Origin of the sequence: Haloferula sp. (assembly GCF_049672945.1) — a bacterium.
GTDB lineage: Bacteria > Verrucomicrobiota > Verrucomicrobiia > Verrucomicrobiales > Akkermansiaceae > Haloferula.
Map to the genome: position 1 here is coordinate 1 of NZ_JBATWY010000166.1, position 55,802 is coordinate 55,802.

Sequence of the window (55,802 nt, forward strand, 5' to 3'; positions counted from 1 at the left end):
TTGTGCATTTGGAAAGTCTCTTCCCGATGTGCAGTGAGCTTTCTTGTCCGGTTTTTGACTGAGTGCCAGCGTAAAGGAATCAACTTTGGAAGCCTCGATGACCATACCCGCGGACTGGCTGTGGAAATTGATCGAGAGCTCGAAAATTTCCTGTTGATACAGCCTCCCTGGTAATCCAACGGATCAACACCTTGGCCGGGTTGACCGGAAGGCGCGCAGGTGCAATCCCTCGTAGCCTCCTCGATCAGCCTCTAGAACACTGCAGTGACACCTGTGAAGATACCAAATCCCGCGCCGGGAATGGGGCTGCCGAAACGGGAGAGTTCGTAGTCGGTATTCGCGAGGTTCTCGACTCTGGCATGAAGCTTGAGGTGCTCGTTCACCTGATAGCTGCCGTAAATCCGGAGCAGCAGGAAGTCGTCAAGAGGAGCTCCGCCGTAGGAACGTTCGTCGAGATAGGTGGCGCCGACTCCGATCAGCAGCTTCTCCGTCGGGCTCCAGTCCAGCGAGGCGGTGGCGGCGTTCTCGGGCTGGTCCTGGAGCGACTCCCCGAGCCAGGTCCAGGCGAGGCGGTAGTTCCAACGATTGTCGCACCACGATCCATTGACCGCTGTTTCCAAGCCCCGCGTCGGGGTGTCGCCCGGGAGGTTGACCGGTGGGGTGGGGAAGGACTGCACCCGATCCTCGATGGAGTTGGCGAACCAGGTGACGGAGACCATGTGGTTCTCCGCGACCACCTGTTCGACTCCGAAGTCCCAACCGATGCTGGTTTCCGCCACGAGATTCGGATTCCCCGCACCGAAGGCAGTGCCGAAGAGATCGAGGAAGGTCGGGGTGCGGAAGGCCTTGCCGATGCCACTGCGGAAGCGGGTGGACTCAAACGCCTGCCACGAGGCACCGATGCGCCAGGTAACCTGGTCGTCGAAGTCGGCGTAGTCTTCCCAGCGGACGACGGCGTCGGTCACGACCGATTCGATCGGCGTCCATTGCCAGCCGAGGTGGATGCCGTAGCGGTCCTGGTCGACGTTGCTGCCGATGGTGTTCGAGAAGTCGCTGCGCTCGAAGAAGGCTCCCGCCAAAATGCTGTGGCAGGGATTGAGCTCGATGGTGTGATCGGTCGACAGGACCGTGCGGTCGAGGTCCGTGCCGAAGTTTCCGAAGCTACTATCATTATCGTAGTTCTCGCGGTAGTGACCGAGGGTGAAGCGTGCGTCCCAACCTTCACGAATACGCGCGTCCGCGTAGATGGTGGCGAGGGCGGCATCGAGGTGGTCGATGTTGGTGCCGAAATTCTGGTATTCAAACCGTGAATCGCTGGCCCGGAAGGTCATGCCGAAGGTCAGGTTTTCGTTTTGAGCCCATTCGAAGCGGAGGGCACCACGTGATTGGTCGAAGTCCTGGCGGATGTCATCGTTGTGGGTGCCATCGTAGCCAAGACCGGCGAACCAAGAGAGCTTGCCCTTTTGTCCTGAGTTCGAGAGGAAGCCGTTGATCGAATCGAAGGAACCGCCTTCAATTCGAAGCCGGGTTCCGGGGGCGTCTTGGTAGCGGGCGGTTTCGAGCCAGATGACGCCGCCAACGGCTTCGCCGCCGTGGATCGCTGCCTGGGGGCCACGCAGGACTTCGATGCGCCCGATGTCTTCGATCCTGGCACTGGCGAAAAAGTTGCCGAGGGGCGCGGTGGAATCACTCAGGCGAATGCCGTCGACGGCAAGTTGTGAGTAGGAAGTGGTCGTTCCCCGGATGAATACCGAACCGACGGCACCCGTTTGACCGGCAGTCGATGTCGAGATCACCCCCGGGACTTCGTTGAGGGCCTGTCGTAGGTCGAGGATGCCGCGGTTTTCGAGATCCTGAGGATCCAGAACCGTGACGGCGGAGGTGGCCTCCGAAGCCTGGCCGGGCATCCGCATGGCGGAGACGATCAGAGCATCGAGTTCCGATTCGACCTCGGCGTGAATGATTCCACCGAGGGTGAAAGCTGAGCCGATGATGAGGCCACAGCGTTGTCTTGCGTTCGTCCGAGGTCCGGACGTCTTGTTGTTTGGCACGTTTGTTCTTGGGTCCATGAACCTGTTTTTCGCAGGTTCTTGAGACAACTCCTCAGGCTGGCAATCTGGCTCATTCTGCTTGCGCAAAACTCACAGTGGCGAAACCGCTCCGGATTCTCACCGGATTCCCCATCAATTTCCTGCCCGTGCGACGGGCCTCCCGAAGGGTGCCGCGTTGTTTTATGCGGCGGCGGGAGAATGATGATCAAAGCGTGGGTGGCAAGGATGAAGAGGAAGGAACAACGAAATCGGGCGAAACTCCGCGAAATTGGAAATGCGAAGGGCCGCGAACCTCTTCTGATGATGCAACGGACCAGAGAAGCGGGCTGTTTCACCCAATGAGATGCTTGCGTGGTCATCAGGGCATTCATTTCAAATCTCTTCCTGAGATTTCTCGGAGTTTCGCGAGATTTCGTTGTTCAACATCGGCACTCGCGAATCGGCAGGCACCATGAAAGGGTCGTTCATGCCGATGCGCCGACACTCCACGGTTGAAACCGATTTCCAGAAAATCGAGATCTGGAAAGCGGAGCGCAGCTGTGAGTTCCGGGTGTCCGGGGCGGTGCATGCCTGGTGGCATGCGGATCGCTTCCTCACAGGACTGGCCTGGGATAATCTGGCGGCGGCGTGCCTGCTCAGGCCGGCCGGTCCTCCGCAGTCGGTCTTGATGCTCGGGTTGGCAGGAGGCACAGCGCTGAGAATTCTACGGCAGTTGTTGCCGGACTGTCGGTTTACCGCGGTCGATATTGATCGCAAGGTGGTCGAGGTGGCGCGCGAGTACATGAAGCTCGATGAGATCGGAATGAAAATGGTTTTCGCGGATGCGTATCAATGGGCTGGTGGACGAAAGGAGCGCTACGATGTGATCATTGACGACTGCTACCTCGCCGGGGACGAGGATGTTTATCGTCCGGAGAAGAAGCCGAGCCGTGGAATTGATATCCTCACCGAATTGCTGGCGCCGGGCGGGCTGTTCCTGACGAACCTCGTGACAGGTGCCGGTCATCGCCGGGTTCAGAGTCGGACACGGGCGGCTTTCAAACGCCGCTTCGAACAGGTCCGGTCGGTCACCACTCCGGACAGTCTGAATGAAACGCTCGTCGGCGGAGATGACATTCTCGCGGGATCCTGTCTGCGGCAGTGGGAAGAGCGATTCGCGAAAAAGAAGGATCTCGAAATGTGGAGGCGCCTGAAAGTGCGGGGCGTGCAGGTCAGATCAGCAAAGGCAACTCGGTCTTGACGATTTGCTGGCGAGGTTTGGCAAGAATGGTGTCGATCGTGGTGATGAGATCAAGCGTCGGGACGGAGTTCCCATCGAGGAAAGATCGGAGCTCACGAGACCATTCGTCCGGGGATCTTCCCTCCTTCTGGCTGAGAATCATGGCGGTCTCCGTCAAACGTCCACTGATGGCAAGCTGCTTGCGGGTGCGGTGCAGCCAGCGACTCAAGTAAGGTTTGGTGGGCTTGTGCTGCACGGATGAACACTGATTGATTCGGCTTTTCTTGCAAGGTCAAAAACGGGGGGCGGAGACCAGGGCGATCAAGCCAGGGAAGAAATCGGACCAGGATGGATAGGATAGGTCGGATGAAAGCAACGGAATCTGATCATCTTGATGAGTGAGCTCCGATTCTGGCCTAAAACTGGGGACAATGACTCCAGAATCCTACCCATCCTATCCATCTTGGTCCGAAAAAACTCAATGGGAGCTGGATTTTCCCCTAACTTGATCGCCCTAGGTCGGAGACGTCTTGAGGCCTGAGGATCGGTCTTGAATGCTAACCCGGAACGCTGCTAGGAAAGATCAATCCGATTTTCCTGCTCCTGATGATTCGTTTCTCGCTTCTGACTTTCTTGTCCCTGCTGCCGACCTTGTCCCTTGCGGATCCGGTCTTTGAGGAGAAACGGGGTCTGGTGGTGATCGAAGCGGAGTCGACGGGTTCGCGTCTTGGGGATTGGAAAAAGAAGACGGATGTGCCTGACTTTGAGGGCGAATGCCACCTGGAGTTTACGGGGAATCAGACGATCAGCGGGCCTCCCGAGTCTCCGTTGAAGTACAAGTTCAGGATTTCCAAGGAAGGGAATTACACCCTGACCATCCGCGCGAGGAAACGGCTTGAGACCAAGAGGGAGGATATTTCGAACGATTGCTACGTGGCGCTGGAAGGCGACTTTGAAGCTGGTGGCGAGGCACCCTTAAAGGTCCTCAAGAGTGACACCAAAATGTTTGGTGGGAGTGCGGAGGGATGGGGATGGGCGATCAGTCTGGATGCGAATCACGAGAAGTTTCCCCCGGTCTACAAACTCAAAGCGGGCGAGACTTATGAACTGACGATCCACGGGCGTTCCAAGAATTTCAATATCGACCGGATCATTTTCTATCATGAGTCCCTTGATCGCCGGGAAGTGCAGAACAAGAAGCTGGATGAGAGCAAAGTGGTGGAGGAAGGCTTGGTGGTGACTCCTGCGCGGGTCACCCGGCGTCTAACAGATCGCGAGGGGCGGGTGGTGGAAGCGCAGTTGGTCGAAGTTGATGGGATGACCGTGGTCGTCATCGTCGGCAGTCGTCGGCATCGGATTGAGGTCGAGACGCTTTCGGATGAAGATCAGCTCTTCATCAGCAGCTGGTGGGCTGGCGAGGAGTGAGAATATGGAGACGGACTTTGAAAGTCCGTGGTGCGTAGGGAGGAGACGCTGAATCGCGGGGCCTTGTCCTGTGGGCGGTTGATTGTCCTGGGGTGGGGCAGAAGGAGTTGCAAACTCCTTCTCCGTATTGGTGCCGCCTTCTATTTTATCAGGGCGACGGCCATGGCGGCGATGCCTTCCTGGCGACCGATGGCTCCTAACAACTCGTTGGTCGTGGCCTTGATGCCGATGCGTTCCGGTGCGAGACCGAGGGCGGCGCCGATCTTCTGCTGCATGGCTTCGCGGTGAGGCAGGACCTTGGGGGCTTCGGCGACGAGGGTGGAGTCGATGTTGACCAGCTCATGGCCCTGCTCGCGAATGAGTGCGGCGGCTTTCTCGAGGATCTTGAGTGAATTGATGTCCTTGCAGGCGGGGTCACCTGGTGGAAACCAATGGCCGATGTCGGGCAAGCCGAGAGTGCCGAGGATGGCGTCGGCGATAGCGTGGCTGAGGACATCAGCATCGGAGTGGCCGTCGAGACCGTGAGTGTGGGGAATCTCCACACCCCCGAGAATCAGAGGGCGGCCTTCCTTGAAGCGGTGGATGTCGTAGCCGAAGCCGATCATGAGGGGAGGGTGGGATATCGAAGATGGGGTGTCGATGCTGGGGTTCTGGAGGAAGAGTTGAGAACAACGAAATCGCGCGAAAAGACGCGAAATTTTTTGAGTTGGAATTCGTGGGATCGATGGTCCTCAGAGGATTTCCTCGATGGGGATCTTGCCGTTGGTGGCGACGATCGACCAGACGTTGTCTTTGCCGACCGGGGTGAGTTCGACTTTTCCTCCGCCGGCTTCGACGAGGAGTTTGCCGGCGGCGATGTCCCAGAGGGAGATGCGTGATTCGATGTAGGCATCGAGTCGGCCGGTGGCGACGTAGGCGAGGCCGAGGGCGGCGGAGCCCATCATGCGCATTTTGCGGGCGCGGAGGGAGGCTTTGCGGAAACGTTCGAGGCCGATCTTGAGGGATTCCTCGTCTTTGCCGCAACCGATGAAGAGGATGGATTCCTCGAGTTTTTCGCGCTTGCTGCAGGAGACGGGTCGACCATCGAGCAGGGGCTGGCCACCTTTTTCGACGGTCCATGTTTCGCCGGCGATGGGATCGTGGATGACGCCGACGACGATGTCGTCATCGACGCGCAGGGCGATGGAGACGCAGAAGTGGGGAATGCCGTAGAAGAAGTTTACGGTGCCATCGATGGGATCGACGATCCACTGGCGGCTGGAGCTTTGGTCGCCGCTGATGCCTTCTTCGCCGAAGAAGGCGTCGTTGGGGTTGGCACCGATGAGGATGCCTTCGATGAGGTCCTGGGATTCCTTGTCGAGGGCGAGCTTGATGTCGTGGTGAAGGGCTTCGTCGACGGTCTTTTCGCTGTGGAAATTGGCGCTGAGGAGTTTGCCGGCTTCTTTGGCGGCGTGGACGGCGAGTTCGAGGTCGGTCATGGAGGGGAGTGAGAAGGGCGAAGTGCCGGGTGGCAAGTGGTGAGTGGGGGAAATTGAAACGCCAAGTCGCCAAGGACGCCAAGTTTGAAGGATCTGCGGAGGGGGGCTCCATCTCCGGCTTCTGAGGGTTGATGAGGAGGACAGGATTGTCCTCCCTCCTTAGGCTCCTGCTGTGAGGAGCTCGATTTCGCGGACGATTCTGGGGGCGAGGTGGTGCTTTTCGTCTTCCAGAAGGGGCTCGCTGTGGGCGGGGTAAACGAGGAGGATCTGATTGCGGTCGGAATCGAAGCCGATGCCGGGTTGGGAGACGTCGTTGGCGATGACGAGGTCGCAGCCTTTTCTGTGGAGTTTTTCGCGTGCGTTGGTTTCGAGATTCTCCGTTTCGGCGGCAAATCCTACTAGGACTCCCGTAAATGAGAATTTCCCGCGGGCGGAGCCGAGGATGTCGGGGTTCCTGACGAGTTCGAGGGTGAGGGTGTCACCGTGCTTTTTGATTTTCTGCTCGGAGATCGAGGCAGGGCGGTAGTCGGCGACGGCGGCGGCGAAGACGGCGGTGTCCATGCGGCCGATGTGATGCTCGACCGCGGAGAACATTTCTGCCGCGGATTCGACGGGGATGAGGTCGACGCCATCGGGGATGTCGAGCTTGGTGGGTCCGGAGATAAGCAGCACCTGGTGGCCGGCTTCGGCGAAGGCCGATGCCAGCGCGTAGCCCATCTTGCCGGACGAGCGGTTGGTGAGGTAGCGAACGGGGTCGAGTGGTTCGCGGGTGGGGCCGGCGGTGATGAGGACATTCATGGGTTGATGATGCTCGCGGCAAGGGGCCTTGATGGTTCCTACTCGTCGTCCTTCGGTTGATCCTTGGTGAGTTCCTTGTAAATGGCATCCGCCTGGGATTTGGACTCAGGTGAGAGGAGTGCTTCGATTTGGGTGAGCAGTTCCTTGGCGGCCTCGTCGCCACGGTCGACCCCGATCTTGGCCAAGGCCCATGCTTTTGGAATGTTTTGTTCCGTGCCTTTGCCTTGGGCGTTCATCCGCGCGAGAGCCGTGGCGGCTTCGGCGTGGCCCTGATTTGCGGCGAGGGTGTAGAGCTCGCCGGCATTGGCAAAGTTGAACGCAACGCCGATTCCGCCTTCGAAGAGGGTGGCGAGGTTGTGTTGCGCGGGGGCGAAGCCTGCTTTGGCAGCATCGGTGAACCAGGCCGCGGCGGCCTTTTTATCGGCCGCACCGAAATTTCCCGAGAGATAGAAGAGTGCCAGTTCGTTCATTGCCTGGGGGAGGCCTCCTTCTGCGGCGATGAGGAGCTGGGAGTAGATGGCGGCGATGTTTGGTTCCTTTTCCTTCGAGAGGAGTGTGGCGAGTTCGAGTGCCGCGCGTGGGTGTCCGGCGGTGGAGGCTTTGTTGAGCCATTCGAGACCCATCGTCGGGCTGGCATCGACCCCTTTGCCATTGAAGAAGAAGATGCCGGTGCGGAGCATGCATTCGAGCTGTCCGGCGTTGGCTCCATTGAGGTAGGTTTTGAAGGCGGCTTTGTCGTCTTTGGTAACGTTCTCTTCAAAGTCTCCGAGGGCGAGATAGGCGTCGATCATTCCCAGCTCGATTCCCTTGTTGAGCCACTTCCGTCCTTCTTCAGGTTGGCGGATGGACTCCGCGCCATTGAGGAGCATGGATCCGAGGGGAAGAAAGGCCCGCTGATCCTTGTTCTCGGCCGCCTTGCGGTAGAGCTTGATGGCCTCCTCCGCATCGACCTTGTCGGGGTAACCGAAAGCGCCGCTGCGGAATCTTGCGAGGAGGATGAGCGAGTCCGAGTCGCCGGCTTCGGCGGCGCCGGTCCACCACTCGAGGGCCTTATCGGGATCCGGCTTTTCGCTAAGCAGGCCGCGAAGCCATGCTTCTCCGAGAATCCGGCTGGCGGCACCTTTGTCGGTCTTGGCGGCTTCTTCCAGCGACTCTCTTCCCAATTGTCGGTCGGCTTCGATGGGCGAGTTCAGAAGGATGAGGGCGCGGCGATAGGAGGCTTCCTGGTGACCGGCCTTGGCGGCTTTCTGATAGTAATCGAGGGCCTTTTCGCGCGATGCCTCGACTCCCTGTCCGGTTTCTGCCGCGAATCCCAGAAGGAAAAGAGCATCTTGGTCTCCTTCCTCGGCCAGAGGGGTGGCGATCTTGATCGCCTCTTGGTGCTGGCCCTTTTGGAAGGCTTCCAGTGCGGGTTTCAGCGGGCCTTCCTCGATGCTCGGTGCGACAGAGGTATCCTGAGCCAGAGTGGCACCAAAGGTCAGTACGAGGGAAAACAGGACGGGGAAACAGCGGGTCATGCCCCAAGGGAACTCAACCTGTTGTGCGAAGTCCAGACGAGATGGCGTTGATGGAGAGCAGGAGTTTGGGGAAGAGGGCTTCGGCCTCGCTTTCCTTTCCTGAGGCAATGAGGGCGCGCCAATCCTTGAGGAGCTGAATCTGCTGGCGGTGGAGGACGCGCAGTGGGGCTTCGCGAATTTCGAGGGTCTTGGCCATGCGTGGGCGGCGCTCGGCCATGTGGCCATCGAAGAGCTCGGCCAGGAGGTCGCGGGTGCGTTCGAATTCGGCGATGATGATTCCCATGAAGCGGGCTCGCAGGTCGCTGTCGGTGACGAGTTCCGCGTAGGCCTTCATGAAGTCGAGGTTGGCGGAGGCGAGGTTGGTTTCGACGTTGGTCAGGGTGTAGCCGAGGAAGGTGGATTGTCTGACGGCTTCCTTGAAGGCCTCGAAGCGTTCGGGGCTGTCGGTCTTGAGGTGCTGGAGGGCGGATCCGACGCCGAACCAGCCGGGGAGGTAGAAGCGTGCCTGGGTCCACGAGAAGACCCAGGGGATCGCGCGCAGGTCGGCGATGGAGTGGCCTTTCTTGCCGGTGCGGCGTGCGGGGCGTGAGCCGATGCGGGAGTTTTCCAAGGCGTCGATCGGAGTGACCTGGCGATAGAAGTCGATGAAGCCTTCGGAGCGGATCAGGTTCTGATACGCTTTCTGGCTGACTTTGGTGAGTTCGGGCAGGAAAGCTTTGGCGGGTTCTTCTCCGGGGCTCGGCAGGCGGTGGGTGGCGGTGGTGATCGCGGCGCCGGCGACGAGGAGTTCGAGATTGAAAGTGGCGTTGGCGGGATTGGCGTATTTCTGGCCGATTGTTTCGCCCTGCTCGGTCATGCGGAAGCCGCCGGCGAGTGAGCCGTGAGGGAGGGCGGCCATGAACCAATGAGTTGGGCCCGCGCCGCGTGAGATGGTGCCGCCACGGCCGTGGAAGAAGCGAAGTTTGACGCCGTGCCGCTTGCCGACTTCGGTGAGGTTTTCCTCGGCCTCATGGAGTGCCCAGGCGGCGGAAAGGATGCCGCAGTCTTTGTTCGAGTCCGAGTAGCCGAGCATGACCTGCTGGCAGTCGGCATGCTGGCGCTTGACGACGGGATGGTCGAGGAAGGCATTGAGAATACCGGGTGCGTTCTCGAGGTCGTCGATGGTTTCGAAAAGCGGGACGACTTCCATCGGGCAGACGGGGCCTTCGGGAGTAGCCTCCATGAGTCCGGCTTCGCGGGCGAGGAGGAAGACGCCTAACAGGTCGGATAGCTGTCGGGTCATGGAGACGATGAGCGAGCCGAGGCCATCATGACCGTGCTGGTTGAGGTGGTCGGCGAAGACGCGGTAGGAGTCGAGCACGAGGTCGGCTTCGGTGCCGGCGCTGGCGGTGTCGTGGAGGAAGGGGCGTGCGGATTGGAGTTCTTCGTTGAGGAATTCGAGGCGCTTTTCCTCGGGCCAGTTGCCGTAGTTTGCGCCGTCGGGAATACTGGCGGCTTCGAGGAGCTGGGAGATGGCCTTGTCGTGGAACTCGGAGTTCTGGCGGATGTCGAGTGTCGCGAGGTGGAAGCCGAAGATGTCGAGTTTTTGTCGAATCGGACGAATGTACTGTTCTTCGATGAGCGTGCAGCCGGTGGCGCGGATGCTTTCGGAAAGCAGGTCGAGATCCGCGGCCATCATTTCCTTCGACTGATAACCGGGGCCGCCCTCGATTTGTTTTTTCATGCGAGCGGCCATCAGCGACACGAGGTGACGCCATGGTTCCTCGTGGAAGCGGTCGCGGAGTTCGTGGGCCGTGACTTCCTCGTCGATGGTGAAGGAGAGTTCGTCGATCCGGTTCTCGAGTTCTTCGGAGACGGGATTCAGATGGGAGGAAAGTGTGAGCTGGGTTCCGAGGACTTCGAGTTCACGGTGGAGGAGTTGGAAGGCGCCGCGACGAAGGTGATCGAGAGCCTTGGCGGTCACTTCCGGGGTGACGAGCGGGTGGCCATCGCGGTCGCCACCGATCCAGGTGCCGAAGGAAAGGCGTGGGATGTAGCCAGCGGAGCGGAGTTCGGAGAATGGGAAACCCGCTTCGCGCCAGGCTTCGGTGAAGTGGAGGTCGAGGCGGTCGAGGGCGTTCGGGAAGAGGTCGCGGAGGTAGTGGATCGCATCGCGCAACTCGCGGAAGATGTCCGGGCGGACGACGTGGATTTCTCCGGTGCGCCAGAGGGTTTCCATGGCCGTGACGACGCGTTCGCGGGTGCGGCGTTTTTCGCGGTCGGTGTATTTTTGATTCTCAGTGCGGGCGAGCAGTTCGTAGAGCGCGCGGTGGCGCTCGCGGACGGAGCCGCGCTTGGCCTCGGTCGGGTGGGCGGTGAGGACGGGTTGGACGTCGACTTCGCCGAGCACATCGACGATTTCCTTCGGCGAGAAGCCGAGGTCGGAGAGATCCTTGAGTGCGCGGGGCCAGAGGCCGCGGATGGAAGTGCTACCGAGGGCCTTTTCGCGTTCGCGGCGGATGGCGGAAGCGACGCGTTCCTCGACCATGTTGAGGAGTTGGAAGCCGATGGAGTAGAGCTGCTGGGTGCCTTCCGGAGGATTGCCATCGGGCACTTCGCCGGACCACGGGAGGTAGGGAATGAGTTCGGTTTCGCCGAGGCTTTCGAGGGCTTCGGCGAGGCAACCGGTGAGATAGGTGAGTTTCTCATCGATCAATTCGAAGCCTTCGCTGCGGAGCTGCTCGCGGGTGGGGGTGGTGGTTGGGATGCTCATCGGCGGCGGCAGTGAAGCAGGGGGAGTGCCGGGAGCAAATCAGGATTTTGGGAAAGCGATGGAAGGCACCGCAAGGCGATCAGGCTAGGGAAGAAATCGGACCAGGATGGAAAGGATACATAGGATGAAGGTCACGAAATCCAACCATCTTGATGTCGGTTAACATGATCGAGCCCTATCGCTCGCCCGAAACGGTGGACAATGGCTCAAAAATGCTCCCCATCCGATCCATCATGGTCGGAGAAAATTTCAGCGGATGCCCGTTTTCTCCTGAACTTGATCGCCTTGGAAGTCGCCGCTTTGCTTCCCGCTTGACGCTGCCGGGCGGCGGGTGGTTCTTTCCCGCTGCGATGCTTCATCAGGTCCTCAAGTCCAAAATTTACAAGGCGGTGACGACGGATTCGATCGTCGAATACGAGGGCAGCATCGAGATTCCGCGGGATCTGATGGAAGCTGCCGGCTTGTGGGAGGGGGAAAAAGTGCTGGTGGCGTCGCTTGATTCAGCGGCCCGGCTGGAGACCTACGTGCTTGCCGGAGAGGCGGGGACCGGGCGGATTTTGGTGAATGGCGGCGCGGCCCATCGGATCAAAAAGGGGGAACGTCTGACCATCATGGCCTTCGGTCTCGCGGAAATGCCGGTGGTGCCGAAGAAGATCGTTCTCGACGCTGAAAACCGGATTGAGCGAAGCGGTCGCTGAGGAATCCCCGGTTTTCCGGGATTTTCCCCAAAAAAAGCGGCCGAAAACCTCGCTTTACAAGGGGGGAAGCCTCTGACAGTTTCCCGCCCCCATGATTCTAGCGAACGTCGACTGGCTCTCAATCAGCATCACTTTGTTGCTGATCGTCTTTGTGATCACCTGCTTGCTGATGAGCACGCTGATCCTGATGCAGCGGCCCAAACAGGAAGGCCTTGGTGCGGCATTTGGCTCGGGAATGACTGATCAGATGTTTGGTGCGCGGACGACCAATGTGCTGCAGCGCGGCACCGTGTATCTCGCGTCGCTGTTCTTTGTCCTGACGATCACTCTGGCCATTCTCTTTGCCCGCAAGAACGAGCGGCAGTACTCCTTGAAAAAGGACGAGCCGGTTGTCGTGGTTGAAGAAGTGGTCGAGGAAACTCCCGCGCTGGAAGAAGAGGCTCCCGCACCTTCGCTCGAAGACGAACTTGAGTCGACTCCGGTCGATGCTGGCGAAAGCTCCGAGACGGACGCGCCTCCAGCTGCGGAAGAAACTCCGGCGGCTGAGGAAACTCCGGCTGCGGAAGAGACTCCGGCGGCTGAGGAAACTCCAGCTGCGGAAGAGACTCCGGCAGTTGAAGGGTCTTCGACCGAAGCCGAGGACAAGTAACCGGCACTGGTTCTTTTCTTGAGGAAAGGGAAAGGACGAGGGCTGCGATTGAAATCGCTTATCTCCCGACGGGATGAAGGACGATTCGACGCAGCCAAAAGGAAAGTCTCCGGGTGTCAATGAACAGCCGGTGTGGGCGCGTCCTGAAGCGTTCGCCGTGGCGGATGCCGGTTGGGGCTGGGTTGATCGTAAGGGAGTGCGCCATTCGTGCGAATCATTCGAGGGCTTGTCTTCAGCGATTGTTGAAGATGCCGGGGCGCAAGTCGACCTGGTGTGGACGCCGGCATGTGACTATCTGGTCTTGCCGGAAGAACTTCCGGAGCTGCATCCGGCGATGAGGGATGCCCGTATCCGCTGGGCACAGTGGGAGATCGAAGAGGGTCGCAAGCAGACCATGATCTTTGGAGCCTTTCTATTGGGTTTTGTGGTTTTCTCAGTGATAAGCCGGAGGGAGCTGCTCGCCTTCGGGCCGGTCGGGCTCGCTTTGCTGCTGCTGGTGGCTTTTGGTTTGGTTCCCTGGTATCAGGGACGGAAGCGATGGCAGCGGGCGCAATCCCGCGCGCTGGTGACGAGTGCCAAGGATCTCGATGAAATCCGATTTGAGACCTGGCTCACCCACCAGAAGACGCCCTTCACGAAATGGCTGTTAGGACTTATCGCTGTGGTCGGTTTGTGCCAGTGGTTGGGTGCGGGGAGCCTTTCGGCGTCGGTGGAAGCGGCGGGTCTGATCAAAGTCAACGGCCGCGCGACGGATTGGTGGCGTCTGCTGACATCCCCTTTTCTCCACGGACACTGGATTCACTTTTTGATGAATGCTTCCGCGCTGCTTTATCTTTGCCGGCGGATGGAAGTTCTGGCGCGCTGGCCTCATGTTGCGGCGGTCTTCTTGATGGCGGCGTGGGTGGGTGGTGAGGCTTCGGCAAGGTTTGTGGCGGGACCATCGGTGGGTGCGTCGGGGGGATTGATGGGGGTCCTCGGCTTTCTGTTAGTCTTCGAGTTTTTTCATCGGGCACTGGTTCCCGAGACGGCGACCCGGCGATTGTTGGCGGGTGTGATTCTTACCGGGGTGATCGGCGTGATCGGATTCCGGTTGATTGACAATGCCGCGCATGTCGGTGGCCTGGTGGCAGGCATGGTTTACGCCTTCGCCCTGTTTCCGAAGTCGGACTCGGCACGCCGTCCGAGGGAAACGGGCCCGGATCGTCTGGTGGGAATCGTGGCTTTCGGAGTGCTGGTGCTCTCGGCCGCCTGGGCTTGCGTGAAGTTGATCGGGTAGTGGTGGGCAAGGACTGGCGACCCGAGTCTGGCTTGGCCTTACTGCTCTTTCCAGCCGGGATACTTTCGATTCAGCTCCTCGCGGTAGCGCGCGGCGGTGTCGAGTTGGCCATCTTTTTCAAGGGCCCCGATCAGTCGCGTCAAAGCCTGCGGCTTCACCACTTGATCGCCGTCTGCCATCAGCTGAACCGGCAGGACATAGGAACGGATGGCCTCCTTGATGTTGCCTTGGGCTTCGAAGATTTCCCCGCGGAGCATGTGCAAGCTGGCGCCAACGCGTCCTTCGGGTCGCAGGGCGAGACCTTCTTCGACGGCCACCATGGCTTCGTCGTAACGCTTGAGCATGTAGAGCGAGCGGCCCTTGCCATTGAGGCAGTCGGCTTGCCAGGCGGGATCGGATTCCTGTTCGAGGGCGTGATTAACCGCAATCAGGGCACCGGTAGGATCGCCGGATTCGTTGCGAGCCTTTCCGAGGAATCGCCAGACTTCCTTGGGAGCGAGCTCGGGATTTTCGCCGTCCGCAATGAGGTCATAAAAGCGGGCAGCGTTGACGAAATCCCTTCGGTTGAAGGCTTGGTCGGCTGCCCAGCGAATGAGTTGGTCGGGAAGGCTGAGGGCGTAACCCTTGGTGATGGCAACTTCGAGTTCGGGAATCAGCTCGTCGGGCTTTTTCAGTGAGAGATGCACCAGGCAGAGCAGCAGGCCGGCATGCTTCTCGTAGTATTTGGGCGAGAGTTCGCGTGCCTTTTCGAGATAGGGAATGGACTCGGCCCCGCGGTTCCTTTTGACCATCGCCCAGCCGGCCCAGTAGCTCGCCTTGGCGACGGCGTCACTGTCCGGATCGGGGACTTCTTTGAGGAAAGCGAGGTAGTAGTTGATCATCGCATCCAGCTCGTTCTGCTGTTTGCTGATGTCGGCGCTTTCGAGGTAGGCGATGGTTAGAAGTTTGTAGTCCTTGGTGGTATCAATGATTTGCTGGAAGTCGGCAATCGCGAGGCCGGGCTGACCGGTCTGGGCGTAGGCGGACCCGCGAGTGGCGCGAGCGAGCGGCACCCGCTCGTCGTCGGGAAACTTGGTGATGAAATCGGTGAGGGATTTGATCGCTCCTTCTGGGTCGTTGGCATCGGCGAGACAACGGCCACGTTGGTAGAGCATGCCGCGACGATTCTTCGCCGAGAGTTTGGTGGGATCGATGTCGCGATAGACGTCGGCAGCTTCGGTGGGGTTGCCGTCGGCGAAGAGTGTCTCCGCTTTCATCAACAGGGCGGTGTGGATCTTGGGGTCGCGCGGGTGCTTCTTGCGGTAGAGTTCGAGAAAGGCATCGACCTGATCGAGGACATGGCGACCCTCGATGCGATAGAAGCAGAGCAGGCGGAAGTAGGAGGCGTCGAAGGCGTAGCTGGGATCCGGAAGCGTGAGTCGCTCGATCGCTCGGAAAAGCGGCATGGCATCGGCATTGCGATCGAGCATCATGTAGGATCGCGCGCCGAGCATCAGGCGTTTCGCTTCGCGCTCGCCGCTGGTCGGGGTGCTGCTCTGGCTGAAGATCTTGACCACTTCCTGGTAGCGTTTTTGGTCGAAGCGCGCCGCCATCAGGGCGATTTGGGCGTCCGGCCGGAAATCCTCCATGCCAGGCGTGCGCAGGATGAGGTTGAAATACTTGTCCGAGAGTTCGGCATCGCCGAGGCGGGCGGCGACGGCACCGGCTTCAAGCGCGGCCTTGCCACGGATGTCGGGAGTGGAGGCGGAGACCGCGACCTTTCCCAACATTTGCAGTGCTTCTTCAAGTCGCCCGTCCTTGGCGTACAGGCTGCCGAGTGCCACTTCAGCTCTCGAGGTGTAGCCACTGTTTGCTTCGGGATCGTCGAGTAGCTGACGGTAAAAGGCGATCGCCCGGCGGTCCTGATTCAGCATTTCGTAGCTCTGGGCGGCGTAGAATTGTCCGCGCTGGCGATCGGATGGCTTGGTGGCGATGACGGCGAGCTTTTCGAAGAGGGTCGCTGCCAGGGCGTATTGGCGGTTGTTGTAGTGGTCGGCGGCGAGGCTGTAGGCAGCGGCTGCGGCGTAGCGGCCTTTGCCGAAACGGTTGAGCAGAGTGTGGAAGCAGCGCTTGGCATCGTCGGGGCGACCGATGGCGCGGTACGATTGACCGAGATACCACCAGGCGGCCTCGGTGTTGTAGTGGGTCGGGTATTCGCCGATGTAGCGGCTGAAGATTTCGGCGGCCCGGCCGTAGAGCTCGAACTGGGTCGGGCCGTTGGTGCGCTTGGCTGACTCGTAGACGTTGCGTCCGTGTTGGAACCAGTCCTGGCCGACATCGCGCTGAAGGCTGGGGTCCACGGGGACAGCCCGTGGCGGTTCTTGGGCCATCAGAATGGCGGGAACCAGAAAAAGGAGAGCGAGGAGGCGCATGGCGGAATTGTCTTTCGCTGGCGGGCTTTTGCAAGCCGGGGGACCGCCGCTTGGTCAGGGAGCGTCGGCCGGAGGCGGACTTGTGCGAGAAACATCGCTGATCCCAGCATTTGCACAAGCATCGAGGGGTCCCGGCACCCTGTTTTCTGCCCCTGCTGCCGCGATTTTCCGTTCGGTCCGCTAGAAAGAAGGGGTCACCTCGGATGGACCATCAGGGCTTGGAATCTTGGGTAGGGTGTCGAGCAGTTCTTCCTTTTGCTCGTCGTAGTGCCGTTTGAGATAGATCGCGCTGCCGATGGCCAGCACGACGAACAGCACGATGCCGACGATCAGGAGAATGCTGGCCCGCATGGAATTTGGGGCGAATCAACCGCCTTCAGTGGGCCGCTGGGTGGCGAAGGAGATGTTCCAGATGCCGGACTTCTGGCAGATGTCGATGACTTCGACGATTTCCTGAAAGGGGGTGGCGGAATCTCCACGGACGCGCACCGGCTGGTTCTTGTGCTGGGCGGCAATGGCGCTGAGGGTTTCAGCGAGGGCGGCTTTGGTTTTGGTTTCGCCCCAGACGGAAACGGTGCCATCGGCGCGCACGTTGAGGACGATTTCGCCAAGAACCCGTTGAGGGTCCGCGCCTTCTTCGGAGGTGGGCACCGCGATTTTGAGGTCCATTTCGTCGCGCGAGAACTGCCAGGTGACGATGAAGAAAATCAGCAGCAGGAACACGATGTCGATCATCGGTGCCATCTGCATCGCCGCAGGTTGCGGCTCTCGATTCTGAAATTTCATCAGATGCCGTGGAGGTCGGGGCGGTCGTCAGTCAGGGGTGATTGAATCGGCATGCTGTAGTCGTCCGGCTGGCGGGGCGCCGCAGCTTGGCCGAGCTGCGGAGTACTCAGCTTGAGTTGAGCCTGAAGCATCGCCATCAGGTGGGTGCTGGCCGCTTCGAGTTCGGACACGTATTTCTGAACCCGACCGCGAAAGATTGAGTAGAAGACCAAGGCGGGAATGCCGACCACCAGCCCGGTGGCAGTCGTGACCAGTGCTTCGGAAACGCCACCAGCAAGCTCCATTTGCTTCACGCCTTCAAAGCTGCCCTGGGAGATGGAGAGGAACGACTTGATCATGCCGAGGACGGTACCGAGCAGACCGACCATGGGCGCGATTGATCCAATGTCAGCCAGGTAAGTGATCCGGGAGCTCAGCATTCCGGCCTGCCGCGAACCTTCGGACTCGGCGATTTCGCGCACCTCGCTGAACGAGGATCCGCGGTTCTTGGTCATGAACTCGATGCTCTTCTGCGTGATCCGGGCCATGCACTGATTCTGGCGATGGCAGTAGCCGATCAGGCCGACGAAGTCGCGTTTGCGGATCATCGCCTCGGCGGTGTTCATGAAGCGGTCGCTGACCACCGCGTTGCGGCGGATGGTCATCAGGTAGAGAAGGATCAGCACCATCGCGACGACTGACAGCAGGCCGAGCGGAAACATCATCGGGCCGCCCTTTTCGACGATCTCCATGAAATCGAGCTGCTTGGTGGCAGACTCGGCCTCCTCGGCGGCAAAAGCGCTGACGGGTGACAGCAAAGCCGCTGCGATAAGGAATCGGTGCCAATTCATGTAGTTGGGAGATCTTAACTGAACGGTGCGACAAGGCAAGAGCGGGGGAGGGAGTCCGCTGCGGAGCTCGGTTCTCCTGCATTCTAGCGGCAAGGGAAGCGATTTTCGCGTTTGGATTTCCCCAATTGTGGGTTCTGGTGGGGGAAAGCAAGTGGCCGTTGATCTGAAAGAGAAGCTGCGAGGCGTTTCGCACAAACCGGGGGTCTACCTGATGAAGGACCGTCTCGGATCGATCATCTATGTCGGCAAGGCGCGGGATTTGAAAAAACGGTTGTCATCGTATTTCATGGCCTCGCGCAAAACACGGGCCGATCTCAAGACGCGTGCGCTGATCGACACGATCGTTGATTTTGAAATTCACGAAGTCCGCAATGAAGCCGAGGCGCTGCTGCTCGAGGGGAAGCTGATCAAGGACTACCGTCCGCGCTACAACGTGGCCTTTCGCGACGACAAGCGCTTCCTGTTGGTGAAGTTGAAGCGCGATGACCCCTGGCCGCGCTTTCAGATGACGCGGATGAAGAAGGACGACGGCTCTCGTTACTTCGGGCCGTTCGCTCATTCGGGTGCATTGAAGGCAACCATTGAGTGGCTGAACCGTCGCTTGGGATTGAGGACCTGCCGGGCGAGGGTCCCGGGCGAGTCGGAATACAAGCACTGCCACGCCGATGTCATCCGCAATTGTTCGGCTCCTTGTGTGGATCGGATTTCGCGTGAGGACTATCTCGAGCGGGTCGACGAAGCTTGCAGGATTCTCGAAGGGAAGGGGCGGCGCGAATTGTTTGACGAGTTGGAGACCGACATGCAGAAGGCGGCGGGAACGATGAACTTCGAGAAGGCGGCGCTACTGCGTGATGTGGTGGCGAATCTGCGTAAGACGATCAACCCGACCCGGCAGTTCACTCGTGGCCGTGGTGTGCCGACAACTGTGAAGCCGGTCGAGGACCTCGCGGATCTGGGAGAAGCGCTCGGGCTCGCCGGGCCACCGCGAGTGATGGAGTGCTTCGATATCTCCAATGTGTCGTCGAACCACATCGTGGCATCGATGGTGCGTTTTACGGAGGGTTGCCCGGACAACCAGAACTACCGTCGTTACCGGATCCGCACGGTCGAAGGTCAGGATGACTTTGCCTCGATGGCCGAAGTGGTGCGTCGGAGGTATTCGCGAATTCTGTTAGAGAATTCGGATGCCGCGCCGGACCTGGAAGAGAGTCAGGAGGATGTGATCGAGATCCAGCGGCGCTTGGCGAAAGAGGGGCGGGCGAAAATCATCCTGCCGGATTTGGTGATCGTCGATGGCGGCAAGGGACAGCTTTCTTCGGCGTTCAAGGAGTTGCGTCGGATCGGCTTGCATGATCTTCCGGTAATTGGATTGGCGAAGCAGCATGAGGAGATTTTCACGCCCGGGAAAAGCGAGCCGATCCTCATTCCTCATGATCGCGGGGCCTTGAAACTGCTGCAGCGGATCCGCGATGAAGCCCACCGCTTCGCAAACGGCTATAACGAACTGCTGTATCGTCGCCGGATGAAGGAAAGCCTGCTCGATGACTGTCCGGCGATCTCTCCGAGAAAGAAGCAACTGCTTTTGAAAAAATTCGGCAGCGTGGCGCGGATCAGGAAAGCGAGCGTCGAACAACTGGCGGAAATTCCGGGAATCTCGGCAAACAGTGCGGCAGCGATTCTCGAGTGGCTGGGTGGGAGCGCCGGTTTGTAACCGGCATCGAGTCAACAAGATCGACGGTCATTCGAGGCCGGTTACAAATCGGCGCTCCCACTTGCGCTTCCAAACAGCCAATCCCCGGGGCTCGCACAGAGGCCGGCCTTTACGGGGTTATGATGGATATAGTTTTTCGCGGCAAGGTAGTGGCTTTCGTCGCGGATGTAGCGGTCGAAGTAATCGCGCTCCCAAATGGCCCCGCTTGTTCCGATCAAACGGTTGATGGTTTTGGCGGTATGGGTTTTCCAGGTCTTGATAATGCGGTCGATGGTGTCGCCCTCGGGTCTTAGAAGAACGTGGACATGGTTGGGCATGATGACCCATTCCAGGAGGTGATAGCGATCGCCATCGAAGAAAAGCAGGGCATCTTGGACCACAATTGCATTTTGTGGGTTTCTGAGAAGGCATGCGCCATGACCCGCGTCTTCGTAAGCTGCAATTTTTTTTCGGAGTTTGATGTTGGCGGGATCGTCCTTTGAGGCGGCGAGTTCTGAGTTCCATCGACGGAGGACAGCCTTGGGCAGGGAGTCGGCCAGGCGGAACGTGACGGCCTGAATGACGCCCGAGGCATCCATGTGGGGGAGGTAGCCGCGGGAATACCAGCCTTTCTGGGGGCGGGGGTCCACCAGGCGAGAAAGGGCGAATTTCAAGTAGTGGTCAAGTGAACATTCTTGGATTGCCGGGTTGTAATCGGCATCGAACCAAAATAGTCGGGGGTTGCTCAATGCCGGTTACAAACCGGCGCTCCCAGCAAGCTCAAGAGGTGATCCAGTTCCAAGCCTGATGTTCCTGGTCTTCGTCGAAGGATTTGATCTCGAGGGAGAAGGGGTTCGGAAGTGAGGTGAGGCGCTTGATCCACTTGGAATCGCCGACCAGAGCCATGCGTTTGATGTCCTTGATATGGGTAAACCCAAATTTCGTGTCCTTGATCAGGGCTCCGAGTTCGACGCCTTCGAGGTCTTCAAAATTGACGAGGAAGGAGACCGGCGAGTGTTTGGCCAGAATGGCTTCGATGTGGCTGAGGAAGTGCTTGTATTCCTCGGTGGTGACCTTTCCATCAACGGTGACCCAGACGAGCTGTTCGGCGGGGAACCAGCTGTGGCGAATGGATGGCAGTCGCGGTTCGGGCGGGCTTTCAATCCAAGTCAATGCTTCGGCCGTTTCACCTGCATCGTAGCGACGAAAGTCCGCTTTGACGAAATGGCGGGCGAGCTTTGGCAAGGCACTGAGGAACTCGTCGTTGGAAACCACGGCGATCCGGGGGATTTCCCGGTGGTGGTCCCTGACAAAGCGGAAGTGCGAACGAAGACCGGCGAGATCCTTCCAGCCGGGGAAATCCGGGGCGTCGATCAGCAGTCCCTTGAGTTTTCCTCCGCTTTCCAACCATGGGTCCACCTGGTCCTGGATCGCGGTAAAATCTTCAGAGGTGATCGGGCCGGAAGGCTGAACGACGAGGACTCCGGAATCGCTTAGGCGGAAATGAATCATAGCGCTACAGTAGAGCGCAGGAAACCCCACGCGGCAATCTTATCCTTGGTCGCCCTCAGTGAGGGTGGGGTTTGAGCGCTTTCAGCCAATCGATCCACGCCTCCATGCCTTCGCCGGTTTTCGCGGAAAGTTCGAGAATGGTCGAGTGATGGGCGATGCGGTGAAGGTTCTCCAGCGCGGCGGAACGATCGAAGCTGACCGCTTCAGCGAGGTCGATCTTGGTGACGATCACCAAGTCGGCATGATGGAAGATCGGCGGATACTTGAGCGGTTTGTCTTCACCTTCGGTGACCGAGAAAAGCACGACCTTTTTATCTTCCCCAAGATCGTAGGACGCCGGGCAGACGAGATTCCCGACATTTTCGATGAACAGAAGTCCGCGGCCTTCGAGTGGGAGTTGTTCCAGACTCTTGGCGATCATTTCGGCGTCGAGATGACAGACGTTGCCGGTGGTGATCTGGCTGACGGGCACTCCGGATGCGTGCAGACGTTCGGCGTCGTTGTCGGTGGCGAGATCCCCATTGATCACGACCGGTGCAAGCTCGTCCGGCAGGCTGCCGAGAGTCTTCTCAAGTAGGGTGGTCTTACCCGATCCGGGTGAAGAAAGGAGATTGACGGCAACCAGTCCCTTGGCTTTCAGGAAGCCACGGTTGCGCTCCGCGAGACGATCGTTGCGGGCAAGGATGGGGTTCAGAAGGTTGATCGTCTGCGCGCCATGAGAGTGCGCTTGTTGGTGAGAATGCGCATGCTCGTGACCGTGTTCGTGACCGTGTTCCTGGCCGGAGTGACCGGAGGATTTTTTTATTCCTTTGACCAAGGTTTCCACCTTGTAGCCTTCCACGATGCCGCAGCCGCAATCTTCACACATGTCAGTTGAGTTCCAGTTGAGTTAGTTCAAGCTGTCTGCCTCCATGGTCGACGATCAGGGCGCCGTTGCAGGTAGGACAGACGAAAGTCATTTCGATTCTTTCCACCATCGCCTTGCAATCAAGGCAACGGAAGTAGGCGGGAGCCATTTCGATCTTGAGTTCAGCGGCAGCGGCAGGTGTTGATGCCTTGAGTGCGGCGAAGGCGAATTCGAGCGCTTCCGGGACCACGCCGGAAAGTACACCCACACGCAATTTCATCCGTGTGATGCGATCGCCCCCGGCCTTGTGGAGTTCCTCCATGGCGGAGTCCAGAGCCGACTGCATGATGGAAACCTCGTGCATAGCCTGCCGCATGCTGGGCTTCATCGGAAGACGGCGTCCCCGCATCTGATGCCATTTCATCCGCGAAGCTTGAGCAAGGGCCGATGGCGATGGTGATCCTGAACCGCTGTGCTGGAGGGCGATCAAAAACGATGCGTGGTTTTGCATAGGCCGTGCGTAGCGACGCTTCTTTACGGATCGCGCGGAATCTTGCTACCATGTCTCCGATTGCTTGGATAACGAACAGGATGGATTAGTAAGGAAACCCATGCTTGGAAATGGTTCTTCGTTTCTTGTGCGATCAGCATCCGGACCCGAAGCCATGCAACGCCTTCAAAAACCCAACCCGAAGCGGACCGAAGCCGTGCTCGAACATGCAAGCGGGGACAAGAGATTTAAGATTCTTCAGGTCTTCATGAAGCGCCATCAGTATCGCGCCGACTCTTTGATTGAGGTGCTTCACAAGGCGCAGGAATTGTTCGGGTATCTGGAGAACGACTTGCTGATCTTTGTCGCGCATTATCTAAAGCTTCCTCCGAGCCGGGTTTACGGTGTCGCGACCTTTTATCACTTCTTCAATCTCAATCCGCAGGGTGAGCATACCTGTGTGGTTTGCCTGGGCACCGCCTGCTATGTGAAAGGAGCGGACAAGATCCAGGCGGCAGTTGAGGCCGCGACGGGTGTGAGGTCCGGCGAGACCACGTCCGACAACAAGGTTTCACTGCTGACGGCCCGCTGCATCGGTGCCTGCGGAGTCGCGCCTGCGGTCACCTATGACGGCGTCGTCTGCGCCAAGCAAACGGCGGACGATGCACTGGCAAAATTGAAAGGATGGATCGGTCATGACTCTCGATGAACTTGAGGAAATAAAGGAGAGGGAACTTTTTTCACGGAAAAAGAAGGTCCTCCGTTGTTGCATGGCGGCGGGCTGCGTGTCGCAGGGGTCCAGCGAGTTGATAGACAATCTCAGGGCGGCGGTCAAAGACGCCGGGCTTGAGGATGAGATCGAGGTTCGCGGAGTTGGCTGCATGAGGCTCTGTTGTCAGGGGCCCTTGACTCAGTCGGACCCCGAGGAGGTCCTCTACGAAAAGGTCGAACCGAATGATGCGAAGGCGATTGTCGAGGCAATCAGGACGGGAACCCAGGCGAAGCTTCAGAGAGGGGATCCAAAGCATCCATTCTTCGCCAAACAGCATTCGGTGGTGCTGGGTAACAGCGGCCATGTCGATCCCGAGCGGATCGAATCCTATATTGCGGTCGATGGCTATCTTGCGCTGCATCATGTGCTGCGTGAAACCGAACCGCCCGAAGTGGTGAAATGCATCATGGCCTCGGGTCTTCGAGGGCGTGGCGGTGGAGGCTATCCGTCCGGCTTGAAATGGCAGGCGGTGGCGGCGGCGAAAGGAGACCGAAAATTCGTGGTTTGCAATGCCGATGAAGGCGACCCGGGAGCTTTCATGGACCGAACGGTGCTCGAAAGCGACCCTCACTCGGTGCTCGAGGGCATGGCCATTGCGGCCTATGCGGTCGGGGCCGAGCAAGGTTATATCTATATCCGGGCAGAGTATCCGCTGGCGATCGAGCGGCTTCAGAATGCGATCAAGCAGGCGAAGAAGGCGGGTTTGTTGGGTGCGGGGATTCTTGAGGGTCCATTCAGTTTCAATATTGATATCCGGATCGGAGCCGGGGCCTTCGTTTGTGGTGAGGAGACCGCATTGATGGCATCGATCGAAGGCAAACGCGGGGTGCCGCGTCCTCGTCCGCCTTTCCCGGCGGAGAGTGGCTTGTGGGGATGCCCGACGCTGATCAACAACGTCGAAACTCTTGCCAATATCGCCCCGATCATGCGCAAGGGCGCGGAGTGGTTTGCGGGTATCGGGACGGAGAAGAGCAAGGGCACGAAGGTCTTTGCGCTGGCAGGAAAGATCACCAACACCGGCATCGTCGAAGTTGCGATGGGTACGCCGCTGCGAACGATCATCGAAGACATGGGCGGAGGGGCGCCCGACGGTGCGATGGTCAAGGCGGTGCAGACCGGCGGCCCATCGGGTGGCTGCATTCCATCCCAGCACCTCGATACTCCCGTCGATTATGAATCCCTCTCCGAACTCGGATCGATCATGGGCTCCGGCGGGATGATCGTCATGGATGAAAGCAACGAGATGGTCGATGTGGCGCGCTTTTTTATGGAGTTCTGTCGCGACGAGTCCTGCGGCAAGTGCATTCCATGCCGTGCCGGCACGGTGCAGATGCACCATCTTCTTACCAAGATCATCGACGGCAAGGCGAGTGCCAGGGATCTGGCGAAGCTGGAAGAGCTCTGCGACATGGTGAAGCACACCAGCCTCTGTGGTCTCGGAATGACGGCACCGAATCCGGTCATCAGCACGCTGCGCTTCTTCCGTCACGAGTATGAAGCCCTGCTGCAACCCGATCCCCTCGCCGCGAGTGAGACTCCGCCTGCCAGCGGGAGCTCAACCACCACCGCTTGAACCATTTCTCAATCATGTCCATCGCAACGTTAACCATTGATGACAAGCAGGTCAGTGTAGCCGTAGAGACCACCGTGCTCGAGGCGGCGCATGAAGTCGGCATCAAGATTCCCACGCTCTGTCACCTGAAAGGGGTTGATGATGTGGGGGCCTGTCGGCTTTGCCTCGTCGAGGTCGAAGGGATTCCGAAACTGCTTTCCGCCTGCACCACGACCGTGCGCGAAGACTGGGTGGTTCACACCGAAAGCGAACGGCTGAGGAACTATCGCAAGATGACGGTTGAGCTGCTTTTCGCCGAGCGCAACCATGTCTGCGCCGCCTGCGTGGCGAACGGCCATTGTGAGCTGCAGACGATGGCCTACTCGCTGGGTATCGATCATGTGCGCTTCGACTACTGCTATCCGAAGTGGGGCATGGACATGAGTCACCCGCTCTTCGGGATGGATCACAACCGCTGCATTCTCTGTACCCGCTGCGTCCGCACCTGCTGGCACATCGAGGGAGCGGGAACAAAAAACGTTGCTGGCCGCGGTGGCGATTCCCACATCATCACCGACATGAACGAGGACTGGGGCGACTCCGCGACCTGTACTTCATGCGGCAAATGTGTTCAGGCCTGCCCGACCGGGGCCTTGTTCCAGATCGGCGTGACTGCCGGAGAAATGGAGCGCGATCCGAGTCGGCTCAACGACATCGTCACTGCAAGGAGGAAAAAGGAATGGAACGTGTAAGACTCGCTACGATCTGGTTCGGTGGATGCTCCGGATGCCATATGTCTTTTCTCGATCTCGACGAGTTTCTGATCGATGTGCTCGAAAAGGTGGAGATCGTCTACAGCCCGATCGTCGATGTGAAGGGGTATCCGGAGAACGTCGATATCTGCCTGATCGAAGGCGCCGTCTGCAACGAGGACCACGTCGAAATGGCGCACAAGATCCGCAAGCGGACGAAGATCGTTTGTTCCTTCGGCGACTGTGCCGTGACCTCAAATGTCTGCGGCATGCGCAACGCGCTCGGTGGTCCCGAGGTGCCGCTGGAGTATGCCTATGTCGACCTCGCAGATACCCGCAAGGGCATTCCCTGTGAGCCGGGCATCGTGCCGAATCTTCTCGAAAAAGCGGTGCCGCTTCACGAGGTGATTCCGGTCGATAAATTCCTGCCGGGTTGTCCGCCCTCGGCCGCCGAGATCAGGGCGCTGATACTCAATCTTCTTGGAGCTGGCGAGCCGCTTTCCGGAGAGCAACTCAAGTTCGGCTTAGGTCATTCATTTTCAAACCCCATCATCCATGTCCAAGCGAATCGTCATAGACCCGGTGACCCGGATCGAGGGTCACGCGAAGATCAGCATTTTTCTCGATGATGAGGGCAAGGTCAGCGATGCCCAGTTCCACGTCGTGGAGTTCCGCGGATTCGAGAAATTCTGCGAAGGCCGGATGCTTTGGGAAATGCCGGCGATCACCGCGCGGACCTGTGGCATCTGTCCGATCAGCCACCTGCTTGCTTCGTCGAAGGCCAGTGACGAGATACTGGCGGTCGGCGTGCCGGTCGCAGCGGATAAGCTCCGCCGCTTGATGAACCTCGGACAACTTACCCAGAGCCACGCACTGAGTTTCTTCCATCTGAGTGCCCCGGACTTTTTGATCGGCTGGGATGCGCCGGTGGCGAAACGCAACATCGTCGGCATCATTCAGGAAAACCCCGATCTGGCCCGCGCGGGCATCCGCCTTCGCCAGTTCGGACAGGAAGTGATCGAGTTGCTTGGTGGGAAGAAGATCCACCCCTCATGGGCGGTTCCCGGTGGGGTTCGCAGTGGTCTCACCGTTGAAGCGCGGGATCAAATCGTGTCGAAGCTTCCCGAGGCTTTCGCAACCACCAGGGTCGCGCTCGATCTGTTCAAGGGGCTGATCAGGAAGAGCGATGAAGAAGTACAGAACATCGGCAAGTTTGACTCGCTGTTCATGGGTCTGGTCGGCTCCAATGGTGAATGGGAACACCACGGTGGGCTGCTGCGTTTCAGCGACAGCAAGGGTGAAATCATCGCCGACAAGATCAGCGCTCAGGACTACAAGGACCACATCGGGGAAGCGGTGCAGAATTCATCCTATCTGAAGTCGCCCTACTACAAGCCGATGGGCTTCCCGGACGGCATGTATCGGGTCGGTCCGCTGGCGCGGCTGAATGTCTGCGATTTCATGGGCACGCCACAAGCCGATGCCGAGCTCGAGGAGTATCGGGCGAATTGGGGCGGTCGTGCGGTGACATCCTGCTATCTCTATCACTATGCGCGCCTGATCGAAATCCTCTGCTGTCTCGAAAAGATCGAGAAGCTGATGGATGATCCCGATCTTTTTTCGAAGCGGCTGCGTGCGGATGCGGGGATCAACAACCTGCGCGGTGTCGGGGTCAGCGAAGCACCGCGAGGGACGCTTTTCCATGACTACACCGTCGATGAGAACGGCGTGATCCAAGCGGTCAACATGATCATCGCGACCGGGCAGAACAATCTGGCGATGAATCGCTCGGTTTTCGAGATCGCGAAGAAGTATGTGACCGGTCCGGAGATTCCCGAAGGCGTGCTGAACCGCGTCGAACACGGGATCCGCAACTTTGATCCGTGCTTGAGTTGTTCGACGCATGCCGTCGGCAAGATGCCGATGAAGGTGCGTCTGTTGGGTCCCGGTGGGCAGGTGCTTGACGAGCTCACGCGCGATGGATGAGCTCAGGGATCATGCGCACTCTTCTGATCGGTTATGGGAATTCCCTGAGGAGTGACGATGGCGCTGGACCGGAAGTCGCACGACGGGTGGCGGAGCTTGGGCTGTCCGATTTGGAGGTCATCGAAGTGCATCAGTTGCTGCCCGAGCACGCCGAACGGATTTCGCATTTTGAGCGGGTGGTGTTTGTCGATGCCAGTACCGAGGAGGACCTCGACAAGGTCTCCATGACCAAGGTGAAGGCGTCGGCTGGCGTGCCGGGTGATCCGCACGCCAGTGATCCGGCGGCCTTGTTGGGTTGGTCCGAACGGCTCTTTGATGGGCAGGCTGAGGCGTGGTTGATTCGGCTTCCCGGCGTGGATCTCGGACTGGGAGAGGGCTTTTCGGAGACGATGGCGGAGGCGATTCCCGTGGCTGTTAGACTGATTCGCGGTTTGTGTGAATCGCGAAGCCGTTTGCGATGCGTGATCCGGGGAATGGTGCAGGGCGTCGGCTTCAGGCCCCACGTGCATCATCTGGCGGAGGAACTCGGGCTTGCGGGATGGGTCTGCAACACCGGCGAAGGCGTGGTGCTCGAAGTCGAGGGCGGGGAGGCGGTGCTTCGTCAATTCCTTGTCAGGATCGAGCCGGAAAAGCCGGCCCATTCGGTGATCACCGGGATGGAGTCGAGCTGGTTGGAGCCGATGGGATTCTTGGGTTTCGAAATCCGGCCAAGTCCGGCAGGAGGGCCACGGACCGCGATGGTCCTGCCTGACATTGCGACCTGTGACGCGTGTCTCGACGACATCACCGACTCCTCGAATCGACGTTTTGCCTATCCGTTTACCAACTGCACCCATTGTGGTCCCCGCTTCTCGATCATCGAAGGGCTTCCTTATGATCGCGCAGGGACTTCAATGAAGGGCTTCGAAATGTGTGAGGCGTGCCGGACGGAGTATGAAGATCCCCATGACCGGCGCTTTCATGCCCAGCCAAACGCCTGCCCGAAATGCGGTCCGCGTCTGGAATGGCTTTCGTCGTCCGGGGAATCCCTGGCAATCCGTGGAGAAGCGCTCGATTTCGCTCTAACAGCACTACGCGATGGACTGGTGGTGGCGGTCAAGGGGCTTGGTGGGTTCCACCTGATGGCCCGTGCCGATGATGAAGCGGCGGTGGAACGTTTGCGCGAACGGAAACGTCGGTGGGCGAAACCGTTTGCCCTGATGATGACATCGTTGAAGGCGGTTGGGGAAGTTTGCCACTGTTCGGAAATGGAGGCGCGACTACTGGTCTCGCCGGAGGCTCCGATCGTGTTGTTGGATCGTCTGGAAAAGACTCCAGGTATCGCTGAGGCGGTGGCACCGGGTGCGCCGCAGCTCGGAGTGATGTTGCCGTCGAATCCCCTCCACCATTTGTTGATGCGCGGGCTGTCGTTCCCGGTGGTCGCGACCAGCGGGAATCTCAGCGACGAGCCGATCTGCACCGACAACGACGAAGCACTTCGCCGTTTAAGTGGGATCGCGGACGGGTTTCTCGTCCATGATCGCCCGATCATTCGGCATGTCGATGACTCGATCGTGCGCGTGCTGATGGGGCGAGAGATGGTTCTCCGCCGGGCTCGCGGATACGCGCCGATGCCGGTGCCGATCGAGGGCCTTGAACGCCCCGTGTTGGCGGTCGGCGCGCACTTGAAGAGCACCGTGGCGGTGGCGGATCGCGGTCGCATCTTCGTCAGCCAACATCTGGGCGATCTGGAAACCGAGGCCGCCAGTGATGCACATCAGCGGGCGATCAGAGACCTTCAGAGGCTGTTCGATATTGCGCCGTCCGTGGTGGCGGCGGATCTGCATCCGGACTACATTTCGACGCGTCTCGCCGAGGACTCCGGGCTGCCGCTGGTTCGGGTGCAGCACCATTACGCACACGCACTCGCATGCCTGGCTGATAATTGTCTAACAGGTCCAGCTCTCGCGGTGGTTTGGGATGGCACGGGATACGGTGGTGACGAGACAATCTGGGGTGGGGAGTTTCTGGAAGTGACGGATGATGGTTTCGAGAGGGTCGCTCATTTGAGAAAATTCCCGCTTCCCGGTGGCGATGCGGCGGCGCGCGAACCGCGAAGGTCACTCACGGGGATGTTGCATGAAATCGGCGCGATCGAACTGTTGGAAGATCGATTTTCGGCGACCGACCTGAAGGTCGTCATTCGAATGCTCGAGCGGGGTATCAATACCGTGGCCACCAGTAGCGCCGGACGTTTGATCGATGGTTTCGCGTCCTTGCTGGGCATCCGCCAGTCCGTGGGCTTCGAGGCCCAGGCGGCGGTGGAGCTTGAATTCGCCGCAGCCGGGAACCAAGGCGAGGCGATTCCCATGGCAATCATCGGCGACGAACGGCCATGGCAGGTGGACTGGATGCGTTGCCTGATTGAAATCGCGGAGCGTCGTGTGCAGGGTGAGTCGACTGGCCGTCTCGCAGCGGATTTTCACCAGTCGCTGGTTTCGGCGCTGGTCGAGGTGGCGCGGCGGGCCGGGCATGAGAAGGTGCTGCTGACCGGCGGGTGCTTTCAGAATCGACTGCTTCTCCAAGGTGCCGTTGGTGCGCTGAAGGTGGCGGGTTTCAAACCGTTCTGGCATCAGCGCGTCCCACCGAACGATGGCGGCATTTCATGCGGTCAGGTGGTGGCGGCTCGGCGGTCGAAAGGCGGGTGACGCGTCAAGTGGCGAACGCTTGGCATATTGGCTTCCATGCTAGGCAGGAACGCATTCACTCTCTAGTCTTGCGCCATGTGTTTGGCGATTCCTGGCAAGTTGGTTGAGATCGCGGGCAGCGATCCTCTCTGGCGCTGCGGGAAAGTGGATTTCGGCGGGATTCTCAAGGAGGTGAATCTCGGCTGCGTACCCGAGGCTACAGTGGGCGACTACGTTCTCGTTCACGTCGGACTGGCGATCAGCAGGGTCGATGAGGATGAGGCGATGAAGGTCTTTGAGTATTTGAAAGAGATGGAGGAGCTTGATGAACTCGAACCAGCAGGCGAAGAGGCATGAAGTACGTCGATGAGTACCGCGATGGGAATCTGACGAGGAAGCTGGCCGCGGAATTGAAAGCGATCTCTACCCGCCCGTGGAAACTGATGGAGGTTTGCGGCGGACAGACTCATGCGATCGTCAAATTCGGGATCGACAAGCTTTTACCGGAAGGCGTGGAACTCATCCACGGTCCGGGTTGCCCGGTCTGCGTGACATCGCTCGAACTGATCGACAAGGCGCTGGAAATCGCCGCGCGTCCGGAGGTGATTTTCTGTTCATTTGGCGATATGTTGCGGGTTCCCGGAAGCCAGACGGATCTTCTAACCGTCAAGTCGCAGGGGGGAGATGTTAGAATTGTTTACTCGCCGCTCGATGCGGTGAAGCTCGCGCAGAAAAACCCGGATCGGGAAGTGGTGTTCTTTGGGGTTGGATTTGAAACCACCGCACCTGCGACCGCGATGGCGGTTTGGCAGGCATCGCAGCAGAAGGTCGAGAATTTCTCACTGCTGGTTTCGCACGTGCTGGTGCCGCCGGCGATGGAGGCCATCCTTTCGAGCGAAGACAATCAGGTGAAGGGCTTTTTGGCAGCGGGTCATGTCTGCACGGTGATGGGCTATGAGGAATACCTGCCGATGGCGGAAAAGTACCAGGTGCCGATCGTAGTGACCGGCTTTGAGCCGGTTGATATCCTGCAAGGTGTGCTGATGTGCGTGAAGCAGCTTGAAGAGGGTCGGGCGGAATTGGAAAATCAGTATGCCCGGGTGGTGCAGCGTCAGGGTTCTGTTTCCGCACGCGATCTGATCGCAAGGATTTTCAAGGTGATCCCGCGCAAGTGGCGGGGTGTCGGTGAGATTCCCGCCAGTGGGCTGGGACTGGCGGATGAGTTTCTGAGCTACGATGCCGAGCGAAAGTTCGGTGTCGAAATGAAGACCGTCGAGGAACCGGCGGAATGTCTCAGCGGGCTCGTGCTGCAAGGTCGGATCAAGCCGGCCGAGTGTCCGGCATTCGGCAAAAAGTGCACGCCGGAGCATCCGCTTGGGGCGACCATGGTTTCTTCTGAGGGCGCCTGCGCAGCCTACTATCGTTACCGGGGAGCCGAGGTTTGAAATGAGCACACCTTCCACATTTTCCGCGAGCTGCCCGTTTCCGATTGAGGATCACGCAAGGGTCCAGATGGCGCACGGCGGAGGTGGCCGGATGATGGCGCGCCTGATCGATGAAATGTTTCTAGTGGCTTTTGGTGCTCCCGACCCGGGAGAGCGCCACGATTCGGCGGTGCTGGAAGTCGGTGGCAAGCGACTGGCCTTCACCACCGACTCCTTCGTCGTGCGGCCGATGTTTTTTCCGGGAGGCGATCTCGGTAGTCTGGCGGTGCACGGTACGGTGAACGATCTGGCGATGTCTGGCGCTCGCCCGAAGGCCTTGAGTGCGGCCTTTATTTTGGAGGAGGGTCTGCCGCTTGAAGTGCTTTGGCGGATCGTTTCATCGATGGCGATGGCGGCGAAGGAAGCCGGAGTTTCGATTGTCACGGGCGACACCAAGGTCGTCGACCGGGGGAAGGGTGACGGTGTTTTCATCACCACCGCGGGCGTTGGTTGGATCGAGCATGATCGGAAGATTTCACCCGGGCAGGTGAGGGTGGGGGATGCGGTGCTTGTGAGTGGTGACCTCGGCCGTCATGGCATGGCGGTGATGGCCCTGCGCGAGGGTTTGGAGTTTGAGAGCGAAATCACCAGCGATTCGGCAAGCATCGCCGAGCCCGCGCTGGCTCTGATCGAAGGGGGGATCGGAGTCCGTTGTCTCAGGGATCTGACGCGCGGCGGGCTGACCGCAACCCTGAACGAAATTGCCGCTGCCGGTGGTGTGGGTATCGAGGTGGATGAGGTGGCCGTGCCCGTTCGTGGCGACGTCGCGGCAGCCTGTGAACTGCTCGGGCTCGATTCGCTGCAGGTTGCCTGCGAGGGCCGCTTCGCGGCTTTCGTTGCCGATGAAGATGCCGGCCGTGCGCTCGAAATTCTGAGCAATTATGGAGTGAGCCAGGGTGCGAGGCTTGTTGGGCGGGTCATTGAGCGAAGCGAGGGACGCGTGATCCTCGCCAGCCGAATCGGTGCCCGGCGGATTCTCGACCTGCCGGTGGGTGAGCAGCTGCCGAGGATTTGTTGAATGACGGAATCTATCGCGAAGGTTCCCAAGGCCGCCTCCTCTTTTAGGCCAGCTAAGGTTTCGATAGACGACTGGAGCCGTTTTGCGGGATCACTTCATTCATGGGGAGTCGACGGAGTGGCGAGTGTGGGTTAGATCAGGGGCGTGAGTTCATGGGAAACGGCGGTGTCGACGATCGGAGCGTGTCTTGGACAAGGCATCCGTGAGTTCGTGGTTTGTGCGGGAGCACGGAATGCGGCTTTAGTGGAGGCTTTGGTTCAGGCGGAGACGGCGGGGCATGTGACCTTGCGTCGACACTTCGAGGAACGGAGCGCGGGCTTTTTCGCGCTGGGGCGGACCCTGTCGAATGGTGAGCCTTGTGCGGTGGTGACGACCAGTGGCACGGCGGTGGCGGAGTTGCTGCCGGCGATGGTCGAGGCGCACTATCAGGGCCGGCCGCTGGTGGCGATCACGGCAGATCGTCCGGCAAAGTTCCGGGGCAGTGGTGCGCCGCAGGCAATCAATCAGGTCGGAATCTTTGGGGAGCATGCGGGAAGTGGGGATTTTGCGGCATGGAATCGCCGCTCGCCATGGCACCTCAATGTCGAATTGGAAGAGGCTTTCGATTCCGGGGAGTGGGCAGGGCCGGGGCATGTGGCGGCGACGATGCACCCGGTGTGGCCGCGGCTTGCGGTTTCGGGTCTGGCGCGCTGGCTGAAGGACGATCTTTATCGGGGTCTGGTGCTGGTTGTGGGTGGGCTGGATGAGGAGGATCGCGAGGAGGTCTTTCATTTCGCCCTCGATCTGGGAGTGCCGGTGGTGGCGGAGGCGACGAGTGGGCTGCGCGAAGCGCTGGCGGGGCTGGTGCTGCCGGATCCGGATCGGAGCTTTACGGCGGTGCCGCCGGGAAAAATACTGAGACTTGGTTCGGTTCCGAGTGGTCGCTTCTGGAGGGATCTGGAAGAGCTTCCGCAGACGGATGTCTGGAATGTCTGCCGCAGTGGATTTCCAGGACTGGCGAGGGAGTGCCAGACGATCACCGGTAAGGTCGGGCGGGTGATCCGCGCTTTGGGCGAAATCGAGCCGGCGGACGACGCTCTCGACTACCTTCCTAGTAGTTCGCGACGGCTGGCGGAGATTGATGAGCTTTTGGAAGCATATCCCGACAGTGAGCCGGGGTTGGTGCGTGCCATTTCCCACTACGCGGCTCTGGGCTCCGGGGTATTTCTGGGTAACAGCTTGCCGATCCGGGAGTGGAATCTTTTCGCGCAGCGCGACCGTCCGGTGCCGGAGGTGCGGGCGAACCGCGGGGTCAACGGCATCGATGGTCAGATTTCGACATGGCTTGGCGCGAGTGCGGCGAAGGAGGATGCCTGGTGCGTGGTGGGCGATCTAACAGCACTGTATGATCTATCGGCTCCGGCGATGCTGGGTCAGGTGATGACCAAGGGTCGGGTGCTGGTGGTGATTAACAATGGCGGCGGCGCGATCTTCGGTCGGGTGCCCCGTTTGCAGGCGATGGGTCCGCGGGGCAGGGAGCTGATGAGGAACCCGCATGAAGTTTCGCTCGAAGGCTGGGCGGCGATGTGGGGGATGGGCTATGTGAAGATCGAGAGCGTCGATGATTTTGATCACCTCGAGCCGGGAGGAGGGCCGCTGCTGGTTGAAATCAGGCCTTCGGGTTCCGAGACCGTTGCTTTCTGGAAGAAGTGGGACTCGTTGGGCTGAGCTGGAAGTCTTGAAGTAGCGGCCAAAGTCAGGTCCGTAACGAATTGGTTGGCGAATTTCGCTGGTCGGATTAAGTTCCAGCGATTTATGTGCCTTCGCCAATGAGATCGAGTCCGTCAGGTTCCCGCAGTTCTTCCCGTTCCGCCAAGGTGGCCCGATGGGGAGTATTGGGAGTGATGGCATCGCCGCTGATTCGATGGCTTGCCATGCTGATGTTGATCGGGACCTGCTTCCCTCAAGTGGCTGCCGGGCTCTTGGTGCTGGGAAATGGCGAAAGCGATCATGAACTTCACTGTCGTCTCGATGATGGTCGTGTCGAAATCACACTCCATCACCGGAGAGATTTGGTCTCTGTTGCGGGCTCAGTCGATTCCCATCGGCATAGCTTGATCGAGGAGCTATTGATTGGCCGCTGTGTTTCGAATGATGAGCCTGATCATTTTCTTGGTTTTGACCGGCAATCGGTGCTGGTCGATGAAGACGAGTCCCGGATCCAGGAATCAGGCAGCTTGGCTTGTTTCGAGCCTGTTGGCTCTGATGTTATTGTCGTTGATTCGGACTGGATCGGCTCGCCGGTTCTCGGCTGCCGTGAGGAAATCCCAGGTGGCTTGTCGCCGCCGCAGGTGATGCGGCGTGGTGTGGTGATGAGGCTTTGATTCGGGGGAAGAGTCCGGCTGCCGCTTTTGGTTCGGACCCTGCGTGGGCGTGGAGGCGCGGCGTCGTGATGTGCATTTTCGAATGCTTCTCGCATGAGGTGAGAAGATGAAATCGAAAAGCCCTTTGGAATCGATGAACTCGATCCGAATTTTCAGAGCCCGGCCTTATGGGATGAAGCTCTCTTCTCGTGAAATATTTTGGAGTGATGCGATGGATATAATTGCTATGAAAAGATTAATTGGAGCCGCCCTATGCGGCATGTTGATGATGGGAATCGCCGGTGCGGACACCTTAAAGGTGGACAAAACCCGGAGTCGAATTCAAGTGGATGGCAGGTCGACGGGTCATGGTTTTACCGGCACGCTCGAAGAATACACGGCCAGGGTTTCGGGAAATCCGGTGACTTTGAGACCCGATGCCTTCGAGTTGTCCTGGAAGTTCACTGATCTGAAAACCGAGGACGAGAAGCGCGACAAGGAAATGATCAAGTGGCTTGGGGGAGGCTCTCCGACGGGCACGTTCAAGTTCATCAAAACCTGGGAGCAGGATGGGAAGGACTTCGCCCAAGGGACGATTTCGATTCATGGAGTGAGTAAGTTGATCGCTTTTCCCTACACTGTGAAGAAAGATGGAGACTGGGTGAGCATCGATGGAGTCGCGACTCTCGATTACAAGGATTTCGGGCTTCCGATCATTCGTGCGGTCGCGGTGATGACGGTGAATCCGAAGCTGACGGTTCGCTTTCACCTGGTTGGAAAGCTTTAGGATGATCCGATGAAGACTTATGATGTGGCGATTGTTGGAGCATCGATCTCCGGCGCATCTCTGGCAGCCTGTCTCGGGCAGTCGGGACGATCGGTCGCGCTGATTGACAAGGCTTGTTTCCCGAGGCGAAAGGCCTGTGGCGAGGGCTTGTCCAATGTGGCGCTGGACGCGCTCGGACGGATGGGCTTCAAGATGGGAGCGGCGGTCGATTCGGGTCTGCCGTATTATGCTTATCGCCTCGATTTGGGACGGCGATCGTATGAATTTGCGACAGGGCGGGAGCGACGATTGAAAGGGGTGGGTGTCCAGCGGATGATACTTGATCAGGTGCTTCTGGATCGTGCTTCAAGTCTGCCATCAGTCGTCATGTATGGTGGGATGGCGGTCTGCGGAATTGAGCGGGATTCGCAGGGGTGTTCCGTTTCCATGTCGACGGGTGACCGGGTCGTGGCGAAGCAATTGGTATTGGCCGATGGTGCCAACTCGGCCTGTGGGAAGATGCTGGGCATTCCTGTGCGGAGGACGGCTGAGCCATTGTGGGGAATCAGCTTTATTCTTGAGGGTTCCTACAGTCGCTTTGCCGGCGAGGTTGTCGTGATTCTCAAGGATGGCTTCGAGATCAACTGCACCCCAGTGAGTCCGACGCGATTGAATGTGACCTTTCTGACGAAGCGAGAACATGTCAAACGGCTGCAGGATCCTGCTGTGCGCGAAAGGCTTCTGGCGGAGGCAATGCGGAAGACATTCTTTTCAGGACACCCGCTGGAGCCGCCCTTGCAGGTTGGTCCGGTAAGTACGGCGAGGAGGGGCTACGTTTGGAATTCGATCATGATGCTTGGCGATGCGGCGGAGAACCTTGATCCGATCGCGGGCATGGGTATGACCCATGGCGTTCTGATGGCGGAGATCGCGGCGGAGTGCTTGATCTCGATTCATCGGGATGGGGTGGATCCCCAAAAGGCGCTTGTGCGCTATGCCAAGTTGGCCGGGAAAATGAGTCGTTCCTACCGCGGGTTTACACGGTTGACGGCTTCGCTTCTGAGAAGCCCGGCACGGCGTTACCTTTTGCCAGTTCTCTCATCGACCTTCCTGCCCGGAATGGTTCGCTCCGCTCTGGATGATGATCCCGGACAGACATCAGCGCATCCGACGATCTCAAAGAGCGTTCTCCAGATTGCAGGAGTCCAGGCAGGCGCCTGATACTCTAACTTATTTACCATCCGTGGCCTACATCCGACATCTTGAAACTCTGGTTCCTGCTACTCGGTATTCGCAAGAGGAAATCTGCGAAGTGCTGGTGGGTCGTGCGCAGAGTGAGCGATCACGGCGCTACATCAAAAAGGCACTGGGTGAATCAGGAATTGTGAACAGGCATAGCGTGATCACTGATTTCAAGAATGGGGAGGAGCGCTTGTTTACCCATGCAGATGGTTCGTTTCGAGAGCCTTCGACCGGGGAACGGAATGCGGTTTACGTCGGTGAAGTGAGGTCGCTGGTGCCGGAGATTGCTCGCCGCGCGCTGGCGAATTGCCCGGGAATTTCTGCGAATGAGATCACCCACGTGGTGACGGTGTCGTGCACGGGCTTCTTCAATCCCGGTCCGGATCTTCTGGTGATTGAAGCCTTGAATCTTTCTCCAACGGTCCAACGCTATCATCTGGGGTTCATGGGGTGCTACGCGGCATTTCCCGCACTGAGAATGGCGGCCCAGTTCTGTGAGGCCGATCCCTTGGCGGTCGTCCTGGTGGTTTGTGTCGAGTTGTGCACCATCCATATGCAGACGAAGGAGGATCTCGACTCGATTGTTGCCAATTCGGTTTTTGCAGATGGTGCGGCGGCGGCGATCGTCAGCGCGAAAGCGCCAGGTAAGGGTGAACGTTGTTTCGGGATCTCGCGCTTTGCCTCAAGTCTGGTCAGGGAGGGAGCCAATGATATGGCGTGGGATATCGGAGACCAGGGTTTCAACATCGTTCTTTCGAAGTATGTCTCGCGAATCATCGGTGCGGGCATCCGGTCAATCATCGATGGTGTTTTCGCGGGAAGCGGCATGTCACCGAATGAAATGCTGAAGTGGGCGATTCATCCGGGAGGGCGGGCGATCCTGGACAAGGTGGAGGGGAGTCTCGGTCTGCTGCCCGAGCAGGTCGGGGATTCCAGGGCGACGCTTGCGGAGTTCGGTAACATGAGCAGTGCGACGATTCTCTTCGTCCTGAAGCGGATCATCAGGGACCTGGAGACCAAGGATGGGGACCCCATCTGTGCAATGGCTTTCGGTCCCGGGCTCACCATTGAAACCTCGATTCTTCATGCAGTGGTTTCTTAGCAAGGGGAGGATCCCCTTTTTGGTCTTGCTGGGAGCAGTGACGCTGCTGATGGCGTTTCAGTGCCTTCGGTTGGAGGTCGATCAGGACAATCATTCGATGGATGCCGACAATGCCAGTCAGGCAATGTTGGAGGCGGAGTTCCGTCAGGTGTTTGAGGAAGGGGACTCGATCCTCGTTGCGATTCATCGAAGCAATATCCTGGGTTCGGAGGGTCGGGGATTGATTCGGAAGTTGGTCGGGGAGTTTGAGGCCTTGGACGGAGTTCAGCGAGTGACGAGCCTGGTGGATACCGATTTTGTGGTTTCTCCCCATCATCTCGGGCTTTTGATTTCCGAAGATGAAAGCATGAGCACGATTCGATTGGTGCTCGGGGAGTTTTCCGACAATGGCGAGACATTGGCTCAACTCGTGGAGAGGATCGGGAGTATTGCCGACTCTCATGCTGATGAGGAGACAAGGATCGCAGTCAGTGGTTTGCCGATTCAGAAATTCGAGGTTGGGCGACTGGTGCGCAAGGACCAGCGAATGTTTGCTCCGCTGTCGCTGCTCGTGCTTGGGACGGTATTGTTTCTCATCACCCGGCGTCTGTCGGGCATGCTTTTTCCGCTGCTGGTGTCCGTGCTGACGATCTGCTGGACCTTGGGTCTCTATGCATGGACGGGGCACGTGCTCAATATGATCACTTCGTTGCTGCCTCCGGTGATCATGACCTTGTCGGTGGCAACGACGATTCACATTTATCTCGAGTGGTTGGGCAGCGAGGAAACGGATCGTTTCAAGCGGATCGCCGGTGCTGTTCGCAATCTCTACAAGCCTTGCCTCTTTGCCTCTCTAACAACCGCGATCGGATTTCTGAGTCTGCTGTTCAGTTCGACGCCGGCGGTGCGGGATTTCGGGGTATTTGCGGCGATCGGAGTGGGGATTGCGTATGGGCTGGGAGTGGCTGGGCTCGCGGTGGGGCTGAGCTTTATGAATCCACCGCGGGAGGATGGTTTCCATGGTGCCAGAGGGTGGGTGTTTCTCGATCGGCTGCTTCAAACAACAGCGGACGTTTCGGTCAATCATCCTTGGAGAGTCATTCTGGTGACGCTTCTGGTGGCGTGTCTGGGCGTCGTCGGGCTTCGGCGAATCGAGAGCGATACGGATCTCCTTCACTTTCTGGGAGAGGATTCCGAGTTGGTCGCCGATACGGAATTCATAGATGAGCAACTCGCTGGTGTTTCGGCGATCGAGCTGCTCGTCGAGACGGCGGATGGAGTCGGCCTGGAGTCGATTGATCGGCTTGTTGAATTTGAAGAGGCGATCGGAGGACTCGTTGACGTGAGGCATGTGCTGAGCATTGCGGACTTGCTTCCGGATGTTGCAGTGAAGTTGCTGGACGGCGGAGCATCTCTTGCGGACGTGCTCGCCGACTTCAAGGGGAATGAGTTTCTGAGTGAAGATCGGACCAGGTTTCGGCTTAGCGTGTGCACCGATGTGATCGGGACGAAGGATGGTGGGGCGCTTGTGGAGAGGATTCGTCGAGTCGCGGATGAGGAGCTGGGTGCCGATTTTCTGGTGACGCCGGTCGGGGGATTCTATCGGGTGATCACCGAGTCGAATCAATTGGTCGGTTCACAGATCAGAAGTTTTGGCGTCGCGATCCTGCTGATCCTTTTGGCGATCGGGCTTGTGTTCCGGTCCTTTGTTTACACCCTGCTGGCGATTATCCCGAATGTGGTGCCCCTGCTTCTCACGGCCGGGGTGATGGGTTTCTCCGGCATCGCTCTGAGCACCGGAACGGCAATGATTGCCAGTGTGGTGATCGGGATCGCGGTGGACGACACGATTCACTACATCGCTGCCTATCGGAGGACGGTCGTGCGTGATAGGATTGAAGCGATCCGCTACACCACGCGCTCGACGGGATTCGTTTTGCTTTCCACGACGCTGGCGTTGTCCGCCGGCTTTTGGGTGGCACTTTGCGGGAGCTTTCAACCGACCATCTACTTCGCCTGGCTTGCGGGGATGACGATGTGGTTCGCGATTGTCTGCGATCTGTTGGTGCTCCCTTCCATTCTCAGACTGGCTTCGCCCCGCGAGGCAAACCACCAACATAAGGAATCATGAAAACGGAAAAGTTCAGCCTGCGTGCGCATGAGTATCTCGGATCAAGCGAGGGCAAGAAGCTCTTCAACGAGAAGCATTTCGCCGAGTCGGCACCGAGGTATGATCTCGCGACGCGGCTGCTTTCGCTGGGTCAGGATAGGGGATGGAAAAGGAAACTCGTTGCCAGTCTGCCCGATGTTTTGGAGCCGGTTTGTGTCGATGTTGCCTGCGGTACGGGCGATGTGACGTTTTTTTTGGCGGAGCGCTTTGGGAAAGGTGAGTTCATTGGTGTCGATCTGACCCGGGAGATGATCGATCTTGCAAATGAGCGTAACCGGAGTTCGGGAGTTCGTTTTTATTGTGGCGAGATGAGCCGTCTTCCGATGGATGATGGATCGGTGGACATTCTTACGGGAAGTTATGCCATCCGGAATGCGCCGAATCTGGCTGAAGCACTTGCTGAATTTCGACGTGTTCTGAAGCCGGGAGGTGTTTTGGCCTTGCTCGACTTTTCCAAACCCAAGTTGGCGTTTTTCCAAGGTGTTCAGTTTCAGTTGCTCAGATTCTGGGGTGGTCTTTGGGGTCTGGTTCTGCATGGCAACCCCGAAGTACACGGCTATATTTCGAAAAGCTTGCGGAGTTTTCCGGATGCGGAGCGTCTCGAGTCGACTTTTGCCGACTGCGGATTTGAAGTGATTGAGGCCCGAAAGCACTTCGGCGGAATGATGATGCAGTATTTGCTTGGTGGGTGAATTCGCGGGTGTTGCTCAAGCTGCATTGAGGCAGGTCTTGCCCGTATCGGGTTGGGAAGCGATGTTGGGGTTGATGAAAGGAACGATCTGGTGCTTGCACGGCGCGGTGGGGATGGCGGAGGACTGGCGTGGGTTCTCGGTGCCGGGTTGGGCGGTGAAGCGGGTGGACCTGTGGCGTTTTCTGGACTGCTGTCCGATGTCGATGGAGGAGTTTGGCGAGGCGCTGAATCGGGAGGTGGAGGCGACCAAGGGAGTGAATGTTTTGTTAGGCTACTCCATGGGCGGGCGGCTGGCGCTGCATGCGCTTTTGGCAGGTGGGCCGTGGGCGGCGGCGGTGATCGTTTCGGCGCATCCTGGTTTGGAAGATGAGGGAGAGAAGGTGCTGCGGAGGGAGAAGGATGCGGAGTGGGGGGCGAAGGCGCTGAGTGGGAATTGGCGGGAGTTTTTGGAGGAGTGGAATGGTCAGGCGGTGCTGGGAGGAGGGGCGAATGTCCAATATCCAACAAGGAATGATCAATTTCCAAGGGTGTTGGGCATGGAGGCGCGAGAGTCTTTGGTGCAAAGGCGGCAGGCGGTGGCGCGGAGTTTCATGGATTGGACACTTGGGGGGCAGGAGACGCTGTGGGGGAGGCTGGGCGAGATCGAGTGTCCGCTGCTCTGGTGTGTGGGGGAGCGGGATGCGAAGTTCCGGTCGATTGGGGAAAGGGTGGCTGGGCCGAGTGGCGGAAATCCTTCGGCTTCGCTTTGGGTTGCCGATGGGGCAGGGCATCGGGTGCCGTGGGAGGTGCCGGAGGCTTTTGCGAAGAAGGTTGGGGAATTCCTTGAGCAAGCCGTTTCCTAGGACAGACTGATTCCGACATGTGGACCAGCGTTCGTGAATTTGAGGACATCCGTTACGAGACGACGGATGAGGGGCAGATTGCCAAGATCACCATCAATCGTCCGGAAGTGCGGAATGCTTTCCGGCCGCAAACGGTGAAGGAGATGCTGATCGCGCTTGAGATGGCGCATGAGGATCCGACCGTGGGGGTGGTCGTGCTGACGGGTGAGGGTGATCTCGCTTTTTGTTCGGGAGGAGACCAGAAGGTGCGCGGGCATGCTGGCTATGTCGGGGATGATGGGGTGCCACGGCTGAACATTCTCGACGTGCAGAAGAAGATCCGCCAGATGCCGAAGCCGGTGGTGGCGATGGTGGCAGGATATGCGATTGGCGGGGGACACGTGCTTCATGTGGTCTGCGACCTGACGATCGCGGCGGAGAATGCGCGCTTCGGTCAGACGGGTCCGAAGGTGGGTAGCTTTGATGGAGGATTGGGATCGAGCTATCTCGCTCGGATTGTTGGTCAGAAGAAGGCTCGCGAGATCTGGTATCTTTGCCGCCAGTATGATGCGCAGCAGGCGCTGGACATGGGGCTGGTGAATACCGTGGTGCCGCTTGACCAGCTCGAGGCGGAGACCCTGCAATGGTGTCGCGAGATGTTAGAGCATTCGCCCCTGGCTCTGCGTTGTCTGAAATCCTGCTTGAATGCCGACTGCGATGGCCAGATGGGCCTGCTTGATATGGCGGGAAATGCGACGCTGCTCTACTACATGAGCGAAGAGGCGAAGGAAGGCAAACAGGCCTTCATTGAGAAACGGAAGCCGGACTTTTCGAAATTTCCTCGAGTGCCGTGATCCGCGCGTTTCTGTTAGCCACTCGACCGAAGACCCTGCCGGCCGCGGTGGTGCCGGTATGGGCGGGTTGTGTGTTGGCTTGGAAGCTTTCGGGTAGCTGGAGTCCGAAGCTTGCCATCGCGACTTTACTGGGGGCGGTGTTCATCCAGATTGCGACGAATTTTTTCAACGACGCGATCGATGCGGCGAAGGGGGCGGATACGGAGCGGCGGCTGGGCCCGACGCGGGTGACGGCGAGCGGCTTGCTTTCGCGCCGGGCGGTGATGACGAGCGGGCTTGTCTTTTTGCTGCTGGCGGCGGTCTGCGGGTTCATTCTTTTTGAGGCGGCAGGCTGGCCGATTCTGGCGATTGGGATTCCTTCGATGTATCTGGCTTTCGGCTACACCGGTGGTCCTTTTCCGCTCGCTTATCGGGGGATGGGTGAGCTTTTCGTGGTGCTTTTCTTCGGAATCGTGGCGGTCTGCGGAACGGTCTTCGTACAGATGCTTGAGTGGCGCCCGGAAGCGGCGTTGCTGGGCCTCCAGGTCGGTTTGCTCTCCGCGGTGCTGATTTCGATCAACAATCTGCGGGATCGTGAGGAGGATGCGCTGACCGGAAAGAAAACGCTGGCGGTCCGCTGGGGCGGACGGGCGGCGAGGATCCTGATTTGGTTCGAGGTGAAGGTCGCAGCGCTTCTGGGATTGGGTTGGTTTTATTTTCAGGAGCCGTGGCTGGTGCTGGCGACGCTGCCGCTATGGCTGGCGGGCTTCCGGATCATCTGGGGGGTCTTGACGGAGCCGGAAGGGCCGCGGATGAATCGCTTGTTGGCGATCGCAGCCGTCCAGCTGGTGGCATTTGCCGCGATGTTTCATTTGTTTGCGGCGAAGTTCTGAGGTTTGCCAGTCGGGCTTATCCGTGGCAGGGATCGGGCGTGGCAGATGACCTCTGGTTCTGGAAATACAAGTTAACGGCGCGGCAGCCGTTGAATGCGAAAAGCATGCGGCGAGAGCACGTCGGCGCTCTGGTAAGGATCGGCGAGGGCTTTGCCTGCCTTCATCCGTGGCCGGAATTGGGCGATCCGACGCTCCAGAAGTGCCTCGATGATCTGGCGGGCGAGCAGCGAAGGACCTTGGTGCGCCGGGCCGTACGTTGCGCCAAGGAGGATGCGGATGCGCGCTTTATCGGAGATCCCCTGCTGGAGGAAATTGATGTGCCGGAGAGCCACGCGACCTTGCCGTGGCAGGACGAGCGGATCGTCGAGAGCGCGGTCAACAAGGGTTTCAAGCGGATCAAATTGAAGATGGGTAAGAATTTGCCGGAGGAGACGAGCTTCTTTCTGGAGCAGGCTGGGAAGCATCCAGGTTTGAGATGGTGCATCGATTTCAACGAAATCCTCGAGCCGGATCAGGTGGCTTCGTTTCTCGCGGAAACCCCGCCGGAGATCCGTCAGCGAATCGAATTCCTTGAGGATCCCTGTCCATATTCTCCGACGACCTGGAAGCGCTTGTGGGGCGAGTATCGGATTCCATTGGCGGTCGATCGGGAAGCGGTGCCGAGCTGTGATGCGGCACAGGTGGTGGTCGTCAAGCCGGCCGTCGACGAGCCTTGGTTGCTCGCCGAGGCGGCTGCGGGGCGGGGTCAGCAAGTCGTGGTGACGAGCTACATGGAGCACCCCCTCGGTCAGGTTTTCGCCGCTTGGGAAGCTGCGAAACTGAATGTGCAATTTCCCGGTGTGGTGGGGATGTGCGGGCTGCAAACGCACCATTTGTTCACCCCGAGTGATTTCGCCGAACGCTTGGGACGCTGGTCGCCGAGTTTTCAGTCTCCGGGTGGAACGGGACTTGGTTTTGATGATCTGCTGGAGAAATTGCCATGGAAACGACTTACCTGAGGGATCCCGCCTTCTGGACTTCGAGCGAACCCGCAGCGCCGGGATCCTCGTTCGTTCTGCCTCAGCTTGCGGGGGGGGAGCTCGAGGGCTTGGTGTTCTTCCAGACTTCGGGGACGATGGGTCAAGCGAGCTGGGTCGGACTGTCCCGGGACGCCCTGCTTTTCTCGGCGGCTGTCGTCAACCGACACCTTGAGGTCTTCGAAGATTCCTGCTGGGGGCTTGCCCTGCCATTGAATCACGTCGGGGGTTTTGGAGTCGTGGCACGGGCATTTGAGGCGGGTTCACGACTCGATTGCTTCCGTGAAAAGTGGAACCCCGCGCGGTTCACGTCGTGGCTGGCAGAGGGCTGCGTCAGCCATGTCTCGCTGGTGCCGACTCAGGTGCATGATTTGGTCAAGACGGGACTGCGTGCGCCTTCCTCCCTCAAGGTGGTGGTGGTCGGTGGCGGGGGACTCGATCAAACGATCGGGGGCGCTGCCCGCGATCTTGGATGGCCGGTGCTGGCGAGCTACGGCATGACCGAGGCGGGCTCCCAGATTGCGACTCAGAGTCTCGAATTACTAGAATTGCCGTATAGCTGCGGACCTATCGAGGTGTTGCCTCACTGGGAGGTGAAGATCGAAGGAGGCGGCTGTATTGCGATCCGCGGAGAGTCTTTGTTTAGTGGCGAACTCATTCGAGTCGGGCGTGAGTGGAGTTTTTCGAAACGCGCTGGCGATTGGTATGTGACCAAGGATCTGGGGAGACTCGACGAGGCGGGACTGCTGCCAACCGGACGTTCCGATGCGCTGGTCAAGATCCTCGGGGAGTTGGTGGATCCGGTCGCCGTTGAACGTGAACTCGGCGTGCCGGATGTATTGGTGGTCGCCTTGCCGGATCCACGGAAGGAACACCACTTGGTCGCCGTTTACGAGGACCCTGCGATCGGCAAGCGCGTTGAAAATCTGGTGACCGCCTACAATGGAAGTGCCGCAGGCTTCCTGAGGATTGACAGGGTGGTGCAGGTCGATGCGATTCCGCGTGGTGATCTCGGGAAGGTCCGTCGATTGGAGTTGGCGGGTCTGGTCGATGGACGGCGTGATTGCAGGTCGTCCGAATGAATCAGGCATTTGAAGATTGCCAAGATGGGGTCAACAGCGATACTTCGAACATCTTGATATTGTCAGGGTATAAATTTCCGCATTTGGGCGGACTGACGGAGGCCGCGGGCGGTGCGGTGCTTTGTCCCCACTTAACCGCCGATTTTTAAACTGAACTCAACTCTTCATTCCATGATCCAGCGCGCCAATGAGACCCCTTCCGAACCTAGTGAGGCAGACAAGCAAACGGGAAAAAAGAGTGGGTCGAAGGCGTCCAAGGGACGGGCGCGAGCGACGGAGTTCGGGATGCGTGCTCCGAGTCAGACGGTGAAGAACTACGTGCTGGACACCAATGTGCTGATCCACGATCCGGGCTGCCTTGGTCGGTTCAAAGAGAATCATATCTGCATTCCAGCCGACGTTTTGGTCGAGCTTGATCGCTTCAAGTCCGAGCAGTCGGAGCGCGGAGCGAATGCCCGTCGCGTGCACCGGATGCTGACCGAGCTTTTTTCTTGTTCCTCAAAGATTACCGAGGGGGTTCCAACGGATGGCGGTGGAACCGTGAGAATGGTGATTTATGACCCTGCGACTTGTCCGAAGAATTCGGAGTTGTTGAACCGCTTCCATCGGGTCTTTCCGGACCGGGAGCGCGTGGATCACCGGATCATGGCGGCCACACTGTTGCTGATGCAGCATAACGAGGCACCGGTGGTGCTGGTGACCAAGGACATCAACATGCAGTTGAAAGCCCGGGCGGTCGGGATCGAGTGCCAGGACTATCTCAACGACAAGGTCGATCCGCGCGAGGTTGCGAGCTACGATATTCGTCGTATTCAGGTCGATTCCAGTGAGCTCCAGCGTTTCGCAAGTTCCGGTGTGCTTGAGATTCCTCACGAGCGGAGGGTGGAAGTGGTGCTCAACCAGTACGTTCTGCTTGAAGCATCCGAGAAGCAGACGATGCCTGCCCGCCTTGCCTCCGAGGGCCGCTTGGTTCGACTACAGATTCCCGAAGCGCTCAAGATTCCCGATGGGATCGCGCTCAAGCCGCTCAATCTTGGTCAGCGCTGCCTGATTGATGCCTTGTTAAACCCGGATATTTCGCTGGTCACCTGCTATGGGCACGCCGGCACGGGGAAGACCTTGGTTGCCGTGGCGGCGGGTTTGCACGAGATGTTCAATCGCAACTACACTGGTTTGACGGTGAGTCGGCCGGTGGTGGCGATGGGCGAGCAGCTCGGTTTCCTTCCGGGGACTCTCGAAGAAAAAATGCGGCCATGGTTGCAGCCGATCCATGACGCGCTTGACTTGTTGATGAGGCCGCCCGCGCCGCTGGGGCCGCGCCGCAAGCAACAGAAGAAGGAAAACGATCCATCGGTGAAGAAACCCTATGAGGCGCTGCTTGAGCAGGGTGTCGTCGAGATTGAAGCACTCGCCTACATTCGCGGACGGTCGATTCCGAACCGCTTCTTCATCCTCGATGAGGCCCAGCAGTTGACTCCGCAGGAAGCGAAGACGGTGGTGACGCGGATGTCGCGTGGATCGAAGCTGGTGCTGGTGGGTGACCCCGCGCAGATCGACAATCCTTATGTCGACAGTCGCAGTAACGGGCTGGTCTACACGAGGAATCGTTTGAAAGGCCAAGCTTTTGTCGCGCACATCGCCCTGAACCGAGGTGAGCGTTCCGAGCTTGCGGAGGCTGGAGCAACGCTAATGTGACGTTGTGCTCGGGAGCTGGGTCAGTGGCAGAGCTGGCTCCGAAATGCAGGAAGATGGGGGCACAAAAAAACCACCGGGGCTTACCCCGATGGTTTTGAGAATTGTTCGGTATCCGAACAGGTGATCAGGCAAGAGCAGGCTCGTCGCTGTCGTCACCGTCGCACTTCTTCTTGCACTTGTCAGCCAAGGTAGGCTCTTCCGCATCGTCGCCGTCGCACTTCTTGCACTTGTCGGCGAGGGTCTCTTCCTTCTTCTCGTGCTTGTCGCATTCGCAACCATCCTTACACTTGCCAGGAATGGCTTCTTCTTCCTTTTCCTTCTTGTGCTTATCGCAGGTATCGCAGGCGATGATTTCTTCTTTCTTCTCCTCTTTGTGCTTATCGCAGGTGTCGCAGGCGAGTGCGATTGGTGCGCAGAGGCATGAGAGGAGGAGGGTTCGGAGCATGACTTTCATTGGTTGGTTTGGATGGTTGGTTGGAGTGTTCTCGGGCGTGGCGCCCGGGATAAGAACACACTAGTGGTAGAATTGTTCCCGAAAATGTCCAAAAAAATCTGGGATTCGCTTCTTTTTCGGGAAGTTAAGGTAAAACCGGGCCTCTGGTGGGGCTTTAGTCGAGGAGATCAGGGTAGTATTTTGAGGCCAGAGCACTGGTGAGATCGAGGATATCGAGGCTGAGAGGGGTTCTTACTGCCTGTGCCGCCATTTCCTGGCACTCGGCATGATTGAGGGCGCGGATGGCCCTGCGGACGCTGGGAACCTGATGGGGGCCCACGGACAGTTCCTGGACGCCGAGTCCGAGAAGGAGGGGGGTGAGGAGAATGTCTCCGGCCATTTCTCCACAGACGCCGGTCCAGATGTTGTTGGCGGTGCCGGCATCGATGGTTTGCTTGATCAGACGAATTACGGCCGGGTGGGTGGGCCGGTAGAGGTCGGCGACGTGGTGGTTCACCCGGTCGACGGCGACCGTGTACTGGATGAGGTCGTTGGTGCCGATGGAGAAGAAATCGACTTCCGGGGCGATCAGATCGGCGATCACGGCGGCGGAGGGCACCTCAATCATAATGCCGATTTCAAGGTTTTCGTCGAAAGGGATGTCCTGCCGGGCGAGTTCATCCATGCATTCCTTGATCATGTCCTTGCCGCGGCGGACTTCTTTGATGCCGGAGACGAGGGGGAACATGACGGCGACATGACCGTGGACGCTGGCCCGGAGGATGGCCCGCAGTTGTTCCTTGAACATGTCCGGGCGATCGAGCGAGACCCGGATGCCGCGCCAGCCAAGGAAGGGGTTGGGTTCCGGTTCGGTGAGAGGTTCGACGGGGAGCTTGTCACCGCCGGAGTCGAGGGTGCGGATGATCAGCGGGTGGGGGGCGAGTGCTTCGGCGAGGCGGCTGTAGGTCTCGGTTTGCTGGGTCTCGCCGGGGAGTTCCTCGCCTTTCAGGAGCAGAAATTCCGTTCGGTAGAGGCCGACGCCGTGGGCACCACTGTTCTGAACGAGTGGCAGTTCCTCGACGAGTTCGATGTTGGCAGAGAGGGTGATGGCGCGTCCGTCCAGGGTGACGGCTGCAGCATCGCGCTGGGCTTCAAGTTCGTGGCGGACCTGTTCCTTCTGCTCCTTGAGCTGGGTGTAGTGGCGCAGGGTTTCCTCGGTGGGATAGAGGATAAGTTTGCCGGAATAGCCATCAATGATGGCCGGCGTCAGGGCGGTGACGGCAAGGACGGCTCCTTCGAGGCCGACGACGGCGGGGATGCCGAGGGAACGGGCGAGGATGGCGGTGTGGGAGTTAACGCTGCCAAGTTCGGTGGCGAAGCCGAGCAAGAGCTGGCGATTCATCGCCGCTGTGTCGGATGGCGAGAGGTCGTAGGCGACGAGGAGGTGCTGTTCCTGGGGGGCGCTGTCGCGTTGCTCTTCCGGAGAAAAGTTTCTGAGGACCCGTTGGCAGACGTCTTCGATGTCGGCGGTGCGCTCGCGCAGATAGGGATCCGGCACGCGGCGCATGGCCTCGAGGAAGTTCTGAGCCACGGCGTAGAGGGCAAATTCGGCATTCTGTCCTCGTTTGGCAATCGCCTCGTCCACCTTGTCGACGATCGCCCGGTCTTCGAGCATCATCAGGTGGGCCTCGAAGATCTGGCTGTCTTTCTCGCCGGAGATGGCTTCGATTCGCTGCTGGAGTTCCCTGAGCTGGACTTTGGTTCGTTCGAGGGCGACGCGGAAACGCTGCTTTTCGGCCTCGATGTTAGAAACCTTGTAGACTTCCGGCGCGTTGAATCCGCGGGCGACGACGTGGATGGGAGCGATGCCGATCCCCCGGGAGACGGGAATACCTTGCAGGGTGAATTCCCCCGAGGTGCTTGGCGCTGCTGGATCCATGAACGATCCGAGGTTGAGGACTGCTGCCCGAAGATGGAAGAGCGAATTCTGGCTATAGTCTTTCGACGCTGGTTGCGCCCAGGTGAGGGTTTGGGGTGGTGGCCAGCGGCAGGGCGGCGATGGATTTACCCGGCGTGGCCGGCCATTTCCCCTGAAAATCCGGAGAGACAGGGGGGAGCCCCTGCGTCAAAGCCGCAGTTCGCGGGCGGCAATGAGGCTCAATGAGCTTGGGAATCCGGAGGCTTCAGTCCTCTTCGAATTTCCGATCGATGAGGTCAGCGAGAGCTGCGAGGGCGGCCTCTTCGTCTTCGCCTTCGGCGGCGACGATGATCACCGATCCGTTTCCGGCAGCGAGCATCATCAGGCCCATGATGCTTTTTCCATCGACCTCCTCGCCGTCCTTTTCGACGCGGATTTCTGAGGAAAACTTGCTCGCCGTTTTAACGAATTGAGCGGCGGGCCTGGCGTGAATGCCAAGCTTGTTTTGAATGGTGAGTTCGCGTTGAGCCATCTTGGAAGGGTGAAGAAGGGGCTGAGAGCCGGGCGGAGTCTAGGTAGAGGAAGTGCCTTCGTCCATGGGTTTTTTACGGGCGTTGGAGCCAGACGGATTCAGGCGTTGCCCATGTGGCGCATCAAGCGGTCGTTGAACTCGTCGGCCATGTTGTATCCGAGGCGTCTGAGCTGCTGGTCGAGGGCGGCGATGGCCACCATTCGGGCGGTGTCGCGGCCGGGAGCCACGGGGATTTCAACAAGCGGCACGCTCTGGCCGAGGATTTCGAAGGATTTCGGCTGGAGGCCGAGGCGGTCGACGTCGTTCTGGTCGGCGAGGGCGGTCAGATTGACGACGAGGTCGAGGCGTTTTTCCGGGCGAATCGAGGCGAGGCCGAAGAGGTTGGCGACGTTGACGATCCCGATGCCGCGGATTTCGATGTAGCCGCGGGAAAGGGCGGGTGCCGTGGCGGTGAGTTCACCATTGGCCCAGCGGATGCGGACCATGTCATCGGCGACGAGCGCGCCACCTCGTTCCAGCAGGCCGATCGCGGTTTCGCTCTTGCCGCTGCCGCTTTTGCCCATGATCAGGACGCCGATGCCGCGCACATCGACCATGCAGCCGTGGAGCGTTGTCGAAGGGGCGAACTCCGCTTCGAGCTTGAGCGTGGCGAGGTTGAGAAATTTCATCGTCACCAGTTTGGTGGTGAAGACCGGTATGCTGTATTTGGCGGCAATCGGCAGGAGGTGCTTGGGCAAATCGATGCCGCGCGCGATGACGATGGCCGGAATGTCCCGTTCGCACATCCTGAGGAAACGCTCTTCGCGCATCTCCAGGGTGAGTTTTTTGAGATAGGACATCTCGGAGTTTCCGAGGACCTGGATCCTTTTCTTGGCGAAATAGGAGAAGAAGCCGGCCAATGCCAGCCCCGGACGGTTGGGTGCGGGTTCGCGGATCGGGTGGTCGAAGCCTTTCTCCTCGCTGAGCAATTTCATCGAGAGAGCTTCGCCGTGACGCTCGAAGAAATCGCCAATGGAGACGGAAGTGGTTTGTTTGATCCGCGGAGGCATGGCGGAATGGTAGATGACGGCGGGCGGGAGGCGATGGAAAAGACGGGGCGGAATCCTTGAGTTGACAGTTTGATTCCCTTACCCGAGCCAGAGGCCGACGTGAGTAAACCATCAATGAAAGACCCCGTGGGGCGGGTTCGTTGGATCGGCATGGCCGAAGGGATTTCCTACCTGCTGCTGCTCGGGATCGCGATGCCGCTCAAATACTGGGCCGAGATGCCGATGGCGGTGAGGGTGACGGGATCGGCGCATGGGGGGCTTTTCGTGCTGCTGATGCTGGTGACGGCAGCCGCTTGGGGCTCCAAGTCCCTTTCTACGAAGGATTCCGCCTTGGTGGTGGTGGCTTCCCTCTTGCCGTTTGGGCCGTTTTTGATCGACCGCCGTTTGGCAAAGGATGAGGCGGGAGGTTGACATGGGGACGTTTTACGTCGATGCCTCCGCCGTCCATGAAATTCCGGACCCTTACCAAACTTGTCGCCGCCTCGCTTGTCCTGGCCGCGCCCGCCTCCCTGCATGCCGCTGATACGGAAGAAGGGAAACCCGCCAAAACCATGCCAGAGACACCAGCAGACGTAGCCGCCGCACCCGCAGACGCCCTCAAGACCGAGAGCGGACTTCAACACAAAGTCCTGACCGAAGGAAAGGGTGAGAAGAAGCCATCGGCGACCGATACGGTGACCGTTCATTATTCCGGCTGGACGCCTGACGGCAAACTCTTCGACTCTTCGGTTGAGCGAGGTGAGCCGACGAGCTTTCCGCTCAATGGAGTGATCAAGGGCTGGACCGAAGGTCTGCAGTTGATGGTCGAGGGTGAGAAACGACGTTTCTGGATCCCCGCTGATCTTGCTTACGGGGAAAATCCAGGAGGAGGTCGTCCGGGTGGCATGTTGGTTTTCGACGTGGAGCTGATTTCCATCAAGGAGGCTCCGAAGCCACCTGAAGATACCGAGAAGACCGCCGGTGGTGTGGCTTACAAGGTCATCGAAAAGGGTGAAGGAAGCGAGAAGCCGGCAGCCGATGACGTGGTGACCTTTCACATGACCGCGTCGAGCATGGAAGGTCAGCCACTGCAGGATACCCGCAGCGGACCGACACCTCCAAGCGTGCCACTCAGTGGTCCGGGTCTTCCTCCGGAACTTGCCGAAGCGCTCGGTGACATGGTCGCCGGAGAAAAGCGCAAGTGCTGGTTGCCCGAGTCGCGCATTCCGGGTGGCTTCGTGGTCGCCGAGCTTGAGCTGATTTCCTTCAAGAAGGCACCACCTGCTCCGGCGGTGCCCGAAGATGTCGGCGCGGTGCCTGACGATGCGGTCAAGACCGATAGCGGTCTCGCCTCGAAGGTCATCAAGGCGGCCGAGGGTGAGAAGCCGAAGGCGACCGATACGGTCAAAGTGCATTACACCGGTTGGACGACTGACGGGAAGATGTTCGACAGCTCGGTGACCCGTGGTGCGCCGACCGAGTTTCCGCTCAATCAGGTGATCAAGGGTTGGACCGAAGGGGTGCAGCTGATGAACGTCGGCGAGACGCGTCGCTTCTGGATTCCTGCCGATCTTGCCTACGGTGACAACCCGCAAGGCGGTGCTCCAAGCGGCATGCTTGTCTTTGATATCGAGCTCCTCGAGATCGTCCGCTAAGTCGGAGAACCAGATCGACGACCACCATGAGATCGGGAGTTGGGCGGCTTTTCCTGCTGTCTTTCCCGTTCCTCACGGGGTCGTGCGCCCTTCATTTCCCGAAGGAAAAGCAGGAGACGCAGCGTGTCGAAATGGCGACTCGCGCGGAAGCGGTTGAGCTTGTGGCAGCGCCGGATGTGCCGGTGGTGATGTTCGCCGACGAACTGCATACCGGGCTGATCCTCAAGCTCGCCTGGCTCAAGCGTCATGGTTACGTGCCGCCTCCGGAAATCGGGGAACACGAGCACGTGGTCTTCAGTTGGGGAGATGAAACGGCTTACGTCCAGGAGCGCTGGCTGACGCCTTTTCAGGTCATCGACGCCCTGTTCCTGCCATCGGCCTCGGTGATGGAAATCATTCCAATGGACTGGAATATCCCGGAAGTGATGCCGACCCAGCGGCTCTATCAGGGCTTCGCCCCCGAATCGGCTGGTGCCACTCTGGCGGCGTTTCTGAATCATTGTTCGGTCAGGGATGAGAATGGCGTCCCGGTGACCGTGTCCAAGTCGAGTTGGGGTGAGGGATTGCTGATCCGGTCTCCCCACTCTTACTACTTTCCTCGTATTTGTAATATCTGGACGGTTGATGCCCTGCGTGCCGCTGGCTTCAAGATCGGTGGCTATCGCGGTCTGTCGGCCGATGGTATGGTCAGACAGGTGACTCGTCCGGAGAATGGTTTCCAGCAGATCTGGGCACCCGAATGGCAGATGCCCGATGAGGGACCTGAAGCCTGATTCAATCCCTTCCGCCAGGTGGCGACTTGGGCGCCAAGCTTGATGGGTGCGTCCTCTCGGATACAAAGATATCCTCTCCGTTGCCGGAGAGGATATCGATCGGGGAACGCTTTGTTAGGGCAAATCTCAACGTTGCGCCATGATCCGTTCGTGGGGCATCAGCTCTCCTTCTGGAAGGATGACCTTGGGATCGGGCGAAGGGGAAAATCTGGCGAGTGATGGCGCGGAGATCGTCAACTTACCATCGACCTCCTCGACGAGGATGTGGGATGGAAAGATCGGGCAGGACGAATTCTGCCAAGCCGTCCAGTTCTTGCCGCCGCTGGCGGAAGTCCGGAATGAGTCGGCGTGGAGTTGGGCGTAGAAGCGGCGGGTAACACCGGCTTCGCGCTCCTCGATGGCAACGGATCCATGAATCAGTTGGCGCACCACAAGTCCGCGCATTTCGAGGAGCAGGCGACGACCGTTTGATTGGTAGATCGTCGTGGCGGTTCCGTCGCCGTGGTAGGCAATCGCGTTGTCGAGCATCCGGTTGGCGGTGGAAAGAATGCGCACCTTCTCGTTGGAAGTCAGTTGCGATGGAACAGGGCGATCATCGCTCTGCGGCTTTTCTTCTGCTGATGCGGGGAGCACGAACAGGGCGGCAATCAGTGGGAGCAAGGTGCGTTTCATTGGAGACATGATGCCAATACTTTGGTTTTATTAATATACCGGGATCACGTTAGAATATGAAACGAGTCGTATTCTCCTAAATACAAGCAAGTTACGAACTATTAATGTGGTCAAGACTGCAAGACTAACAGCAGGAAGCGTGAAGCTGCTTGCCATTAACCACGGCTGAATTGGGAGCACCAAGGGCGCGTCTCTTCGGACTCCGGTCTCGAAAGGAACGGGCCTGTTAGACGGTAATTGCAGGCTCTAGGCCAGCGAGGGAACGCCGGTCGCCGGATCGCATTCCTTGGTGTAATCCACTCCCTCCAGGCCGAAACCGAAGAGGCGCAGGAAGCTGGAGTCGTAACCTTCGATGTCGGCGAGTTCGTGCAGGTTGTCGGTGTTGACGTTTTTCCAAGCCTGGTCGACCTCGGCCTGAATGCCGGCCTCCATTTCCCAGTCGTCGATGCGGATGCGCCCTTTGTCATCAGGCTGGGGATCGGCCTTTCCATAGAGGCGATCGCGGAACAAGCGGTCCATCTGTTCGATGGTGTCCTCGTGGTTGCCCTTGGCCTTCATGACCTTGTAGAGCATGGAAATGTAAAGAGGCACGACGGGGATGGCCGAACTGGCTTGAGTGACGAGTGCCTTGTTGACCGAGACCCACGCTTTCCCGTTTAGCGGGGCGAGCTTCTCATCGAGGGCACGCTGGGATTTTTCCACGTCCTCTTTCGCGGCTCCGATGGTGCCGTTGGTGTAGATTGGCCAAGTCACTTCAGGGCCGATATAGGAGTAGGCGACGGTCTTCACCCCTTCGGCAAGCACGCCGGCTTCCTGCAGGGCGTCCATCCACATCTCCCAGTCTTCGCCTCCCATCACGGCGACGGTGTCATCGATTTCCTGCTGGCTGGCGGGTTCGATGGTGATCTCATCGACGACTTTGGTGCCGGTGTTGAGGTTCTTGTTGGTGTAGGCTTGGCCAATCGGTTTGAGCACCGACTTGTAGGTCTCGCCGTCGTTGGGATTGGTGCGGCGTGGCGAAGCGAGCGAGTAGATCACGCAGTCGACCTGACCCATGTCGGCCTTGATGGCTTCGATCACGGTGGCCTTCATTTCATTCGAGAAGGCGTCGCCGTTGAAAGAGCGGGCGTAGAGTCCGGCGGCGGTGGCTTCCTTTTCGAAAGCGGCGGTATTGTACCACCCGGCGGTGCCGGTGCGGCGTTCATCTCCCGGCTTTTCAAAGAACACGCCCATCGTGTCGGCACCGCAGCCGAAGGCGGCGGCAATGCGTGAAGAGAGGCCGTAGCCGGTCGAGGATCCGATCACCAGGACCTTCCTGGGTCCGTTGTCGATCGGGCCGCGTGCCTTGACGACGGCGATCTGGTCGGCGACGTGCCTGGCGCAACCTTCGGGGTGGGAGGTGGTGCAAATGAATCCGCGGATCTTGGGCGCAACAATCATGTTGCGGTTGAGCCTAGGGCGTGGATTTGGAGGCGGCAAGCGCGGGGATTCAATAGCTTT

The 55,802-nt window shown here is 59.0% G+C and carries 52 protein-coding genes, 1 pseudogene and 1 riboswitch; of the genes and pseudogenes, 31 read left to right on the forward strand and 22 right to left on the reverse strand.

Features of this window, described 5'->3' with window-relative positions; translation table 11 throughout:
• Positions 1-251: 251 nt before the first annotated feature.
• Complete coding sequence (locus tag WBG04_RS14285) at positions 252-2,069, reverse strand: TonB-dependent receptor plug domain-containing protein (RefSeq protein ID WP_424315124.1); 1,818 nt, start codon at positions 2,067-2,069, stop codon at positions 252-254.
• Between the two features lie 20 nt (positions 2,070-2,089).
• Positions 2,090-2,230, reverse strand: a riboswitch (cobalamin riboswitch).
• Between the two features lie 272 nt (positions 2,231-2,502).
• On the opposite strand from WBG04_RS14285, the gene WBG04_RS14290 reads away from it, so the two are divergent.
• Entirely contained in the window at positions 2,503-3,291 is a 789-nt protein-coding gene (locus tag WBG04_RS14290; RefSeq protein ID WP_424315125.1) for a spermidine synthase, read from the forward strand.
• Here WBG04_RS14290 and WBG04_RS14295 read toward each other — a convergent pair.
• Positions 3,263-3,526 (reverse strand): hypothetical protein, encoded by a 264-nt coding sequence (locus tag WBG04_RS14295; RefSeq protein ID WP_424315126.1) that lies wholly within the window; start codon positions 3,524-3,526, stop codon positions 3,263-3,265. The two genes, WBG04_RS14290 and WBG04_RS14295, sit on opposite strands and share 29 nt — an antisense overlap.
• A 350-nt stretch (positions 3,527-3,876) precedes the next feature.
• On the opposite strand from WBG04_RS14295, the gene WBG04_RS14300 reads away from it, so the two are divergent.
• A complete protein-coding gene (locus tag WBG04_RS14300; protein ID WP_424315127.1) occupies positions 3,877-4,695 on the forward strand; it encodes a hypothetical protein in 819 nt (272 codons plus the stop codon).
• 140 nt (positions 4,696-4,835) lie between these two features.
• Here the strand turns inward: WBG04_RS14300 and ispF are convergent, their stop codons facing one another.
• The 5 genes from ispF to WBG04_RS14325 all read right to left on the reverse strand — a co-directional run bounded on the left by ispF (position 4,836) and on the right by WBG04_RS14325 (position 11,240).
• The gene (ispF, locus tag WBG04_RS14305) at positions 4,836-5,300 is read right to left on the reverse strand and encodes a 2-C-methyl-D-erythritol 2,4-cyclodiphosphate synthase (RefSeq protein WP_424315128.1); all 465 of its coding nucleotides are present in this window, start codon (positions 5,298-5,300) and stop codon (positions 4,836-4,838) included.
• A gap of 126 nt (positions 5,301-5,426) precedes the next feature.
• Positions 5,427-6,173, reverse strand: coding sequence for an inositol monophosphatase family protein (locus WBG04_RS14310; RefSeq protein WP_424315129.1), 747 nt, complete (start codon positions 6,171-6,173; stop codon positions 5,427-5,429).
• A gap of 159 nt (positions 6,174-6,332) precedes the next feature.
• Positions 6,333-6,971, reverse strand: a complete 639-nt coding sequence (locus WBG04_RS14315) for a phosphopantothenoylcysteine decarboxylase (RefSeq protein WP_424315130.1) — start codon at positions 6,969-6,971, stop codon at positions 6,333-6,335.
• Positions 6,972-7,009: 38 nt separating this feature from the next.
• Entirely contained in the window at positions 7,010-8,488 is a 1,479-nt protein-coding gene (locus WBG04_RS14320; RefSeq protein ID WP_424315131.1) for a tetratricopeptide repeat protein, read from the reverse strand.
• Positions 8,489-8,501: 13 nt separating this feature from the next.
• Complete coding sequence (locus tag WBG04_RS14325) at positions 8,502-11,240, reverse strand: phosphoenolpyruvate carboxylase (protein ID WP_424315132.1); 2,739 nt, start codon at positions 11,238-11,240, stop codon at positions 8,502-8,504.
• A gap of 164 nt (positions 11,241-11,404) precedes the next feature.
• Between WBG04_RS14325 and WBG04_RS14330 the strand changes: the two genes are divergently transcribed.
• From WBG04_RS14330 to WBG04_RS14340, 3 genes are all read left to right on the forward strand, one after another.
• On the forward strand, positions 11,405-11,938 hold the full coding sequence (locus tag WBG04_RS14330) for an aspartate 1-decarboxylase (RefSeq protein WP_424315133.1): 534 nt from the start codon (positions 11,405-11,407) through the stop codon (positions 11,936-11,938).
• A 91-nt stretch (positions 11,939-12,029) separates the two neighbouring features.
• A complete protein-coding gene (gene secG / locus WBG04_RS14335; RefSeq protein ID WP_424315134.1) occupies positions 12,030-12,587 on the forward strand; it encodes a preprotein translocase subunit SecG in 558 nt (185 codons plus the stop codon).
• Positions 12,588-12,660: 73 nt separating this feature from the next.
• The gene (locus tag WBG04_RS14340) at positions 12,661-13,863 is read left to right on the forward strand and encodes a rhomboid family intramembrane serine protease (protein ID WP_424315135.1); all 1,203 of its coding nucleotides are present in this window, start codon (positions 12,661-12,663) and stop codon (positions 13,861-13,863) included.
• A gap of 38 nt (positions 13,864-13,901) precedes the next feature.
• On the opposite strand, the gene WBG04_RS14345 is transcribed toward WBG04_RS14340, so the two are convergent.
• The 4 genes from WBG04_RS14345 to WBG04_RS14360 form a co-directional block, all read right to left on the reverse strand.
• Positions 13,902-16,274 carry a tetratricopeptide repeat protein gene (locus tag WBG04_RS14345; RefSeq protein ID WP_424315136.1) on the reverse strand — a complete coding sequence of 791 codons (2,373 nt, stop codon included), beginning with the start codon at positions 16,272-16,274 and terminating at the stop codon, positions 13,902-13,904.
• 180 nt (positions 16,275-16,454) lie between these two features.
• Positions 16,455-16,625, reverse strand: coding sequence for a hypothetical protein (locus tag WBG04_RS14350; protein ID WP_424315137.1), 171 nt, complete (start codon positions 16,623-16,625; stop codon positions 16,455-16,457).
• Between the two features lie 15 nt (positions 16,626-16,640).
• The gene (locus tag WBG04_RS14355; RefSeq protein ID WP_424315138.1) at positions 16,641-17,060 is read right to left on the reverse strand and encodes an ExbD/TolR family protein; all 420 of its coding nucleotides are present in this window, start codon (positions 17,058-17,060) and stop codon (positions 16,641-16,643) included.
• Positions 17,060-17,890 (reverse strand): MotA/TolQ/ExbB proton channel family protein, encoded by an 831-nt coding sequence (locus WBG04_RS14360; RefSeq protein ID WP_424315139.1) that lies wholly within the window; start codon positions 17,888-17,890, stop codon positions 17,060-17,062. The genes WBG04_RS14355 and WBG04_RS14360 overlap by 1 nt, the downstream gene beginning before the upstream one ends.
• Before the next feature lie 151 nt (positions 17,891-18,041).
• On the opposite strand from WBG04_RS14360, the gene WBG04_RS14365 reads away from it, so the two are divergent.
• Positions 18,042-19,601: an excinuclease ABC subunit UvrC gene (locus tag WBG04_RS14365; protein ID WP_424315140.1), complete on the forward strand. Its 1,560-nt coding sequence runs from the start codon at positions 18,042-18,044 to the stop codon at positions 19,599-19,601.
• A 41-nt stretch (positions 19,602-19,642) separates the two neighbouring features.
• Here WBG04_RS14365 and WBG04_RS14370 read toward each other — a convergent pair whose 3' ends face one another.
• The 4 genes from WBG04_RS14370 to WBG04_RS14385 form a co-directional block, all read right to left on the reverse strand.
• Positions 19,643-20,230, reverse strand: a complete 588-nt coding sequence (locus WBG04_RS14370; protein WP_424315141.1) for an REP-associated tyrosine transposase — start codon at positions 20,228-20,230, stop codon at positions 19,643-19,645.
• A gap of 130 nt (positions 20,231-20,360) precedes the next feature.
• The gene (locus WBG04_RS14375) at positions 20,361-21,092 is read right to left on the reverse strand and encodes an STAS/SEC14 domain-containing protein (RefSeq protein WP_424315142.1); all 732 of its coding nucleotides are present in this window, start codon (positions 21,090-21,092) and stop codon (positions 20,361-20,363) included.
• A 55-nt stretch (positions 21,093-21,147) separates the two neighbouring features.
• A complete protein-coding gene (gene hypB / locus WBG04_RS14380) occupies positions 21,148-21,960 on the reverse strand; it encodes a hydrogenase nickel incorporation protein HypB (protein ID WP_424315143.1) in 813 nt (270 codons plus the stop codon).
• 1 nt (position 21,961) lies between these two features.
• The gene (locus WBG04_RS14385; protein WP_424315144.1) at positions 21,962-22,363 is read right to left on the reverse strand and encodes a hydrogenase maturation nickel metallochaperone HypA; all 402 of its coding nucleotides are present in this window, start codon (positions 22,361-22,363) and stop codon (positions 21,962-21,964) included.
• A 241-nt stretch (positions 22,364-22,604) separates the two neighbouring features.
• Between WBG04_RS14385 and hoxE the strand changes: the two genes are divergently transcribed.
• The 10 genes and pseudogenes from hoxE (at position 22,605) to WBG04_RS14435 (ending at position 34,366) form a co-directional block, all read left to right on the forward strand.
• Positions 22,605-23,138, forward strand: coding sequence for a bidirectional hydrogenase complex protein HoxE (gene hoxE / locus WBG04_RS14390; protein ID WP_424315145.1), 534 nt, complete (start codon positions 22,605-22,607; stop codon positions 23,136-23,138).
• Positions 23,125-24,774, forward strand: coding sequence for an NADH-ubiquinone oxidoreductase-F iron-sulfur binding region domain-containing protein (locus WBG04_RS14395; RefSeq protein WP_424315146.1), 1,650 nt, complete (start codon positions 23,125-23,127; stop codon positions 24,772-24,774). The genes hoxE and WBG04_RS14395 overlap by 14 nt, the downstream gene beginning before the upstream one ends.
• Positions 24,775-24,788: 14 nt before the next feature.
• Entirely contained in the window at positions 24,789-25,505 is a 717-nt protein-coding gene (gene hoxU / locus WBG04_RS14400) for a bidirectional hydrogenase complex protein HoxU (RefSeq protein WP_424315147.1), read from the forward strand.
• Positions 25,493-26,029 (forward strand): annotated as a pseudogene (locus tag WBG04_RS14405) (oxidoreductase); the annotation flags it as partial. The gene hoxU and the pseudogene WBG04_RS14405, both read left to right, overlap by 13 nt.
• Positions 26,030-26,060: 31 nt before the next feature.
• A complete protein-coding gene (locus WBG04_RS14410; RefSeq protein ID WP_424315148.1) occupies positions 26,061-27,491 on the forward strand; it encodes a Ni/Fe hydrogenase subunit alpha in 1,431 nt (476 codons plus the stop codon).
• An 11-nt stretch (positions 27,492-27,502) separates the two neighbouring features.
• On the forward strand, positions 27,503-30,178 hold the full coding sequence (hypF, locus tag WBG04_RS14415; RefSeq protein ID WP_424315149.1) for a carbamoyltransferase HypF: 2,676 nt from the start codon (positions 27,503-27,505) through the stop codon (positions 30,176-30,178).
• 75 nt (positions 30,179-30,253) lie between these two features.
• Entirely contained in the window at positions 30,254-30,514 is a 261-nt protein-coding gene (locus WBG04_RS14420) for a HypC/HybG/HupF family hydrogenase formation chaperone (protein ID WP_424315150.1), read from the forward strand.
• Entirely contained in the window at positions 30,511-31,602 is a 1,092-nt protein-coding gene (gene hypD / locus WBG04_RS14425) for a hydrogenase formation protein HypD (RefSeq protein ID WP_424315151.1), read from the forward strand. Before WBG04_RS14420 ends, hypD begins: the two co-directional genes overlap by 4 nt.
• Position 31,603: 1 nt before the next feature.
• Entirely contained in the window at positions 31,604-32,659 is a 1,056-nt protein-coding gene (gene hypE / locus WBG04_RS14430) for a hydrogenase expression/formation protein HypE (RefSeq protein ID WP_424315152.1), read from the forward strand.
• A gap of 144 nt (positions 32,660-32,803) precedes the next feature.
• Entirely contained in the window at positions 32,804-34,366 is a 1,563-nt protein-coding gene (locus tag WBG04_RS14435) for a thiamine pyrophosphate-binding protein (RefSeq protein ID WP_424315153.1), read from the forward strand.
• Between the two features lie 85 nt (positions 34,367-34,451).
• Here WBG04_RS14435 and WBG04_RS14440 read toward each other — a convergent pair whose 3' ends face one another.
• A complete protein-coding gene (locus tag WBG04_RS14440; RefSeq protein ID WP_424315154.1) occupies positions 34,452-34,574 on the reverse strand; it encodes a hypothetical protein in 123 nt (40 codons plus the stop codon).
• Here WBG04_RS14440 and WBG04_RS14445 point away from each other — a divergent pair.
• The 12 genes from WBG04_RS14445 to WBG04_RS14500 all read left to right on the forward strand — a co-directional run bounded on the left by WBG04_RS14445 (position 34,573) and on the right by WBG04_RS14500 (position 47,291).
• A complete protein-coding gene (locus tag WBG04_RS14445; RefSeq protein WP_424315155.1) occupies positions 34,573-35,022 on the forward strand; it encodes a hypothetical protein in 450 nt (149 codons plus the stop codon). The genes WBG04_RS14440 and WBG04_RS14445 overlap by 2 nt on opposite strands.
• Before the next feature lie 226 nt (positions 35,023-35,248).
• Positions 35,249-35,788 (forward strand): YceI family protein, encoded by a 540-nt coding sequence (locus WBG04_RS14450; RefSeq protein WP_424315156.1) that lies wholly within the window; start codon positions 35,249-35,251, stop codon positions 35,786-35,788.
• A gap of 9 nt (positions 35,789-35,797) precedes the next feature.
• A complete protein-coding gene (locus tag WBG04_RS14455) occupies positions 35,798-36,988 on the forward strand; it encodes an NAD(P)/FAD-dependent oxidoreductase (RefSeq protein WP_424315157.1) in 1,191 nt (396 codons plus the stop codon).
• Between the two features lie 22 nt (positions 36,989-37,010).
• The gene (locus WBG04_RS14460) at positions 37,011-38,111 is read left to right on the forward strand and encodes a type III polyketide synthase (RefSeq protein WP_424315158.1); all 1,101 of its coding nucleotides are present in this window, start codon (positions 37,011-37,013) and stop codon (positions 38,109-38,111) included.
• Positions 38,095-40,221 (forward strand): efflux RND transporter permease subunit, encoded by a 2,127-nt coding sequence (locus tag WBG04_RS14465; protein WP_424315159.1) that lies wholly within the window; start codon positions 38,095-38,097, stop codon positions 40,219-40,221. Before WBG04_RS14460 ends, WBG04_RS14465 begins: the two co-directional genes overlap by 17 nt.
• Positions 40,218-40,952 (forward strand): ubiquinone/menaquinone biosynthesis methyltransferase, encoded by a 735-nt coding sequence (locus WBG04_RS14470; RefSeq protein WP_424315160.1) that lies wholly within the window; start codon positions 40,218-40,220, stop codon positions 40,950-40,952. Before WBG04_RS14465 ends, WBG04_RS14470 begins: the two co-directional genes overlap by 4 nt.
• Positions 40,953-41,025: 73 nt before the next feature.
• Positions 41,026-41,793, forward strand: coding sequence for an alpha/beta fold hydrolase (locus WBG04_RS14475; protein WP_424315161.1), 768 nt, complete (start codon positions 41,026-41,028; stop codon positions 41,791-41,793).
• A 17-nt stretch (positions 41,794-41,810) separates the two neighbouring features.
• Positions 41,811-42,626, forward strand: coding sequence for a 1,4-dihydroxy-2-naphthoyl-CoA synthase (menB, locus tag WBG04_RS14480; RefSeq protein ID WP_424315162.1), 816 nt, complete (start codon positions 41,811-41,813; stop codon positions 42,624-42,626).
• Positions 42,623-43,498, forward strand: a complete 876-nt coding sequence (gene menA / locus WBG04_RS14485) for a 1,4-dihydroxy-2-naphthoate octaprenyltransferase (RefSeq protein ID WP_424315163.1) — start codon at positions 42,623-42,625, stop codon at positions 43,496-43,498. The genes menB and menA overlap by 4 nt, the downstream gene beginning before the upstream one ends.
• Before the next feature lie 38 nt (positions 43,499-43,536).
• On the forward strand, positions 43,537-44,496 hold the full coding sequence (locus WBG04_RS14490) for a hypothetical protein (RefSeq protein WP_424315164.1): 960 nt from the start codon (positions 43,537-43,539) through the stop codon (positions 44,494-44,496).
• Positions 44,478-45,596 (forward strand): AMP-binding protein, encoded by a 1,119-nt coding sequence (locus WBG04_RS14495; protein ID WP_424315165.1) that lies wholly within the window; start codon positions 44,478-44,480, stop codon positions 45,594-45,596. The genes WBG04_RS14490 and WBG04_RS14495 overlap by 19 nt, the downstream gene beginning before the upstream one ends.
• Before the next feature lie 171 nt (positions 45,597-45,767).
• Positions 45,768-47,291, forward strand: coding sequence for a PhoH family protein (locus WBG04_RS14500; protein WP_424315166.1), 1,524 nt, complete (start codon positions 45,768-45,770; stop codon positions 47,289-47,291).
• 124 nt (positions 47,292-47,415) lie between these two features.
• Here WBG04_RS14500 and WBG04_RS14505 read toward each other — a convergent pair whose 3' ends face one another.
• The 4 genes from WBG04_RS14505 to hprK all read right to left on the reverse strand — a co-directional run bounded on the left by WBG04_RS14505 (position 47,416) and on the right by hprK (position 51,223).
• Positions 47,416-47,736 (reverse strand): hypothetical protein, encoded by a 321-nt coding sequence (locus WBG04_RS14505; RefSeq protein WP_424315167.1) that lies wholly within the window; start codon positions 47,734-47,736, stop codon positions 47,416-47,418.
• A gap of 163 nt (positions 47,737-47,899) precedes the next feature.
• On the reverse strand, positions 47,900-49,663 hold the full coding sequence (gene ptsP, locus WBG04_RS14510; RefSeq protein WP_424315168.1) for a phosphoenolpyruvate--protein phosphotransferase: 1,764 nt from the start codon (positions 49,661-49,663) through the stop codon (positions 47,900-47,902).
• Positions 49,664-49,907: 244 nt separating this feature from the next.
• Positions 49,908-50,174, reverse strand: coding sequence for an HPr family phosphocarrier protein (locus WBG04_RS14515; RefSeq protein WP_424315169.1), 267 nt, complete (start codon positions 50,172-50,174; stop codon positions 49,908-49,910).
• Positions 50,175-50,272: 98 nt separating this feature from the next.
• Entirely contained in the window at positions 50,273-51,223 is a 951-nt protein-coding gene (gene hprK, locus WBG04_RS14520) for an HPr(Ser) kinase/phosphatase (protein ID WP_424315170.1), read from the reverse strand.
• Positions 51,224-51,337: 114 nt separating this feature from the next.
• On the opposite strand from hprK, the gene WBG04_RS14525 reads away from it, so the two are divergent.
• From WBG04_RS14525 to WBG04_RS14535, 3 genes are read left to right on the forward strand one after another with little or no spacing between them, the layout of a single operon-like run.
• Positions 51,338-51,634, forward strand: coding sequence for a DUF3817 domain-containing protein (locus WBG04_RS14525; protein WP_424315171.1), 297 nt, complete (start codon positions 51,338-51,340; stop codon positions 51,632-51,634).
• Between the two features lie 35 nt (positions 51,635-51,669).
• Positions 51,670-52,857: an FKBP-type peptidyl-prolyl cis-trans isomerase gene (locus WBG04_RS14530; RefSeq protein WP_424315172.1), complete on the forward strand. Its 1,188-nt coding sequence runs from the start codon at positions 51,670-51,672 to the stop codon at positions 52,855-52,857.
• Positions 52,858-52,883: 26 nt separating this feature from the next.
• Complete coding sequence (locus WBG04_RS14535; RefSeq protein ID WP_424315173.1) at positions 52,884-53,630, forward strand: DUF2459 domain-containing protein; 747 nt, start codon at positions 52,884-52,886, stop codon at positions 53,628-53,630.
• Between the two features lie 126 nt (positions 53,631-53,756).
• Here WBG04_RS14535 and WBG04_RS14540 read toward each other — a convergent pair whose 3' ends face one another.
• Positions 53,757-54,302 carry a hypothetical protein gene (locus WBG04_RS14540; protein ID WP_424315174.1) on the reverse strand — a complete coding sequence of 182 codons (546 nt, stop codon included), beginning with the start codon at positions 54,300-54,302 and terminating at the stop codon, positions 53,757-53,759.
• A 246-nt stretch (positions 54,303-54,548) separates the two neighbouring features.
• Positions 54,549-55,742 (reverse strand): enoyl-ACP reductase FabV, encoded by a 1,194-nt coding sequence (fabV, locus tag WBG04_RS14545; RefSeq protein WP_424315175.1) that lies wholly within the window; start codon positions 55,740-55,742, stop codon positions 54,549-54,551.
• Positions 55,743-55,802: the final 60 nt, after the last annotated feature.

What these genes read in the sequence shown, in the direction of transcription:
- WBG04_RS14330 (WP_424315133.1), top strand. Translation starts at nt 11,405, where the DNA reads ATGATCGAGCCCTATCGCTCGCCCGAAACGGTGGACAATGGCTCAAAA.
- WBG04_RS14450 (WP_424315156.1), top strand. Translation starts at nt 35,249, where the DNA reads ATGAAAAGATTAATTGGAGCCGCCCTATGCGGCATGTTGATGATGGGA.
- WBG04_RS14515 (WP_424315169.1), bottom strand. Translation starts at nt 50,174, where the DNA reads ATGGCTCAACGCGAACTCACCATTCAAAACAAGCTTGGCATTCACGCC.
- hypE (WP_424315152.1), top strand. Translation starts at nt 31,604, where the DNA reads ATGAGCACACCTTCCACATTTTCCGCGAGCTGCCCGTTTCCGATTGAG.
- WBG04_RS14345 (WP_424315136.1), bottom strand. Translation starts at nt 16,274, where the DNA reads ATGCGCCTCCTCGCTCTCCTTTTTCTGGTTCCCGCCATTCTGATGGCC.
- WBG04_RS14285 (WP_424315124.1), bottom strand. Translation starts at nt 2,069, where the DNA reads ATGGACCCAAGAACAAACGTGCCAAACAACAAGACGTCCGGACCTCGG.
- hypF (WP_424315149.1), top strand. Translation starts at nt 27,503, where the DNA reads ATGCGCACTCTTCTGATCGGTTATGGGAATTCCCTGAGGAGTGACGAT.
- WBG04_RS14340 (WP_424315135.1), top strand. Translation starts at nt 12,661, where the DNA reads ATGAAGGACGATTCGACGCAGCCAAAAGGAAAGTCTCCGGGTGTCAAT.
- WBG04_RS14355 (WP_424315138.1), bottom strand. Translation starts at nt 17,060, where the DNA reads ATGAAATTTCAGAATCGAGAGCCGCAACCTGCGGCGATGCAGATGGCA.
- WBG04_RS14350 (WP_424315137.1), bottom strand. Translation starts at nt 16,625, where the DNA reads ATGCGGGCCAGCATTCTCCTGATCGTCGGCATCGTGCTGTTCGTCGTG.
- hoxU (WP_424315147.1), top strand. Translation starts at nt 24,789, where the DNA reads ATGTCCATCGCAACGTTAACCATTGATGACAAGCAGGTCAGTGTAGCC.
- WBG04_RS14325 (WP_424315132.1), bottom strand. Translation starts at nt 11,240, where the DNA reads ATGAGCATCCCAACCACCACCCCCACCCGCGAGCAGCTCCGCAGCGAA.
- WBG04_RS14540 (WP_424315174.1), bottom strand. Translation starts at nt 54,302, where the DNA reads ATGAAACGCACCTTGCTCCCACTGATTGCCGCCCTGTTCGTGCTCCCC.
- WBG04_RS14505 (WP_424315167.1), bottom strand. Translation starts at nt 47,736, where the DNA reads ATGCTCCGAACCCTCCTCCTCTCATGCCTCTGCGCACCAATCGCACTC.
- WBG04_RS14495 (WP_424315165.1), top strand. Translation starts at nt 44,478, where the DNA reads ATGGAAACGACTTACCTGAGGGATCCCGCCTTCTGGACTTCGAGCGAA.
- WBG04_RS14525 (WP_424315171.1), top strand. Translation starts at nt 51,338, where the DNA reads ATGAAAGACCCCGTGGGGCGGGTTCGTTGGATCGGCATGGCCGAAGGG.
- hypB (WP_424315143.1), bottom strand. Translation starts at nt 21,960, where the DNA reads ATGTGTGAAGATTGCGGCTGCGGCATCGTGGAAGGCTACAAGGTGGAA.
- WBG04_RS14500 (WP_424315166.1), top strand. Translation starts at nt 45,768, where the DNA reads ATGATCCAGCGCGCCAATGAGACCCCTTCCGAACCTAGTGAGGCAGAC.
- WBG04_RS14455 (WP_424315157.1), top strand. Translation starts at nt 35,798, where the DNA reads ATGAAGACTTATGATGTGGCGATTGTTGGAGCATCGATCTCCGGCGCA.
- fabV (WP_424315175.1), bottom strand. Translation starts at nt 55,742, where the DNA reads ATGATTGTTGCGCCCAAGATCCGCGGATTCATTTGCACCACCTCCCAC.
- WBG04_RS14310 (WP_424315129.1), bottom strand. Translation starts at nt 6,173, where the DNA reads ATGACCGACCTCGAACTCGCCGTCCACGCCGCCAAAGAAGCCGGCAAA.
- WBG04_RS14470 (WP_424315160.1), top strand. Translation starts at nt 40,218, where the DNA reads ATGAAAACGGAAAAGTTCAGCCTGCGTGCGCATGAGTATCTCGGATCA.
- WBG04_RS14410 (WP_424315148.1), top strand. Translation starts at nt 26,061, where the DNA reads ATGTCCAAGCGAATCGTCATAGACCCGGTGACCCGGATCGAGGGTCAC.
- WBG04_RS14440 (WP_424315154.1), bottom strand. Translation starts at nt 34,574, where the DNA reads ATGGCAAGCCATCGAATCAGCGGCGATGCCATCACTCCCAATACTCCC.
- WBG04_RS14395 (WP_424315146.1), top strand. Translation starts at nt 23,125, where the DNA reads ATGACTCTCGATGAACTTGAGGAAATAAAGGAGAGGGAACTTTTTTCA.
- WBG04_RS14465 (WP_424315159.1), top strand. Translation starts at nt 38,095, where the DNA reads ATGCAGTGGTTTCTTAGCAAGGGGAGGATCCCCTTTTTGGTCTTGCTG.
- WBG04_RS14375 (WP_424315142.1), bottom strand. Translation starts at nt 21,092, where the DNA reads ATGATTCATTTCCGCCTAAGCGATTCCGGAGTCCTCGTCGTTCAGCCT.
- WBG04_RS14475 (WP_424315161.1), top strand. Translation starts at nt 41,026, where the DNA reads ATGAAAGGAACGATCTGGTGCTTGCACGGCGCGGTGGGGATGGCGGAG.
- hprK (WP_424315170.1), bottom strand. Translation starts at nt 51,223, where the DNA reads ATGCCTCCGCGGATCAAACAAACCACTTCCGTCTCCATTGGCGATTTC.
- secG (WP_424315134.1), top strand. Translation starts at nt 12,030, where the DNA reads ATGATTCTAGCGAACGTCGACTGGCTCTCAATCAGCATCACTTTGTTG.
- WBG04_RS14320 (WP_424315131.1), bottom strand. Translation starts at nt 8,488, where the DNA reads ATGACCCGCTGTTTCCCCGTCCTGTTTTCCCTCGTACTGACCTTTGGT.
- WBG04_RS14530 (WP_424315172.1), top strand. Translation starts at nt 51,670, where the DNA reads ATGAAATTCCGGACCCTTACCAAACTTGTCGCCGCCTCGCTTGTCCTG.
- ptsP (WP_424315168.1), bottom strand. Translation starts at nt 49,663, where the DNA reads ATGGATCCAGCAGCGCCAAGCACCTCGGGGGAATTCACCCTGCAAGGT.
- WBG04_RS14315 (WP_424315130.1), bottom strand. Translation starts at nt 6,971, where the DNA reads ATGAATGTCCTCATCACCGCCGGCCCCACCCGCGAACCACTCGACCCC.
- WBG04_RS14385 (WP_424315144.1), bottom strand. Translation starts at nt 22,363, where the DNA reads ATGAAATGGCATCAGATGCGGGGACGCCGTCTTCCGATGAAGCCCAGC.
- WBG04_RS14420 (WP_424315150.1), top strand. Translation starts at nt 30,254, where the DNA reads ATGTGTTTGGCGATTCCTGGCAAGTTGGTTGAGATCGCGGGCAGCGAT.
- hoxE (WP_424315145.1), top strand. Translation starts at nt 22,605, where the DNA reads ATGCAACGCCTTCAAAAACCCAACCCGAAGCGGACCGAAGCCGTGCTC.
- WBG04_RS14535 (WP_424315173.1), top strand. Translation starts at nt 52,884, where the DNA reads ATGAGATCGGGAGTTGGGCGGCTTTTCCTGCTGTCTTTCCCGTTCCTC.
- ispF (WP_424315128.1), bottom strand. Translation starts at nt 5,300, where the DNA reads ATGATCGGCTTCGGCTACGACATCCACCGCTTCAAGGAAGGCCGCCCT.
- WBG04_RS14445 (WP_424315155.1), top strand. Translation starts at nt 34,573, where the DNA reads ATGCTGATGTTGATCGGGACCTGCTTCCCTCAAGTGGCTGCCGGGCTC.
- WBG04_RS14290 (WP_424315125.1), top strand. Translation starts at nt 2,503, where the DNA reads ATGAAAGGGTCGTTCATGCCGATGCGCCGACACTCCACGGTTGAAACC.
- menB (WP_424315162.1), top strand. Translation starts at nt 41,811, where the DNA reads ATGTGGACCAGCGTTCGTGAATTTGAGGACATCCGTTACGAGACGACG.
- WBG04_RS14360 (WP_424315139.1), bottom strand. Translation starts at nt 17,890, where the DNA reads ATGAATTGGCACCGATTCCTTATCGCAGCGGCTTTGCTGTCACCCGTC.
- WBG04_RS14300 (WP_424315127.1), top strand. Translation starts at nt 3,877, where the DNA reads ATGATTCGTTTCTCGCTTCTGACTTTCTTGTCCCTGCTGCCGACCTTG.
- hypD (WP_424315151.1), top strand. Translation starts at nt 30,511, where the DNA reads ATGAAGTACGTCGATGAGTACCGCGATGGGAATCTGACGAGGAAGCTG.